This is a genomic window from Paenibacillus sp. ICGEB2008 (assembly GCF_000307675.1).
GTDB lineage: Bacteria > Bacillota > Bacilli > Paenibacillales > Paenibacillaceae > Paenibacillus > Paenibacillus polymyxa.
In genome coordinates, this window is sequence record NZ_AMQU01000012.1 from 1 (window position 1) to 57,671 (window position 57,671).

Here is a 57,671-nt window from a genome sequence, read left to right on the forward strand (position 1 = left end):
TGGTGATGGGGAGCGAAAATTATATAGTAGCGAAGGTCATGATCTCAGACTGCCAAGAAAAGCCTCTAGCCAGGAGAAGGTGCCCGTACCGCAAACCGACACAGGTAGGCGAGAAGAGAATTCTAAGGCGCGCGGAAGAACTCTCGTTAAGGAACTCGGCAAAATGACCCCGTAACTTCGGGAGAAGGGGTGCCTCGGTAGGGTGAATAGCCCGAGGGGGCCGCAGTGAAAAGGCCCAAGCGACTGTTTAGCAAAAACACAGGTCTGTGCGAAGCCGCAAGGCGAAGTATACGGGCTGACGCCTGCCCGGTGCTGGAAGGTTAAGGGGAGTGGTAAGCCTTCGGGCGAAGCTATGAACCGAAGCCCCAGTAAACGGCGGCCGTAACTATAACGGTCCTAAGGTAGCGAAATTCCTTGTCAGGTAAATTCTGACCCGCACGAATGGCGTAACGACTTGGGCGCTGTCTCAACGAGAGATCCGGTGAAATTTTAATACCTGTGAAGATGCAGGTTACCCGCGACAAGACGGAAAGACCCCATGGAGCTTTACTGCAGCTTGATATTGAATTTGGGTACGATCTGTACAGGATAGGTGGGAGCCGTTGAACCTTGAGCGCCAGCTTGAGGGGAGGCATCCTTGGGATACCACCCTGATCGTATCTAGGTTCTAACTTGGTACCGTAATCCGGTACGAGGACAGTGTCAGGTGGGCAGTTTGACTGGGGCGGTCGCCTCCTAAAGAGTAACGGAGGCGCCCCAAGGTTCCCTCAGAATGGTTGGAAATCATTCGAAGAGTGCAAAGGCAGAAGGGAGCTTGACTGCGAGACCTACAAGTCGAGCAGGGACGAAAGTCGGGCTTAGTGATCCGGTGGTACCGCATGGAAGGGCCATCGCTCAACGGATAAAAGCTACCCTGGGGATAACAGGCTTATCTCCCCCAAGAGTCCACATCGACGGGGAGGTTTGGCACCTCGATGTCGGCTCATCGCATCCTGGGGCTGAAGTAGGTCCCAAGGGTTGGGCTGTTCGCCCATTAAGCGGTACGCGAGCTGGGTTCAGAACGTCGTGAGACAGTTCGGTCCCTATCTGTCGTGGGCGTAGGAAATTTGAGAGGAGCTGTCCTTAGTACGAGAGGACCGGGATGGACGTACCGCTGGTGTACCAGTTGTTCCGCCAGGAGCACCGCTGGGTAGCTATGTACGGAAGGGATAAGCGCTGAAAGCATCTAAGCGTGAAGCCCCCCTCAAGATGAGATTTCCCAATTAGTAAGACCCCTTGAAGACGACGAGGTAGATAGGTTGGGGGTGGAAGTGCAGTAATGCATGGAGCTGACCAATACTAATCGGTCGAGGGCTTATCCTAAAGATAAGACGCAATGAAGTTTCGGATCCAGTTTTCAGGGTGTAACCTTGAAAGTATGTAGGAGTACATACGACAAGCGTATGGCGATTCATTCACACAATCTGTGATGAACCGAATAAGCTTACGGAAGAATTTGCGGAGCAAATTCATGTTTGGTGGCGATAGCGGAGGGGTTCCACACGTACCCATCCCGAACACGACCGTTAAGCCCTCCAGCGCCGATGGTACTTGGACCGCAGGGTCCTGGGAGAGTAGGACGTTGCCAAGCACAGAAAAAAGAGCACAGCCTTAATGGTTGTGCTCTTTTTGTATAACCGATTTATTTATCGTCCACATGAAAGGCTCATGCCATGCCTTTGGTTAAAAGCACTAATATATTCTGGTTGTTCCTTGTATAGGGCTGCTTGACGTGTGTTTCAACTGAGATCCAGCACTGTGCGATGTTAATCTATTTCAACCTCTTCTGTCTGGAGGACACTTAAGGCTTGAAGTTTACGGGTAATTTCCTTTTGCCACTTTGTATCTCCGACTTGTACGGCAAGATTGAGAAGATCCAAATAATCATCGATATGCAGGGAGGTTTTACTAAAAGCTTCTTTCACTGCGGTCCTGCCTCCTTTAAAGTCTATGTGTATTTATCCTTTAATAATGATAATCATTATCAAATAAAGATCTTATTCATATTATGCCTGTCTTCTAGATAAATTGCAAGTTATGATATGAATGAATTTTGAAGCACGCAAATGAGGGCTTAAAAAAACAAACCCTTCTCCTTAAGTTCACGCATTGTTCACGTCTTTTCTATGTAACATAATGAAAAGAACAAGCGGGCATTGAGTGTCCACCGACTAGGAGGATAAATTGCGCAATGCTTCAACCAGAGGAGGAAAAGGAACATGAGCAGAGTAAAAATGAAAGCGTTTGCCGTTGTGGCGGCGGGCGCCTTGGCATTGACGCTGGCAGCTTGTAATAACGGACAGAGCGCAAGTCCGGGAAATTCAGGGGAAAAGGGTGGAGGCAATGTAACGAAGGATGTGACGATTACCTTTCAAAACATCAATCCTGATCCGAGCACCCCTTCATACAAAATGATAAAGCAGATTGTAAGTCAATACGAGCAGAATCATCCTCATGTCAAAATTGAGTTGGATTCGCTAAATACAGATCAGCAAAAGCTCAAGCTGAAAACACAAGCAGCAGCGAAGGAAGTACCGGATATTACGATTGTAAATCCGGCTGCACAGATGAAGCCATTCGTAGATGCCGGGCTACTGGCACCATTAAATGATGTAGCTGATAAAGAGGGGTTAAAAGATACGTTTCAGGATGGCCTTCTTAACTACTATAGCTTCGATGATAAGCTTTACGCTTTTCCGGATGGTAACAATATAGAAGTGGTCTTTTACAATAAAGAACTGTTCGAGCAGGCGGGAATTCAAAAGTTGCCGACCACCTTTGATGAGCTGATAACAACGGTGAAGACACTGAAGGCAAAGGGAATTACTCCAATTGCTATTGGGGAAAAGGATTCATGGACCGGTTCCCTCCTTTTTATGAATATTCTGTTGCGTACAAATGAAGGACCAAACTTCCTCAATGATGTGCTGGATGGCAAAAAGACGTTTAACGACCCGGCTTTTGTGGAAGCTGTGGATGCATTTCAGGAATTAGTGCAGGCCGGGGCTTTCCCGGATGGAGCTACATCTATTGACTATAATGCAGGCGGTAATATTTTTAAAACAGGGAAAGCTGCGATGTATATTATGGGCACCTGGGAAACAGGTTCTATTGATGCCTCCCCAGTAGCGGGTAAGGTCGGAGCGTTTCAATTTCCTACGGTGAATGGCAAAGGGAATGTGAATGAGTATGTCATTGCGCCGGGTAGCGCGTTTGCGGTATCTGCGAATAGTGAACATTTACAGGAGACGAAGGACTTTCTGCACTATTTTATTACAGAGATGCCCAAGATTCAGTTTGATCTGAAGAATGCAATTGGCAGCGGTCAGAAAATGAAAGGCGATCTGAAGGAAGCGGGTTATTCCGAGTTAGCCATTAGTCTCAATGAGCTGTTCAAAAATGTAAAAGGAGGGGACCTTGCTTTTGATAATACGATGAATCCGGCTATTGCACAGGCGCATCTAAGTAGCATTCAAAACCTGTTTGTACAACAAGAAGACTCTGCGCAAGTTGCGAAGGAACATCAGAACACTTTTGAAGCGAATAAATAATTGAGAATTTTGCAAACATCCAATAGGTGACTTCCAATGAAGAATGTATAGATCGAAATGGCCTAGTTCGTCTAGATATTGCACTTTGGAGCGACTGGAATCGAATTTTGCGAAATCCTGGAGTAGCAGACTTGAGGGGAGGGAGCGAAAGTTCCCTTCCCTGATTCGGAATCACATATGGCTAAGCATTTCCCAGAAAGATGCTTCGAATCAACACAAAGGAGATTAGAGCATGAATGTACTGAAGGTGCCGGCACGCACGATTGCCGTTTTCGTGCTGCCCTGCCTGTTGCTGTATACCTGTATGGTATTTGTTCCGATTTTGGTATCTGTGTATTGCGGGTTGCTGGATTGGAACGGGATTGCAGAGGCGAAGTTTGTGGGGCTGACTAATTTTAAGCGTATTTTCACAGCCGATCCAGTGTTCTGGCCGTCCGTGAAGCGAACGATGATGTTCGCTGTATTTTCTATGCTGGAAATCCCGCTTTGTCTACTGCTGGCCATTTTACTCAATCGCTATGTGCGTAGGGCAAATACATTGGTAACGATGTATTTTTTGCCGGTCATTCTATCGGTGGTTATTATTGGCCAGTTGTGGAAAACGATCTATAATCCGGCCTCGATGGGTGGGATGCTGAACGGTATATTGATGGCGGTCGGACTGGAAAGCTGGACACGCTCTTGGCTGACAGAACCGCAGATAGCAATGTATGCTCTATATTTTGTATCGTTGTGGCAATATTTTGGCTACCATTTGCTTATCCAGTTTACTGGGGTACAAAACATACCCAATGAGCTGTATGAAGCAGCTAAAATTGATGGGGCAGAAGGATTCAAAGCAGACCGTTACATTACGTTGCCACTCATTGTGCCTATTTTCAAAATATCTATTGTATTAGCCTTTATCGGGTCCTTGCAATCGTTTGATTTGATCTGGGTGATGACGGGTGGAGGACCAGCCCATGCGACGGATACAGTATCCACGTATATGTACAATATGTCCTTTTTATCTATGAAATACGGGTATGGCAGTGCATTGGCTTCGTTTCTCGTAGTAATATGCTTGTCATTTACAGTTGTGATAAATTTTGTTTTCAAACGAATCGAAAATAAGGTAAGCTAAAGGGGATGGGACTGTTGAACGCCTTGAAAAAAATGGGGGTTTTCTCCCTGTTGGCCGTCTTAGTGGTCACCCAGCTGTATCCACTCTTTTGGCTGCTGACCTATTCGTTGAAGACGAATGAAGAGATATTAAGTTCAAGCTTCTTTGCACTCCCTCAAGTGCCCCAGTGGCACAACTACCAGGAAGCCTATGAATCAGGGAGCTACTTGCGTTATTTAGGAAACAGTGTGCTGGTGACCGGGGTTACAATGATTTTTGTCATTGTATTAAGCTCGATGACTGCTTATGCAATTACACGTTTTCGCTGGCGTTTCGGGGCTGTTATGCTGACATTGTTTTTGGTCGGGATGATGATCCCCATGCAAGCTACACTGCTACCGCTGATGGTGATGTTTAAAAACGTCCATATTCTGAATACGTATTTCTCGCTGATTTTACCCTACATTGCTTTTCAGACACCGATTGCGGTCTTCATCCTATCCGGCTTTATGCGGTCCATTCCCCACGAAATTGAAGAATCCGCCTACATTGACGGAGCGAGCATCTATCGTATCTTCCGCAGTGTAATCTTACCCATCTCGATTCCGCCTATCATGACAGTGTGTATTTTAACCTTCATTAATATTTGGAATGAATACATTATGGCTGCCACCTTTATCTCGTCCGAAAAGCTAAAAACGCTCCCTTTCGGCGTATATACGTTCGTCAGCCAGTATTCTGTGAATTATGGCAACATTGGTGCTTTTTTAGTCATGGGGGCCTTACCAGTCATTATTATTTATTTTGTCCTGTCCGAAAAAATCACCAAGGGCATGGTTGCAGGAGCGGTTAAAGGATAGGCGGCCGATGCGAAAGGAGCGCACAGAGGTATGATGCGCCGTTTTCAATCCATTCAATACCGCTTGTTTGTTCTGTTCCTATTGAGCATGTCCAGCATTGTGCTGGCGGTGAGTCTATTATTTTACAACCGTACTACGGTGCAGTTCCATGATAAGATCAGTGAGCTTGCGCGTAAAAATGTATCTCAGACGGCAGGTCTGTTCGAATTGCTGCTCGACAGCTATAACAGTCTCTCCAAGTCGATCAGCAACAATATGGATTTGGTTCGTCTGCTGACGACAGATCATAGTGATTTACCTGCTGTCAATTACATCAACGAACGTACGATTACGAATATCCTTGGAGCCATCTACTATTCGCGCGAGGATCTAATCGGCATTCATGTCATCACAGACACAGGTAAGGTATACAATTATGGGAATTATATGAATGTCATTGATACTCATTACGAGCATACGGAATGGTACAGGGAAATTCGAAGGTCGGCAGGCAAAATTGCATGGCTGGGTGTTTATCCTCACTCTGTCATCGACCAAGTGGAAACTAGGCCTGTGTTTGCATTTGGACGGCAGCTCTATGATCTGGATGAACACAAGCCGATTGGTATTGTTCTATTTGAGGCTGAACCGCGTTCAATATTGTCCGCTCTCCACAATTTACGGCTGAGCACTAATAGTCAGGTCTATCTGTTGGGCCATGAAAATCGAATTGTATCGGCTACTTCTTCTGATCCACCACCAGATTTGCGAAATCTAGAGCCACAGGTCCCGGAGGAGGATGTAATTGTAGATCGGAATAATGAGAAAGTTGTAATCGCTTCCAAACTTCCGTTTGCCGATTGGTCGGTGATTAGTGTGACACCCAGCGAGGATCTGAATGTGGAACTGGCTCAAACTCAAAGGTACTTATTTATCGTGGCACCTATACTCATTATGGTATCGGCGCTAATTGCGTCTATCGTCTCCAGGGGCATCTCCCTTCCGCTCAAACGAGTTATTCGGGAAATGAAACGGGTAGAGACAGGCAATTTCCGCCACACGGTAAACATCGAATCCTATGAAGAAATCAACCAGTTGGCTACCTCTTTCAACCATATGGTAAGGCAGATTGCAGAACTGATTGAGTTGGTGCGTATATCATCGGTCAGCGAGAAAAATGCGGAGCTACACGCTCTGCAGACGCAGGTTAATCCACATTTTCTGTACAATACGCTGGATATGATCTATTGGATGCTGGATGAAAAGGGGCAGGATCAGCTCGGTGAGGTGGTTCTCTCCTTATCCCATATGTTCCGTTACAGCAGTCACTGGGAAGAGGGAGCCGATGTGAGCCTTCGGGAAGAAGTAGAGCAGGTCGGTCACTACCTCACCATTATCCAGGCTCGGCTGGAGGGCAGGGTATCTGTTGACGTCCACATTGAAGAACGATGGCTGGATATCCGTTTACCTAAAATGACCTTACAGCCGTTAATTGAAAATGCGGTGAAACATGGGCTGGAGCCTCTTCATGCAGATACAGGTGGCACACTGCTCGTCAGAGCGGAGGAGTATGGCGGTGTATTGAGCCTGCACATCATCGACAACGGTGTAGGGATGGAATATGAACGATGGGGGGTGGTCCAGATCGCTTTGGCAGAACCCGGCAAACAGGCGGGCAGCGGGCAGGCGGGAGGCATCGGCCTGCAAAACCTAAATTTACGGCTACGGCACATGTTCGGAGAAGAGTACGGCCTACGGATCTCCAGCGCACCAGGGGCCGGAACGACAGTCACTGTAAGTGTGCCTCTGCCACAGAAGGAGGAGAAACATGAATATTCTGATAGCTGACGATGAGAATATGATTCGACAGGGGATTCGGCGTACTATTGGCCAAGCACTACCAACCTGCGGCATTCATCTCGCTGCTTCCACCGAGGAAGCAGCAGGCATTCTGGCGGAGCATCCTGTAGATATTGTATTGACCGATATCCTGATGCCCGGTATGGATGGTCTGGAATTCATGCGCATTTCCAAGCGAAAGCATCCTCATCTGCAGTGGGTTGTCATTTCGGCCCATTCCGACTTCCAATATGCGCAAAGAGCAGTAAAGCTGGGTGCCAAAGACTACCTGTTAAAGCCGATCGGTAAAAAGAAGCTACTGGAATGCATTGAAGTGTTAGCAGCCGAAGCCCTTGTGGCCTCGCAACAGGCAAACGAGGGCAGACTTCTTAAATCCAATATGGTCTATTTGCGTGAAGCTGTTTTCCAGCGTTATGCACTCGGATTGGATACAGGTAAGCTGGATATACAGCCCTTCGTCGAAAATTATCCAGAATTCCATCTTTTTATGGTTCGCATGGAACCTGATCACAAGCAGACGCATTTGGAGCATTTTATGATTGAAAATGTACTGTCCGAGCTCATTGAGGCTGGAGGCAGTGGCTTTGTCGTTAGTCTAGACCGCCATAGTCTGCTGGGGATTGCAAGGTTAAGGGATGAAGCAGAGGCTGCACGGCTAGAGACGTTGCTTGAATCCCATTTGAAGCGTTATGTGAAAGTACCTCTGCAAATTACACGTTCGGGTGTTCACCACAATTTTGCATCCATACCTGAAGAGGTAGCGCGACTAAGACGAACACCAGAGGAGATTGCAGCCGCAGCAGCGGATACAGGAGAATGCCTCCGCAAGGGCATGCATACGGTTGATGTAGCATTGCAATATATCCGGGCTCATTTTACAGAGGAGCTGTCACTGGAAAAAGTGGCCTCAATCGTATTTTTAAATCCGGTGTATTTCAGCCAGTTATTCAAGCAAAAGACGGGACAAGGCTATAAGGATTACGTTATTTCATTGCGTATGGAAGAGGCAAAGCGGCTGCTAAATGATCCTCATCTGCGGCTGGCTGATATTTCCGAGCGGATTGGATATCAAGATATGAGGCATTTTACACAGGTATTTCGGCGCAAATGTGGAATGACTCCGACCGAGTATCGGCATCAAGGAGTTAAATAAGTTGGTATCAACGACCGAATGAAGGAAGTTCATACAGCATCAGACTGTTTCAGGAGTAGAGCGGTAGAGCATCTACTCGGGAACAGTCTTTTTCGTGTCTCCAGCTTGTAGAAGTTCAACAAATTTGCGAGCTGCATTGGATAAATAACGATCCTTGCGCCATACGACGGCAGGCTGTGTGAAAGGGAATGGCTCCTTAATGGAGAGTGTGCGAAATCTGTCCCCGTATTCTTGTCCCAAGCCAGCGTCTGGAATAATGGTAATTCCCATGCCTGTGGAAACGAGCGAGAGAATGGTCGATATTTCTGGACAGTCCAATACGACGCGCGGAATAAGATGGTGTTCCTGAAATTTGCGGATGACGGTTTCGTATAGTCCGTGTCCTTCTGTTCGGCGTCCCAACAAGAGGTCATAGCTGGCAGCTTCCTGTAATGTAATTTCCCCACTGGGATGGCGATCTGCCCATTCACACGGAAGAACCGCAACAAAAGAAACGCCCTCCAGTTCAATCGTATGGTACGATTTGTCGTCTACCGGAAGCAGCAGCAGGGCCAGATCGACTTTATTTTGATGCAGCAGCTCTTCCAGATGATGTGTGTCTCCGTGTCCTATTTTAACGTATACCTCTGGATAAACTTGATGAAAGTGACTGAGTTGTTCAGTAATCAGAGACATACAGGCGGATGACGTGCCTATGGCAAGTGTGCCGGTTACTCTGTTTTCAAACTCCCCAATTTCTCTACAGGTGTCCTCCATTTCAGCCAATAATCGTTTGGCGCGTGTATACAGTGTATATCCGGCCTCGGTAACTTCCCACTTCTTTCCTTCACGGTAAATCAGCTTTACACCAAGCTCGTCCTCCATATTTTTGAGTTGTTGACTCAGTGGAGGTTGGGCCATGTTGAGCGTTCTGGCGGCCTTGGTGATTTGCCCTTCCTCCACGATGACGCAAAAGTAATGCAGATGCTTCAAGTCCATTGGGGATTCCTCCTCATTTCTAAACAACGCTTCGATTTGAATACTTTTAAAGTATGCATTACATATATTATATATATTTTTCGTGTGCAGGGAACGGGCGTATAATTTTTGACAGTAATGCATGGGTGAACATAAAACGATGGGATGGAAGGAGGAGACATATGAAGAAAATCATTGTAGGAATATCGGGAGCGACAGGGTCAATCTTTGGTATCCGTATATTGCAAAAATTACGGGAGGCTGGAGTCCAAAGCCATCTGGTGCTATCCCCGTGGGCTATTGCCAACATTCCCTATGAGACAGGCTACACGGTGAAGGATGTGGAGGCAATGGCGGATGCAGTCTACTCGTATAAGGATCAGGCCGCACGTATTTCTAGCGGCTCCTTCCGGGTAGATGGTATGGTCGTCGCTCCTTGCAGTATGAAGACTCTTGCCTCTATTCGTATCGGTATGGCGGACAACCTGCTTACCCGATCAGCGGATGTGATACTGAAGGAGCGAAAGAAGCTGCTGCTCATGACCAGAGAAACACCATTAAGCAGTATCCATCTGGAAAATATGCTGGAGCTGTCACGTATGGGCGTGATGATCCTGCCGCCGATGCCTGCCTTTTATAATCATCCTGCAAGTATCGAGGAATTAGTGGATCATATTGTTTTTCGCGCATTGGATCAGTTCGGTATTGTCACAACCGCAGCCAAACGCTGGGATGGGATGAAGCAGAATGACTCCAGGCTGCACCAGAATTGAGAAATCGAAAGACGAAGGAGAATGAATGATGGCTTATAAAGACTTTCGCGATTTTCTACACACCTTGGAAAAGGAGGGACAATTACTCACGATCAGCGATGAGGTAAAGCCGGAGCCGGACCTCGCAGCAGCTAACAGAGCATTAAACAATCTTGGAGATAAGACGCCTGCTCTCTTTTTCAACAACATCTATGGATATACGGATGCTCGTATTGCAATGAATGTGATGGGCTCCTGGCCCAATCATGCCCTCATGATGGGAATGCCCAAAAATACGCCGCTCAAGGAGCAGTTTTTTGAATTTGCCAGACGCTATGAACAATTTCCGGTGCCCGTGAAGCGGGAAGAAGCCGCTCCTTTTCATGAAGTCGAAATTACGGAGAATATTAATTTGTTTGATATTTTGCCGTTGTTTCGTTTGAATCAGGGGGACGGAGGGTTTTATTTGGATAAAGCAATTCTAGTTTCACGCGATCTGGATGACCCGGACACCTACGGTAAGCAAAATGTCGGCTTATACCGGATGCAGGTGAAAGGCAAGAACCGTTTGGGCATCCAGCCTGTACCACAGCATGATATTGCGATCCATATCCGTCAGGCTGAGGAGCGTGGCGAAAATCTGAAGGTGGCTATTGCCCTCGGATGTGAGCCTGTGATTACAACGGCTGCTTCTACGCCGCTGCTGTACGATCAATCCGAATATGAGATGGCGGGCGCCATTCAGGGCGAGCCTTATCGTGTGGTCAAAGCGAAGGATGCAGATCTGGATCTGCCTTGGGGAGCCGAGGTCATTTTGGAAGGCGAAGTGTTAGCAGGTGAACGTGAGTATGAAGGTCCATTCGGTGAATTCACAGGTCACTATTCCGGCGGTCGCGCGATGCCAGTCATTCAGATTAATCGTGTATATCACCGCAAACAGCCTATCTTTGAGCATCTGTACATCGGGATGCCTTGGACGGAAACGGATTATATGATCGGTGTGAATACAAGTGTACCGTTGTTTCAGCAGCTTAAGGATGCTTTTCCTAATGAAATCGTAGCTGTTAATGCCATGTATACGCATGGGCTGGTCGCTATTATTTCCACGAAAACCCGGTATGGCGGCTTCGCGAAGGCTGTGGGAATGCGTGCGTTAACGACTCCGCATGGATTGGGGTATTGCAAGCTGGTGATTGTGGTGGACGAGGAGGTCGATCCGTTCAATCTGCCGCAAGTCATGTGGGCTTTATCCACCAAGCTTCATCCAAAGCATGATGCTGTCATTGTTCCTGGCTTGTCTATTTTACCGCTTGACCCCGGCTCTGATCCGGCAGGTATGACGCACAAAATGATACTGGATGCGACGACACCTGTAGCACCGGATATTAGAGGCCATTACTCGCAGCCGCTCGATTCCCCGCTGGGTGTAGCGGAATGGGAGAAAAAGTTGAGCCAAATGCTTCGCTAAATATTTTTAAAAACAAAGAAAAATTAAAGGAGTGCTGACAGATGCATATTTGTCCCCGTTGTGAGTCCAATCGTTCAGAAGTCGTTTCCCATTCGCCGGTTAAAGGTGCCTGGGAGGTTTTGTTATGCCCTGTATGCCTGTTCACATGGCGAACCTCAGAACCGGATAGCATTACTGATCCAGCAAAGTATAAATCGGCATTCAAGGTAAACCCCCAAGATATTCCGGATGCTGCTCATGTTCCTCCTATTCCAGAGCGGATATAGGGTCGTTCGTAAGTAGCCGTAATTTATGGTATTTTGAAGTTATAGGCCAAATGTAAAGGGGATTATACTTCATGCAGACGCCAAGGATCGGTAAGGAACTGTTCACGCTGCTGAACGGCAAGGAGTTGGAGCACAAGCAACAGGAAGCAATGATGCTGTTGACGGTTACGGAAGATCAGTGGCCGCACATAGCAATGATTAGCGTGGGTGAGATTGTAGCGCTGGACGAGGAAAATTTACGTCTGGCACTGTGGCCCGGTACGACCACGACTGGCAACATAATCCGTACGGGGAAGGCGACGCTTGCGATCTTCACCGGCGGGCAGGCGCATTATGTGCGGTTGTCGCTGGAACATCTGTCCGCTTTGCGTGAAGCCAAGCATGTGCGTGAGCGATTTGCGGCACGGGTTTTCGCAGCTAGAGAAGATTCGGCTCAATATGCGGATATCTTGACAGGTGTCACAATTCGCCTCAAGGAGCCGGAATCGGTGATCAATCGCTGGAAAGAGACGGTGGCAGAGTTGTTGGTATAAAGCTATCTGATTATGACAAATCATCTTTGTAATTACCAAGTTTACCGTTAAAATAGATGCAAGGGAATAAGCGCTTACAAGGAGTCAGGTTGAGCTTGTTGGAACAGGAATTAGAGCGTGAGGGGAAGCTTGTTTCTTTTGAAGGAAAATAGGAGGGATGAAAATGTCTCGTTTTGACAAGGTAGATCAGCTATTGCAACAATTCTTAGCGAATGGACCGGCAGGGTGTGGTTGTGCCATTGCACAAAATGGCCAAGTGTTGTATGAAGGATATCATGGATATGCTGATGTGGAAACTCGGAAACCGATTACTGAAGATACCGTGTATCGCTTGTTTTCCATGACAAAGGTTGTTGTATGTGCGGCTGCCCTTATGCTGTACGAACGCGGACAATTTTTATTGAATGAGCCTTTGTGTGAATATTTACCTGAGTATCGCGATTCGTATGTATTCAAAACTGCTCCTAACGGATACACCTACGTTGACAAGGCGGATAACCCTATTTTAATTAAGCATATATTCAATATGAGTGCGGGGCTTCCTTATGCTTCCGAGTTTTCAGAAACAGGAAAAGCTATGCACAAGGTCATTACAGCTTTAAAGGAAAAGCAAGGAAAATATGACCTGCGTACAGAAATTAAAGCGCTTTCTAAAGTTCCGCTTGCATTTGAACCGGGAACACGATGGTTATACGGATATGGACATGATCTTGTTGCAGGTCTAATTGAAGTCATTTCAGGTAAATCATTAGGACAATTTTTGAAGGATGAAATCTTTGATCCACTTGGAATGAACAATACAGGTTACCGTTATCGTGGAGATATTGAATCGCGGATGGCCTCCATGTATCAACGGACAGACGCCGGAAAACTTGAAAAAATTGAAGGTTTCTTGGATGAACATCATCAGCCAGATGCTATATATGAAGGTGGAGGCGCAGGCTTATATTCGACGGTCAAAGAATACCTGACATTTTCACAAATGTTGTCAAATGGCGGCATGGTAGACGGTGTGAGGCTATTGGGGAGAAAAACCATTGATTTAATGCGCACAAATCATCTGAGTACAGCCCAACTATCGGATTTCACCAATTCATACCATACAGGTTATGGCTATGGACTGGGCGTGCGTACGTTAATGGATAAAGCGGCTGGTCATGCAAACAGCTCGATAGGGGAATTTGGCTGGACGGGAATGGCAGGCACATGGGTTTCTATAGATCCGAGCGAACAGTTCTCCGTCGTTTATATGCATCAGCTTGATCCCAATATGGAAGAGTATCACCATTTGAGAATACGTGCAGCAGCTTATAGCTGTTTGTAAAAGTAAGGGTATATTTAACGATTTGATCTTCGGTAATACCGATTCTAGTTAATAAGGACCAAATTTTCTTTAAAGTCTAAACTATTCTTTTCCATATGACGACATAAAACGTAGGTGTAGGGATTTTGCGAAATCCTTAATTTTTAGCATTGAAATGGGAGGGAATTAGATTTTGAAGAATAGATGGTCCGGATTTCTGGCGTTGGTCATCCTGATTTCAAGTTTTACATCATATGCAGGGTTTGCATTTGCAGCAGATGCAGTGCTTTCCAAGATTGTCCTTTCCTCTAACGAGGTAACTTTGCAGCAGGGAGATACGGCTGCGCTGACGGCTACGGCTGTTTTTAGCGATGGGACGACCTCGAATGTAACCGTAAGCACGGATTGGAAAAGTGATAATACAGCTATCGCTACAGTGTATAACGGTACGGTTTCAGCCAAAGCTGAAGGGGAAGCGACCGTGGTAGCGACCTATAAAGAGAAGGTACAATCGGTTCAGGTACATGTTACGAAAAAGGTTAAGGCGCTGACATCCAATGTACAAAGCCTGAACTTACGTTCGAGCGGCACAGGACAGATTGATTTGACAGCGACTTATAGTGATAATACGACAGCTCAGGTTTCAGGTGATGCGACCTGGACCTCGGATAACCAAAAGGTAGCGACTGTAGTCAACGGATTGGTTACTGCTCAGGGAGCAGGTACAGCTAATATTAAGGCTGTTTATGGTCAACAGACTGTAACGATTGCTGTACAGGTAGAGCAGGTTAAACGTCTCGATGTCAGTTCATCAGAGGTTTCTCTTTTGTTGAAGGATACAGAGAAGGTTAAATTGACAGCAACGTTCCCGGATGGATCGGTACAGGACGTGACAGAGTCTGCTGAGTGGAGCTCCAGCAATGCAGCTGTGGCAGATGTACTGAAAGGCACTATTACCGGCTATAGCGCGGGTAAGGCGACGATCACAGGTAAATATGGCACGATGTCCGCTACGATTGCGGTGGATGTAGATCAGACGAATAAGCTGAAAGCCAGCGAAACCAATATTTTTCTCCGTTTGGATGAATCTAAAAAAATTCAGGTATCTGCTGTCTACCCGGATGGAACAGTAACGGATATCACAGATAAAGCTACTTGGGCATCAAGCGATGAAAAAGTTGCAACGGTGAATAAAGGAACGATTATGGCCATTGGAGCGGGTTCAGCTACAGTGACTGCTAAGTATGGAGATAAGACAGTTTCGATCAAGACAGATGTCGAAACCTCTAGATTTCTGGATTTGAGCGAGGACAAGCTGAGCTTGAACGCCAAGGAATCCAAAAAGCTCAAGCTGACTGCAACGTACGTAACAGGTACGGAAGAAGATATCACAAGTAAGGCAGAGTGGAAATCCAGCAATGAAGATATCGCTTTTGTCAGCGCGGGGGAAGTCACAGGTTATAAAACAGGTGAGGCTACGATCACAGCTTCTTATGGCGGCAAAACAGCTACAGCTACAGTATCCGTAAATGTGCCTGGTGATCTGTCTTTGTCTTCCAAAACGGCAACGATTGATATTAATGAGGACTATACTGCAACTCTGACGGCTACTTATGCGGATGGACGCAAGGAAGACGTGACACAGGATGCGGAGTGGGCTTCAAGCGCGGAAGATATTGCTTCTGTGTCCAAAGGAACGATTACGGGTAAAGCAGCCGGTAAAGCGGTTATTACAGCGACCTATAACGGCAAAAAACTGACAATAAACGTACAAGTGGGCCTTGTGGACCGTCTGGAAACAGACTCGCGCGTGATTGCGCTTGGTGCTCAGGAAACAAAGCAGCTGAAAGTAACAGGCGTTAAGAGTGGTGGCACAAAAACAGACGTAACCAAGGACGCCACTTGGACTACTAGTAATGTAAAAGTAGTTGAAGTTAGCGAAGGTTTGATTAAAGCGAATGCAAGCGGTAAGGCAACGGTCACTGCTTCATATGGCAAGCAAACCATTACGTTTACGGTAGAAGTGGACGTAGCGCAAAAGATTGAAGCGGATGCCATTGCGTTATCACTAAAATCCGGGGATCAAAAAACGATTGCGATTGTAGTTAAATCCAGTGATGGCAAAGAAAAGGATGTTACAACCCAAGCTGAATGGAAAACGTCCAACTATAAGGTAGCCACCGTCAAAAAGGGTCAGGTTACCGCGGTCAGCTACGGTAAGGCTAACATTCAGGCGAAGTTTGGCGGTAAGGTGATCAGCGTACCTGTTGATGTTGATACGCTTAAATACCTGCAAACGGACGAAGTCGCCTTGACTTTGAAGGCAGGGCAGCTGGCCAAGGTTACGGCTACAGCCACGTATAAGGATGAGTCGGAGAAGGATGTTTCCAAACCTGCTGTCTGGTCCTCGTCCAGAATTATTGTTGCGACCGTCAAAGACGGCAACATTAAGGCACAGGGCAAGGGCAAAGCTGTAATTACAGTGAAATATGCAGGTAAAATGACGAAGGTACAGGTAACCGTTCAGTAATCTGTTAAAATGAAAAGAAAAAGAGCAAGCATACGTCTAGAGACGATATGCTTGCTCTTTTCTTTTTTGAAGCTTAGAAGCTACGATTTATTCTTCTTGGTTGATGTGTTGCGTGTCAGTGATTCGGTCAAACGCTTGCCAGTGGGTGTCTGGGCCAAGCCGCCTTTGGCGGTCTCGCGGTGCTTCGACGGCATCGCGCTGCCGACTTCAAGCATCACGTCGATGACTTCGTCAGACGGAATGGCGCTGCGCACACCCGCCAAAGCCATATCCGCCGCGGCAAGCGCAGTCACGGCTCCCAGTCCGTTGCGCACGATGCAAGGAATCTCCACGAGTCCAGCGACGGGGTCGCAAATCAGGCCGAGCGTGTTCTTAAGAGCGAGCCTACGGCGTGAACGGCCTGCTCAGGTGTGCCACCGCGTAGCTCCACCATCGCGCCAGCGGCCATCCCGATGGCTGAGCCAATCTCAGCCTGACAGCCTCCCTCCGCGCCGGAAATGAAGGAATTGTTGGCGATGACGTAGCCAATGGCTCCGGCTGCGAACAAGCCGTGCACCATATGCTCATCATCCCAGCCGAATCGCTCCTGCGCACTAATGAACACACCGGGGATGACTCCACAAGAGCCAGCAGTGGGCGTAGCCACAATACGCCCCATGGATGCATTAACCTCCGACACGGATAGCGCATAAGCCATGGCGAGTGCAGAGGCGTCGCCGGAGCAGGTTTCCCCTGCCCGCAGATACTCGGCCAGACGCTTGCCATCACCGCCCGTTAATCCACTGCGGGATACGGTGTCTTGTGTCTGACCACGATGAACGGCCTCCTTCATGACTTCATAATAATCAGACATTTGGCGGAAGATTTCTTCTTCCGTTGTATTCGTCTCTTGTACCTGCTCTTGAATCATCAGGCGGCCAATCGTGGTGGATTCCTCCGCGCATATGGCGCTGATTTCATGCAGATGGCTAAATCGCATCAGATTCAGCTCCTTTTTTCAAATTAATCATTTTAATTTCGTACATATGTGGTAAGGATCGTAGTTTTGCGATCAGTTCAGCCGTAGGAGGACTGTCCGTTTCGATGGCGGTAAGTGCTTCTCCATCTCGGCCTTTGCGATCCACATGCATATAGGCAATGTTAATGTCGGCAGCGCCGAGTGCTGAAGTCACCGCACCTAATGTGCCGGGCTTATCCGAGTGAAGAAGCACCAACGTAGCCAGCTCCCCGGTCAGGTTGACTCGGAATTCGTTGAGCTGCTGGACATGGATGCTGCCGCCGCCGATGGAGGAGCCCAGCAGTGTGCGCTGATCCTCACCCTTCCACAGTTCAAAACGGACGGTATTTGGATGGGGCGCGGGTAGTCCGCTGACGGCAAACTCCACGGCCATTCCAGCCTGCTCCGCCCATTGCTCGGCATCTGGAATTCGGTGGTCGTCTGTATCGTAATTGAGCAGGCCTGCGATGAGTGCTAGGTCTGTACCGTGTCCTTTGTAGGTGTCGGCGAAGGAGCCGTACAGTGTCATGCGGGCACGGTCCGGCTGCATCCCGAGCCAGTGACGGGCAACGCGTGCAAGCCGCACCGCGCCTGCAGTGTGTGAACTGGAAGGTCCGGTCATGGCCGGACCGATAATGGAAAATACATCTTTGAAACGCATGGTGTGGCCCCCTGTATGTTCTAGTACCATAGTATATGGTATTTCCGCGTTTGTGCGCAGCTATGACGGTTCCTAATGCTGACGTACAATGTGAGCGCAAAAAAGGACAGGATAAGGAAGTTTCCCTTATCTCTGTCCTCGTTACCTGAGAGTTTCGTGCGGTGTACTTACCGCCTTACCCCTTGGGTGGCTTGCGCTCTCTCCAGAGTTGCGTCAGATGACGATACATGGACCTGAGAGATTATCCGCCAGCCGGGTGCTGACGTCTTGCTCCTTCGGTGCCGCCAGCGTGTAAGCCCCTGGACAGACTCTCCCGTCATCTTCATTCGCGTATACCGTTCTACATATCTTTCTTAGCGTAATGTATGCCGTGCTCGGTGTCAATCGCAGGTTTCAATTTTTACATAAACAGGCGAGTTTCCGATAAAAAAGATTAAAATTTACATAATTATGGATGAAATCAGGAAGGAATTAGAAGATTGACAGCTAATCTGATAGAGGACAAGTACATTTATGGAATTATAGGAGGGATATTGACGTATGGTAAAAGGCTTGCGGTTCACAGGTTCACGCTTGAAAGGGGTGCTGCATCTAGCAGCGATCGTATCGCTGTTGATTGGGATCCTCGTTCCATTCGGTCAGGTCAAGGCAGAGGGAGCATTGACAGTAGACGAAGCACTTCAGCGCCAAGGCAGTGGAGGTACAGTGACGGTGGAAGGCTACATCGTCGGACATGCTACCGGATCGAAAACAGCTAATTTTTCTGCTCCGTTTGCGAATGATTTTAACGTACTGATTGCCGACCAGGCCAATGAACGTAGCACGTCTAATCTATTGGATGTGCAGCTGACATCTGCGTACAGAGGGCAATTTGGGTTAATAGGTCATCCTGAACTGGTCGGCAGCAAAATTCGCGTGACAGGTACGCTTGGTGCCTACAATAATTTTGGTGGAGTAAAAAGTCCAAGCGCTGTGGAACTGGTGAGTGGAAGCGAGCCGGGGGAACCAGGTGAACCTGGCGAACCTGAACCTGGCAACCCGGGTCAACCCGGTACTACACTGCCGGATGGAAAAGGCAAAAAGGTGCTGTTCGATAATACGCACGCACAGACGGCTGGTGCAGCAGATTGGGTCATTGAAGGCGCCTTCTCCGACTTTGCCAATGGATTACGTAATGTAGGCTTTACTGTGGATCAATTGAACCGCCCTATTCCTTTTACTTATGGAGAACAGGCCATAACCTATGATAAGCTGCGCCAATATGATGTGTTCATCATCGGTGAAGCGAATGTGGCCTTTAAGGCATCCGAGCAGGCTGCCCTGCTGCAATATGTGAATAACGGGGGAAGTGTGTTCTTCATCTCCGACCATTATAATGCCGACCGTAACAAAAACCGTTGGGATTCCTCCGAGGTTATGAATGGCTACCGTCGTGGAGCCTATACTAATCCGGCCAAAGGCATGACTGCAGAAGAAGCTGCATCGCCGGCGATGCAAGGATTAACAAGCTCCGATTGGCTGGCGACCAACTTTGGTGTTCGTTTCCGTTATAATGCGCTTGGCGATGTAAATGCTACGGACATCGTAGCCGCAGATCAATCCTTCGGCATTACCAAGGGTGTACGCTCGATTGCCATGCATGCGGGATCTACGCTGGCTATTATTGATCCTACCAAAGCCAAAGGAATTGCCTATATCCCGACAGGTACAAAAAAATGGGGCAATGCAGTAGACCAAGGAGTCTATAATGGCGGAGGCCGTGCGGAAGGTCCTTATGCTGCGATCTCCAAGGTGGGTCAAGGCAAGGCAGCATTTATCGGTGATTCTTCCCCTGTAGAAGATGCTACTCCGAAATATGCGCGTGAGGAAAACGGACAGTCGAAAAAGACATATGATGGTTTTAAGGAAGTAGACGATGCCACCTTCCTGGTGCAAACGGTCCAATGGCTTGCGTGGAAGCAGGACTATACGAAATTATCCGATGTGGCAGGTTTAACGCTGGATCAACCGACGAAGCTGCTGCCGTTTGAAGAGCCTGCGGCTTCCACAGAACCGCAACCGGAGCCTTGGTCTGCTCCAGCAGCAGGCTACAAATGGTACGATCCAAGAACGTTCAAGCCGGGCTCCTATGGAGCGGCTTCGTAATAAACGCAAAAAATAATTCAGTGTGAGTGGTTGGTGCTAGTTAGCCGTTTGGTCCTCTGTAGGGGATCAAACGGCTTTTTTGTGATGAAAATTAACCTGTGGTTGGTTATTTTATTACATTTTGTGCCAGGAAGGTCGCGCTACGGCTGGATCATTGATTTTTTAAATGATGTTGATAGCATAATCTTAATTGATATATCCATATACTGGTGATAGGATGTATTCAAATTATTCCGACAAAAACGGTATGTAATGTTTGTGGAAGGTTTTAACATCAAACATGGTGAGAATAAGCAGGACAAGACCATGGAGAATGGAGGAAGCGCGCGCATTGAATATCGAACCTGTGTTGGAGATTAAAGGATTATCCGTATCTTTTCGTATCAACGATCAATACCACCCGGCAGTCGATCATCTGGATCTGACGGTCAACCCCAATGAAGTGCTGGCTGTAGTCGGAGAATCCGGTTGTGGCAAAAGCGCGCTGGCGCTTTCCATCCCACAATTGCATGACATGGAGCGGACACGTGTCGAAGGAAAGGTTCTTTTTAAAGGCACGGATCTGATCCGTCTCTCCTCAGGGCAAATGAATAAAATCCGCGGAGCGGGCATTGGCATGATCTTTCAGGACCCGCTGACAGCACTGAACCCGTTAATGAGCATTGGCAAGCAGATCGAGGAAAATCTCGATTATCATACGTCCCTATCTACGAAGCAAAAAAGGGAACGTGTACTGGAGCTACTGGAAAGCGTGGATATACCCAACCCCGTACGTGTGTATGAACAGTATCCACATGAACTTTCAGGAGGGATGCGCCAGCGTGTGATGATCGCGATTGCCATAGCTTGCCGACCCTCACTTATTATTGCAGATGAGCCGACGACTGCGCTCGATGTAACCATTCAATCGCAAATTCTTGACTTGCTCAAACAGCTTCAACAGGAGACTGGAAGCGGAATTATTCTGATTACGCACGATCTTGGCGTTGTGGCCGAAGTAGCTGACCGTGTGGTGGTCATGTATGCCGGAGAAATCGTGGAAAGCGCTGATGTTTTTGAATTATTCCGGCATCCACAGCATCCGTATACGCGTTCCTTGCTAGCCTCCATGCCGGGATCGCATACCAAGGGAGAATCGCTGCATGTCATTGGTGGCATTGTTCCCTCATTGCAAGATATTCCTCGCAATAGCTGTCGCTTTGCTTCGCGTATTCCCTGGATTCAGCAGAGAATGCATGAAGACCATCCCCGATTAAAAGAAATTTCCCCCGGCCATTGGGTCCGCTGTACATGTTACCAGCATTTTCATTTTGAAGACGAAACAAAGGGAGAGGCTGCTCATGGCACTACTGAAGCTAAATGATTTGAAGGTTCATTATCCGGTGCGCGGTGGTTTTTTCCAGCGTGTTGTTGATCAGGTAAAAGCAGTGGATGGCGTGTCGATCAGCATAGAGGCAGGCCAAACATATGGGCTAGTGGGAGAATCCGGCTGCGGAAAAACGACGACAGGCAGGACGATTATCGGCCTGAATAAGCTGACGAGCGGACAGATTATTTTTAATGGAAAGGACCTTGCGGCTTTGAGTCGGAATAACCGCCATCCGCTGCGTAGAGACATTCAGATGATTTTTCAGGACCCCTATTCTTCGCTTAACCCGCGCAAGCGCGTATTGGATGTCATTGCTGAACCGCTGCGGAACTTTGAAAGGCTGAGTAATGAGGAAGAGCGGCGAAAAGTGCAGATGCTGCTGGAAAAGGTCGGCTTGAACGCTGATGCGGCCTACAAATATCCGCATGAATTTTCCGGAGGCCAGCGGCAACGGATCGGGATTGCGCGTGCGCTGACATTAAATCCAAAACTGATTATTGCTGATGAACCGGTATCGGCGCTAGATGTTTCTGTGCAGGCACAGGTGCTTAATTTTATGAAGGATGTGCAGCGAGAGTTCAAATTGACGTATTTGTTCATTAGTCATGACCTGGGTATTATCCGCCATATGTGTGACCAAATCGGCATCATGTACCGAGGTCGCTTAGTGGAACAGGGAAGCGAGCAGGACATTTATGAGCGTCCACAGCATTTGTATACCCAGCGGCTTATTGCCACCATTCCCAGTATTGATCCTGCGAAGCGGCTAGAAAATGCTCGAAAAAGGCAGAAGCTTTTATCCTCTTACAAGTCAGAGCTGCCCAAACATTTAGATACGAGTGGAAAGCCGTTCGCACTAAAATCAGTAAGTCCATCCCATCAAGTCGCGCTACCTTAAGGGAGGTACAGAATATGTGGAAATTTACAATGCGTCGACTGCTGGTTATGATCCCTCAACTTTTTGCACTGAGTGTGCTTATATTTTTCCTAGCTAAGGCTATGCCAGGGGATGCCCTGACAGGGCTCATCACTTCAACACCCAATCTGAATCCGGCTGCACTGGAAGAACAGCGGCAAAAACTGGGACTCAATGACCCGGTGTGGGTGCAATATGGGAACTGGCTCGTCCAGCTTGCTCATGGGGATCTGGGCAAATCTTATGTACATAAAATTAGCGTTACCGACTTGATTGGCAGTCGTTTGGGGAACACGTTCTTTCTGGGTGTAGTGATTCTGGTTCTGACGTATCTGATCGCCATTCCGCTGGGAGTACTCAGTGGTCGGTATCAGCATAGTCTGCTGGATAAAACCGTGGTGGGGTATACCTATCTCAGCTTTGCAACACCTCTGTTTATACTCGCGTTGCTGCTGCTGTACGTGTTTGGATTCAGACTTGGCTGGTTTCCAACCAGCGGCAGTGTGGATGTAGGTGTTGAACCGGGGACATGGTCATATTACGTGAATAAATCGTATCATCTCATACTACCGGCGGTTACAGGCGCATTGCTCAGTACGACGGCTACAATTCAGTATTTGCGCAATGAGGTCATTGACACACGCCTAAAGGATTTTGTGAAAACAGCACGTTCCAAGGGGGTACCCGAAGGAAAGATCTATTCCCGTCATATTTTCAAGAACTCTTTATTACCCATTGCTGCTTTTTTGGGCTACGACCTGACGGGTGTGATTGCCGGCAACATTTTCCTGGAATCTATTTTTGGTTATCCGGGATTGGGCCAGTTGTTTCTTCAGTCTATCACCCAACGGGACTTTTCAGTCGTGAACGCGCTGGTCATGATCTCCGGCTTCTTGGCACTATTAGGAACCCTTTTATCTGATGTCATCCTGAGCAAGGTCGATCCACGCATTCGAATTGAATAGCGAACAAGTCTAGAGAAAAGGAGGGGTTATGGTGTCTATGCAGGTGGAGGAGGTCTTCTCGCCGGAAATCATTCGTAAATCACCATCCAGTTGGTCTGTACTGCGTCGTGAGCTGGTACGTGACAAAATGGCCTTGATTTCCATTGGGTTTGTGGCTCTGTTCTTGATTTTTATTTATGCCTCTGTCCTGTTTGTCAATCAGGATGTAGTCACGACGGTCGATTTGGGCGCGATCCGCGAAGCTCCCGGCTCAGTGCACTGGCTGGGTACGGACCGAGCGGGCAGGGATATATTCGGCCAGTTGGTCATTGGGGCCCGCAATTCCTTTACCATTGGCTTTACGATTACTTTGTTATCCGCCGCCATTGGCTTGACGCTGGGCTTACTGGCTGGGTTTTATGGAGGAATGGTCGATAACATCATCATGCGAATCATTGATTTTATCCTAGTGCTTCCATTCTTGATGCTGGTTATCGTATTTGTCAGCATTGTGCCCAAAAGTGGCATAGGGTCCTTTATTTTCATTATGACTGCCTTTTTGTGGATTGGAAAAGCGCGCCTGATCCGGGCCAAGGTACTGTCGGAGCGGGAGCTGGACTACGTGCAGGCTTCCAAAACCCTTGGCACACCCAATTGGAAGATCATCTGGTTGGGTGTGCTGCCCAATCTCAGCTCTGTTGTGATTGTTAATCTAACGCTCAGTCTTGCAGGAAATATCGGGATTGAGACCGGGCTGTCCTATCTCGGCTTTGGCTTGCCAGAATCAACTCCAAGCTTGGGTACACTAGTGAGTTATGCCAATGACCCGGATGTATTGCAGAACAGCTGGTGGATGTGGTTGCCTGCCTCACTGCTTATATTAGTGCTGATGCTGGCGATTAATTTTATCGGTCAGGCGCTCAAACGTGCCACGGATGCCAGACAACGATTGGGTTAAACCGAAGTTCAAGGATAAGGACAACGACAAGGAGGGGTTTACAATGATTAAAAGCTGGAAAAAAGGAATTTTGCCTGTTCTATCTGCCATTTTGGTGCTTTCTTTGGCCGCATGCAGCGGCTCGCCTTCCACTTCGAGTGGAGCAAAATCGTCTAACGGTACAGGTGGGTCAGGGTCCGACAACAAGCAGGTGAATACGACTGCGCTGGCAAAGGGGGTCAAGAACGATAAACCCCCGATTAAGGGCGGCATCATCAATTATGCACTCGTGTCCGACACCCCTTTTGAAGGTATTCTGAATCCTGTATTTTATGATGGAAATCCGGATTTTGAAGTCTTCCAGTTTTTCTACCCTTCCATGTTTTCGATTGATTCCAATCTGAATATTGACGATAAAGGAGCGGCGACGATTTCCTTTTCCGCAGATAATAAGGCGGTGACTGTCAAAATTGATCCCAAACTGAACTGGACAGATGGTAATCCCGTAACGGCAGAGGACTATGCCTTTTCCTATGAAGTGATCGGTAACAAAGACTACGAAGGTCCGCGTTATGATAGTTTTATGACCAACATTGTAGGGATGGAAGATTATCACGCCGGCAAGACCAAAACCATTTCTGGCATCAAGGTGCTGAATGAGAAAGAGGTTACCATTCATTTTAAGGAACCTAATCCTTCGGTAAAGTCAGGACTCTGGTCCACACCACTGGAGAAGAAGGTGTTCCAGAACATTCCTGTGAAGGACATGGCCGGATCTGATCCTGTCCGTAAACATCCGATTGGCTATGGGCCATTCAAAATTAAATCTATGGTCACAGGTGAATCTGTAGAATTCGTCAAAAATGAAGATTATTTCCGCGGTGCGCCCAAGTTGGATGGCCTTCATCTGAAGGTGGTGAATCCGAATGTCATTACCGAGGCGTTGAAAAGCGGAGAAATCGACTGGGCCAGCTATCCGACCACCCGTTACAATGAGGCCAGTAATCCGAAAAATGTACAGTTTCTCGGTCAGGAGGAATTGTCTTATAGCTATGTAGGCTTTAAGCTGGGCAAATTCGATCAGGCCAAGAGTCTGAATATCATGGACCCGAACGCCAAGTTGGCGAACAAGTCATTACGTCAGGCCCTTGGCTACGCGCTGAATAATGAGCAGGTTGGCAAGCAGCTCTATCATGGGCTTCGGACTCCTGCGACATCCCTGATCCCGCCCGCCTTCAAGGGATACCATGATGTGAATGCGAAGGGCATTGCGTATGATCCAGACAAGGCGAAAAAGCTGCTGGACGAGGCAGGATATGTGGACACCAATGGAGATGGATACCGTGAGGACCCTAAAGGTAAGGAACTGGTGCTCCATTATGCAGCAATGAGCGGGGATGCGACAGCTGAATCGCTGGCGAAGTTTTATTTGCAAAATTGGAAGGATGTCGGGCTTCATGTCGAACTGGTGGACGGTCGTCTGCTTGAGTTCAATTCTTTCTATGACCGTGTGCAGAAGGATGACCCTGGCATTGATATTTTTGGCGGCGCATGGAGTACGGGTACAGATGTAGACCCTAGTGGGCTGTATGGACGCGGAGCCAGCTTTAACTACTCGCGCTTTACCAGTGAAGAGAATGATAAGCTGTTGCAGGAAGGGGTGTCTGTGAAAGCCTTTGACGACAATTATCGTAAAGATATATACAACCAGTGGCAGGCGTATATGAGCGAGGAGGCGCCCATTGTACCGACGTTATTCCGTTATTCGCTGGAGGCAGTGAATAATCGGGTAGCCAATTACGATATTACCCGTGGTAAGGAGTACGATGCAGACGCGTTTGCGAATATTACGTTGACTTCGGAAAAAGCAGAAGTAGGTCAATAATCTAAAAAAAGCGCAATAACCTGCGAAGAAGCGCGAACCGGAATGATCCGATCTCGCGCTTCTTTTGACCTGTTCATGCAAACATTCTTGGACTTTCGAAGGGAGAGAAGGAAGACGGAAATACGTCAGCTTCAATACTTCATAGCCGTATGCGAGGAACTGCATTTTACGAAGGCTTCGGAAAAGATCGGTATCTCTCAACCCACACTTAGCTTGCAAATTAAGGCGCTGGAGGAGGAACTGGGCATGACGCTCTTTGACCGCGCAGGCAAGAAAATTAAAATGACAGATGCCGGTAAACTGCTGCTACAACACAGTGCCCATGCGCTCAAGGGATTACAGCAAGCAAAGGCATCCATTGAGGAGCTGCGTACCGAGCAACGCGGAAGTTTACGGATTGGTATCGCATTACCTGAGCTGGAGGAACCTTTGCAAAAGATGCTTGCCCATTTTCATCGGTCATTTCCTAAAATCAGCTTGCACATCTGCCCATCCTTTGATGTAACAGAACAGCTGCTGGATAACCGTGTGGACGTTGGCATCACCCTACACTCGGGTACAGATGAAAGGCTTGTCCAGCTTCCGCTCCGCACAGAGAACTACTGTCTTATTGTCCCGGTAAACCATGCATTTTCCAACCGTTCTTCCATTATGCTGGACGAATTGAGGCATGTACCCTGGGCGATGCAGCCAGAATGCCATCCCGGCAGGAAGCTGATTGAGAAATGCTTTCGTGATCGCGGGTATCCCTTTGCAACCGTCTTGGAAACCAATTCTATAGCTTCAATCCTGCGCTGGGTGCAGGAGGAACTTGCCGTAACCTTACAGACGAAGTCTCTTGCGGCCGAACTGGATCGTTCGCATTTTTGCACGGTGCCTATTTTGCGTGGTGCGCCTCAAGGACAGCTAGAGTTGATTTATCGAGCTGACCGTTACCAGGGAGAAGCAGTGAAACGATTGATAGATAAGATACAAGCTGTGCTGACAGAGCGCTCCAACTAATGACAACCGTGATGAGTATCACAAGCCTTAATGTGTACGAACCTCCAACCTGCGTGCAATCAGTGACATACTGTAATTAACGGCAAAGTACAGGAAAGCAGCGAACAGCAGAGCTGGAATGACAAAGGATTGATTTTGCCCACCGACGATCTGAATGTTATGCGTCAGCTCCGGCAAACTGATAATGACAGCCAGTGACGTATCCTTAAATAGGGAAATGAACTGGCTGACAATCGGGGGCACCATGCGACGAAGCGCTTGGGGCAGAATGATATGCCATAAGGTTTGAGAATAGCTTAGACCGGAGGAACGTGCGGCTTCCACCTGTCCTTTATGGACCGAATTCAGACCACTGCGCACAATCTCGGCGATCATGGCTCCCTCGAAGATTGACAGTCCTGTAATGGCTGCCCACTTGAGGGAAATTGAAAATCCGATGGATGGCAAAACCATGCCGATGAAGAAAATAATGAGCAATAAGGGCAGATTGCGAATCAGATCAATGATAAAGGCTGCAACCTGTGAGAGCACAGGTAAGCGGGTATAGCGCAGAATGCCGAATACGATACCAAGAGCGAAGCTGAATATGATAGAGTAAATGGCGACTTCCAGCGTGAGCAGGAAGCCCTCCAGTATAAAACGCACATTAGGCCATGCAAACAATCCACCGAAATCCATACGGGCTTCCCTCCTTAGGATGTTTTGGACAAGCGTCGCTCCATAAATAACACGAGAAAGCTGAGCGGAACCGTCAATACAAGATACAGCAGCGCCGTGATCGCATAGACTGTGATGGGCAGGAAGGTATCCGAGTTAATGAGATCCGAGTAATACATGAGATCCAGTCCGGCCACAATGGCCAGCACGGAAGAGTTTTTGACCAGATTGATGAATTGGTTGCCGATTGCAGGCAGTACAATTTTGATGGCTTGCGGTAAAATAATGCTGATCATCGTCTGGTTGTAATTCAACCCGGAGGATATTGCCGCTTCAAATTGTCCTTTGGGTACAGATTGAATGCCGGCACGTATAGCTTCTGCAATGAAAGAGGCTGTGTACACAGTCAATCCAAGCGTTCCAGATACAAAGCCATCCAAGGGGATGCCCAAAGTGGGAAGACCGAGATAAAAAAACAGTACGACAATCAGCAATGGAATATTGCGGATGACCTCTACATAGACAGTACCGATCCAGTTTAGCCATTTAAAAGGTGCAATTCGGAAGATGGCAATGATAGCGCCCAGAATAAAGCTTCCGATCAAGGCAATAACACTAGCTTGAACGGTATGAAGCAAGCCCTCTCTAAAACGGTCGCCATGATCGAGAAGTACGTTGATATCAAAAGTAAGCATCTACGGGTATACCTCCTTATCCAGAGCTAAGAAAGGAAGGAGCACGCAATCGCGGCTCCTTCACAAGATCATTATTCGGGTTTAACCCCAAGCCATTGCTCATGCAGCTTATCGTATTCACCATTGCTTTTCAGTTCCTTGATCGTATCATTAATGGCTTGCAGCAGTTCGGTTTGTCCCTTCTTCACTGCGATACCGTAAGGTTCCTCTGTGAAGTTCCCGCCTACTAGGGTATAATTCGGATCTTGCTGCTGCATGCCAAGCAGAATAGAGTTATCGGTCGTCAGCGCTTGCCCTTTACCTGCCTTGAGGGCGTTGAAGGCATCCTGATAGTTTTCAAACTCTAAAATCGTTGCTTTAGGCGCTTTTTCGCGGATATTTTTTGCGGAGGTAGAGCCTTTAACAGCGAGCACCTTGGTATCGGGAGTCAGGGACTCCAGACCTGTGATCGGGCTTCCCTTTTTCACAAGCAGGGATTGCCCTGCATTAAAGTAGACATCGCTGAAATCGACCTGTTTTTTGCGTTCATCCGAAATGGTCATCGTGGCGATAATAGCGTCGATGTCCCCATTTTGCAGTAAGGTGATTCGTGTTTTGGACGTGACTTCCTTGAGCTCAAGCTTGGTTTCATCACCAAAAATATGCTTGGCTACAGCCTTGGCGATGTCGATATCAAAGCCCTCGACCTTCCCGCTAGCCGGGTCTTTTAGTCCGAACAACTTGGTATCGTACTTCACCCCAATGACCAGCTTGCCACGCTGTTTGATGGCTTCCAGCCCGTTGGAAGCTGCTGCCTCATTTCCTGACGTTGTTGCTTCTTGCTTGCCTCCACAGCCTGCCAAGACGAGCAGACAGGATAATGCAACCAGCACCAAAGTACTCCACTGAAATCTTTTTCTCATCAAGATGATCCCCTTTCGATTTTTATTCCATTAATAGTCTGTTTAATGATGAATCAGACGGCTCAGGAACAGGCGAGCCCGTTCTTCACCCGGATTCTGAAAAAACTCAGCAGGTTGGCTATCTTCCAGGATCTGTCCTTTGTCCATAAAAATCACGCGGTCTGCCACTTCACGGGCAAAGCCCATTTCATGAGTGACGATGACCATCGTGATGCCCTGATGGGCAAGCGAGCGCATGACATCCAGCACCTCTCCGATGGTTTCGGGGTCCAGGGCTGAAGTAGGCTCGTCAAACAGCATAATTTTCGGATTCATCGCGAGTCCACGGGCGATCGCCACCCGCTGCTGCTGTCCACCGGACAATTGGGCGGGGTAGCTCTGTGCCTTTTCCTCGATTCCGACACGCTTCAGATAGGTGAGGGCTGTTTGAATAGCTTCTTCTTTCGGGATGCCCAGTACCTTCATCGGTGCCAGTACAATGTTCTCAATCACCTTTTTGTGGGGATACAGATTGAAATGTTGGAATACCATCCCGATATTGCGACGGAAGGCATTAATATCAATCTTTTTGTCATGCACAGGGACATCGTTAACGATTAGCTCCCCATCGGATATCGTTTCCAGACGATTGATGCAGCGAAGCAGGGTGCTTTTACCTGAGCCGGAGGGACCGATGATGACAACGACCTCGCCCTCCTTAATCTGAAGATTGATGTCTTTAAGTACATGAAAGTGACCATAATGCTTGTTGACATTGCGAAAATGGATCAGAGAGCTCACCCCTTTTTTGACTTGAATACATCGCTTAGTAGACGACTGACATGATTAAGCTCTATTAGAATTTCAAAATTTCTCTCATGATACTATAAGCTTACAATAAAAAAACAAGATTTTATGTCAATAAACTTTACGTAAAATATGTTTTTGAATGTATTTTTACTAGTTTTCTGTTATTTTTATGATGAAAACGAGTATGGATCCACAATTTAATGTTATTAAATCTTACATAGTTTGTTGACCTTCGACATGCAGAGGGAGAAACGTGACAAAAGCAGCGCTATGTTTTACAGTAGGGGAGAAGGAATTTAGGGTAAAGGAAGGATAGACAATGACGAAAGCTATTTCACCGCTAGTCACGGCATTGGGCATGGAGCCCCATCCAGAAGGCGGCTGGTACAAAGAGATGTGGAAGGCCAATTTTCAAATTCCGAAGCCTGTACTGCCGGATGTGTACTCCGGTCCGCGCTTTGCAGCTTCGTCTACGTATTTCTTGCTGCATCCGGGTGAGTTCTCCGAGTGGCATGTGGTCCATTCTGATGAGCTGTGGCTATACCATAGCGGAAGTCCTATAGAGCTAAAATTGGGTGGAAGTGGAGAAGAACCTGGCGAAGAAACGGTCATTATCGTTGGTGCAGATGTGGAGGCAGGACAACATCCACAAGCACTCGTACCAGGAACAGTATGGCAAACGGCACGTCCGCTGGGGGATGAGCCTGTGCTGGTAACCTGTGTTGTTGCACCAGGATTCCACTTTGATGATTTCAAGCTGATTGCCAAGAATTCAACTGAAGCATGATGTGAACTATGGCGGGTGTATTTCTGTAAACGAGCAGGAATAGCCCGCCTGATTTATTTTATCCATAGGAATGGGCGATTTAGCTAGGTTTAGGTGCTTAACTTGGCTTGAACAATGAGATGATGGGTGGGATTCACGAGAGGGTCGCATGTAATTAGCGTGAGCAGCTTATGGTTTTTGAAGCTTTTCAGAACAGACACGTCCATTGGATCGACTACCTTTATGCTGTAAACTTTATACATATACTGGCTACCTTGAGCGTTAACAACAATTTTATCTCCAATCTTCAGTTCATGAAGACGATTAAATAAACGTCCGGGAGTACGGGCTCGATGAGCAGCAATAGCAGCATTCCCCACTTGTCCCAGCTTTCCCGTTTCCGGCATATGTACTGCCGCATATTTCATGTTTTTCCTCGTTGCGCCTTCCAACACAGGGAGCTTTAAAGCAATACGACTTATGCTAATAGTGGCTATAGGAGTTTGTTCATTAACGCTGGCATTGGGAGCGGGGGATGGAAAGGCATGTTGCCGTGCCTCACTAACCGGAGCTTCCGCTACCCGAGTGGACAAGCGAGCATAGCTGTCTGCAAGACTAGAAGGCAATACCGAATTGCTTTTTTCTAGTGATAACTCCGCTGCTTGTAACAGCTTGTGTTGTTCTCGATCCTCATTCCATTCGGTCGCTTTAGGAAACAAAATAAAGAGTAAGCCCAACCCAATAAACAGATATGAAAGTTTACGCAGATTCAGCAATCTCATCTCCCCTAAGCAATGTACGGATGATACATACTTTGAAAAAAAAAAGCCCCATTTCCGTCTCATTCCACTCGGGAATGAGACGGAAGATCAGGCAGGTAGATTGCATTTATTTTTTGTTTGTCCGTCTAAATTTCAAAAATACGCCGCTTATAATCATGGCGATGCCTGCCAAATAAAACGGAACGGGGCTACTTTCTCCTGTTTGGGGCAACTGATGCACCGCAGGTGGCTCCTCTGGCACTTTCTCTGGATCATGGAGACGGATTTTAGGTTTGGGCTCGTCGTTCGGCTCCACTGGAGGAGACGGATCTTGATGAGGCATGACGGCTGGTGGTTCAGGCAGTGCTTTGGGTTCCTCCCGGGCTGCTGGCGGCGGTGTGGGTGCGGGTTCCTCCCGTGGAGGGACAATGTCCTCCGAAGGCCTTGGCAGTGACGGAGGAACGGTTATAGATGGTGTCACGGGCACCTCGGGATCTTTATCATGTTTTTTCCCGGAGCCTCCTGCTGGGGGAGACGGCTCTGGGTGGGTAGGTGTGCCTGGGTCTACAGGTGTTTCGGGTTCGTTTTTCTTTTCTTTACGATTGGTGATCACAACCTTCTTTATGCCAGAGCTTTGTTGGAGTGCTGCGTCTATTCTGATCTCAAGTTTACCCTCTGTTATTTCATACCCCTCCGGTGCTGCCAATTCTTCCAAAATGTAATCGTCATGAAGCAAGGAGGAAAAGATGATTTTGCCTTCCGCATTGGTCGTTTGTATAAGCGGTACTCTTTTTTGTCCCTTATCATAGAGCGCAAACCGGGCGCCAGGCAGTACTCTGTCGGGAGCATCCTGATCCACCTTGGTCAGTTCAAGAGTTTCGGTTACGCCCCCACCAGAACCGGAGCCAGAAGACGTCCGTACGATGATTTCCTGACTGGTTTCCCGCAGTTCTGTCGTCAAACGATCTCCTGCAAAAGCAACCTTGTTGCTCACCTTAGCTTTATCCTCAGCATGAATGAACGATTGATATTCAAGAATAAAAGCAGTGGAAATATCCTTGGCAAAAGTAAGCTCAAAAGTTTGCTGGCCCTGAGTGTCTGTCTTGATGTGAAGCCAGTAATCTCGGTTTTTGATTAATTCGGTGCCCTTGGTGGTATTTCCATTGGCAGCCATGATTGTAGAGTATAAATGGAAGGAATCTTCAATTAAGATTTGGTTGCTGCTAGGCTGATCGACTATTTTAGCGTTGGACACATGTGATTGTCCTTCATTGATACGAATGCTCCAGTCGATCTTATTTCCATTTTGTGCGCCGGCCTTAGACACATATTCCCCGCCATGAGGTACCGTAACTTGGGCTGCCCAATCGGAGACGGTTTTTTGTCCATCCAGTAGAAGAGCGCGATTATGAATTTCCTTTTCAATCAATTCTCCTTCCAATGAAGCTTGAAAGGTAATCCAGTACGGAGTCTGTATCGGCTTCTTGAACTGGATACGCAATTCATTACCATTTTGCTCAGTGGGGAGGATCGTCGTATATTGATCTGCCGGGATTTCAGCCCCTTTTTGTACGCCATCCCACCATCCCAGCAAGGTCATATCGTATACTTTTACGGAGCCAGGCAGTAACCTCTGACCTTGCAATAAGACATCTCTCACTTCCGCATGATTCAGGATCTTGCGATTATAGTTGGCTTTAATATCCCAGGTAATGAGTTTGGAGCTCGCATCATAGCTTCCTTGCTTGGCCCCGTTCCGTTGTGTCATAAAGTCCGGCCAGATCGGGCATTCCACCTCATGCGACGATGTTTCACCATTTTCATACTGATAATCTATAAAGGATTTGTTGCGAAATTCGGGCTTCGTCGTATCTGTTTTCCAATCATTGTTGTAGAGAGTTGAATATTTGATCGTATAAGCTTTCTGAATCGTTTTATGAAAAATAAGTGTAAACCCTTGTTTATAGTCTGCTGATCGTGGAACTAGCTCATAATCCATGGGCGCGAGTAGTTCCGTTGTACCGTCAACACTTTGAATTTTCAGGGTGTCGGGCAACAAGGCGAGGCCCCCATTAGGGAACACATCCTTAATGACAATATTTTTCATGGTGTATGAGTCTGTATTAATGGTGATCACCCAAGGTATGACTTTCGTGTTGTAATTGGGCGTGTCATACATTTTAGTCATAACTCCGCTTGTGATTTCCGTCGATATGATCTTCTGGGTTCCATCTGTGGCGATGATGTTTGTAACTTTTTCATCTTCATAGACGCGGCCTCTAGCCTGGGTCTGATATCGGATGGTATAGGCTGAATCTACGTCGAAGTTGAATTGAAGTTTGAAGCCGTTACGGTCGGGATAGTCAACCGGGATGACGGTGTACGCCCACGATGGAAGCTCCTCCAGTGTATTTCCCTTAAATACTTTCAAAGAACCGGGCAGCAATTTTTGAGTTTTGTTGAAATGATCAATTAAAAGGGCTTTGGCTTCGGGGATTTTTGTCTCGCCAAAGTTATATCTTATGGCCCACGAGAGTGTTTGTGTGGCATGATCATACTTTTCAACTTTTTTGGACAAAAATTCACCACGCTCCACCTGAACCGTAGCGGTGGCAGCAACGTTATCTATCGCATCTCCTGAAAGCGTCGCTGTGTTGGAAAAGCGAGTTTCGTTGCCAGTAATGCGGGTGGAGTATTGGATCTGATAGGCAGTGCTAATGCTAGCATCTTGAAAATGAATTGCAAATCCGGTCCCGGCTTGATCCGATTCAATGGCGTATTTACTCGCATTCACTAGGTCTTTGACAACGGTCGTGCCATCGATATTGACTTGCAGATGATAGAGTCGGATAGAGCCTCTCACGAGTTCCAGTCCTGAAGGAGTTGGATCAGTAATGAGGGCGTGTTTAACGGTGTTTAGCTGTTTGTTCACATCAATGGCCCAGTCGATCTGGTGGGTGCCATTTATTTTTCCTTGCTTGCTTAAAGTTGGCCCTGACTGGGGTTTCACATTTACGATGACCGTTTGAACCCCGCCCTTAATTGGAATCGCAATGATGACTTCTGTGCTGCCTTTCACCGTTTCTTTTGTGAATTCGGTTTTAATTTGCAGTTTGCCGCTGACATGGGAATGGTTCTCTACATATTGGTTAAAGGTCATGATGACCTTACCCTGACGATCTACTGTAAAGAACCCCACGGTCCCGTCTGTAGTCACTAGCGGAGATGAGATATCAGTGTAGATGACAAACTGTTCTGGTAAGTGAAAGGTGAAGGTATCCCCTGCTTTATAAGCATCGTCAGGAAGCTCCCATTCATAGCCAAGTTGGATGGCTGATCCAATGTCGAACGTACTACCTGGATTATATACCGCATCAATGACACGTCCGGCTTCGTCCGTTAGAATCAACTTCGTTAGTATACTCTGGGGAGCTGCTTCCTTTTGAGACTTTGAATGAGCTGCTCCTTGCACGGAAGGGACAGTGTTTGGCGGAACCTCCTTAGGGGGTTCAGGGTTTGGGACCGCATATACAGCATCCGTAACGGTTGTAGGATCGGATACAGCACTGTGCGGCAGTTCAGGGGCAGGAGGATCTGCGTAAGCCAGTGTGGTGCTGAAAAAGCTTTGGACAATGAGCAATAAGGCAATAATCATGACATTTATTTTGGTTCCCATGCTCCAAGTGATTCTCCTATTCATCGTAATATGGCAAGCTTCGGCGGTTATGTTGTGTTATATTGTTTTCCTTCCCTCCTCCTAGTTCGAAATTAGTATATTCAGCATGCTAGGTTGACATGACTACCCCAACAGAAAAAAACCTTGATCATAGTGATCAAGGTTTTTTCTTCGAGAGAGGTATAGCAATTTTGTGATGGAGCTATGTAAAAAGGCATAATAAAAAGCTCGTTCACCTGGTAACTGGCTGCCATCCGAGTAGGAAGGCCCTATAGTTTTGCGTCACTGTCTTTCGACAGCTTTGCCATTAGCTTGAATAGCTTGTGCGTCTATCGTCTATCAAACGGAGTACAGGAGACCTCCTATTTACAATTTGGAGCGGTTTCCCCATTTTTTACGGAAGGAATGAGGTGTTTCCCCTACATGTTCCTTGAATAGGTTGATAAAATGGCTCGTATTGGGAATCCCAACGTACCTTGCGATATCCACAATGGATATGTCACTGGTTTTAAGCCATCCCTGAGCGGCTGTGATCCGGACATTAATGAGATAATCAATTGGAGAAAATCCAATCTGTTTTTTGAAATTTTTAGCAAGATTAAATTTGTTTAGGTTGAACATGTCTGCCAGCGAGTCCAGCGTAATTCGCTCACAGTAGGACTGGTCCAAATACTGCTGCACCTGACGTACTTCGCTGAGCGTTCCAGCATTTACATACCGATGATCATAAGGATGCTGCAAAATATACGTCAGTATTTCACCAATGAGTCTGGACGTCAGCAGCTCGCCGGAAAGGCTTCGATCAGACTGCCCGCAGATTAGAGCATGCAGCTTGTCCAATATAACATATGGATTGTGCAGGGATATTACCGGTTTATTATGCTTGGCAAATTGTTCGTAAAAATGTTCGATCAGGTTGCCGTACAGGTATAAGCTGATAAACTCCCAGGCTTCATCACCGGAGGTGCTATATTGTAAATATTCATCGCAATTAATAAAAAACAAATCATGAGGCTTTAAAATATATTTCTTGTCCCGGTACAGTAATTCTCCCTTACCAGACAGCGTAAAAACAAGCAAAAAGGAGGTGAGTTCTTTCCTTTCTATTGTAAAATCAGAGGTTTTTTGGAAATAGCCTAATTCCTGAATATATAAAAGGGATTGCTTGGCAAAAGCGGAGGGAGTGCGCACAATTACGACAGGTTCGCCGTTCCAGAGGCCCTCGATGTTTTTTTTGGTCTGTTGTCATATTCAATTCCTTTACAAAAAAGCAATTTTATCTAGCTTATCTTGGTTTGATGTACCAATATATAATGGCTGATTAAACATGATTTACTATTTAATAAAAGTTTATTTTATCACATTAAATATGTCTATATATCAAAATTTGTGTGTGAGCTTTATAGAAGCCTCGCTTCTTATGGATATTCAACCTGGTTATCCGTATAAAAGGTCGAATATTGTTGAAAGAATTCTGAGGTCATCATGGATTCAAATCCTTTCCGGGGTCAAATATAGGATAGTGTTGAAAAAAATATCTTACATGCCCATTCAACTTTTCCATTCACTTCTCCTTTCGGTTTACGAAATTTAGGACTTGGTTCTGATAAAATGGTTCGTAAGGCTTATTATTGAAAATGAGATTTTGGACCCAGTGTTGTGATTTGGTTCACGAACATGAATGTAAAAAAGAGAGATATATGCATAAAAAATTACGCAAAAAATGTCCTTATGTGTTGAATTATAAGTGCTCTCAACTTTGGAAATTACACAGGCAATGATATGATGGGTAATATATGTATAGTTGCTTAACTTATCGATAGTCAGTTTGGAGGATTACAGGATGGAAAAACCCAAAAATACGAAAACCGCAGCGGCTTGGTCGCTCGTTATTCTAGGGGCAGGCTTTGCAGCCACCGTGCCCTTCCAGCAATATGGCTGGGCTCGATTGTTAGCCGGAGCCTTTGAGGCAGGACTTGTAGGGGGACTGGCAGACTGGTTCGCTGTCACAGCATTGTTCCGTCATCCGCTAGGCATCCCGATACCACATACGGCGCTTCTCCCTAAAAATAGGGACAAGCTCACGAATGCATTGGTGAATACGGTGGAAAATAACTTGCTGAACAAAGACAGCATTGCTTCTAAAATCGCGGACATTCGTTTGGCGGAGCTGATGCTGGGCGGTGTGGAAAAAGGATTGCGTACACCAGAAGCAGCAGCATCGATAGATGTGCTCGCCAAGCGGCTCGTCCAGTCGCTCCCGCTCGCGGAATTGGCTCCGATTATCGTGGCTGAGATCAAGCGACAGGTGACGGACATCGATGCCGGACCACTACTGGAGGCGCTTGCCCGCCAATCCAGTGAGAAGGGCTATGATATTCGTGCACTGGATTACACGCTGGAGCAGGCGGAATCCTGGCTTTTGCGACCGGAAACAGGCTATACACTTGGCACCTTAGGGATGCAGGCTGTCAGTGGTTTGCAGGTGAGCGGGCTGATGCAATTTGCCTTGAACGCCTTCCTCGGCTATCTGAACGAAGAGCGCATGGGTGAAATGATTCGTCATTTCCTGCTGGATCAGGTAGCAGAGCTGCAAAGGGAAGAGCATCCGCGCCGTCTGGCAGTGATCGACGGTCTAAGAACACAGGTGACCCGATTGGCAACGAAGGATACGGTTCAGGAAGGGCTGAACGGCTGGAAGGATAGCCTTATTGAAGCTTGGGAAGGCGAAGCGTCCGTGCTCGGTAAAATGGAAGAGCTTCGTACCCGCTTATTGAACTATATGGAAGACGAAGACTATGTGCCGACCTACATTTTACCGTTACTGGATCGGATGCTGGCTGATTTAAGAGGGAATACCGAATTGCTGGACAAAATTAATGCACGAATCGTGGAAGGAATTACTAGTCTCGTGGAAGCCAATCATAGCCGGATTGGTAACCTGGTGCGCGAAAATGTAGACAAAATGGATAACAAATCCCTGATTGCACTGATGGAGGACAAACTGGGACAGGATTTGCAGTGGATACGTATTAACGGCGCAGTAACAGGCTTCCTGATCGGTATTGTACTGACAGGTATCCGTATGCTAATCCAATAATACAGAAAAAGCTACAGATAAGGTTGTGGAAGCATGAGGCTTTGGCATGAACAATTGATTGGCAAGCTGCCCCGTCCCCAACTGTTGGGACAACATCGTGAGTGTTGTGCCCTGCGGGGGAACGGGTGGGGAAAGCCACACGCCACAGTGAATTATGTGTTCGACTATCACCCCATGCTGCTGGTACGCTATCATAAGCTCATTATGGACGAAATGAAAAGCAGAGGATACAATGTTGATCCACTATGGGAACAGCCATTGTATCGTGGTAAGCAGTGTGAACCTTGGGAAGCGGAGCTAGGCGAGGAACTGGCAGGCGCGGACGCATATGTGGAGCATGATGACGAATATATGAAGGAGTGCCTGGATAACCTGGCTTCCAAAGGAATTTTAATAGAGATTGAAGTGATCTAAAAAAGCGGGCTGCGGTGTGTTCATCATTCAGATGAAGCGCCGTAAGCCCGCTTTTTAGATGCTTTAATGTCCAAGGTTTGGAAGGGTATGAGTCGCAGGTTACAGGACCCAACGTGTAACTTTCTCCAGTGGTTGTCTGGATTTTTCCCGCTTGGGTTCATGAGCACGATAACCGAAGGCAGCGATGACTGAAATATCCAGCAGCCCGTCCTCCAGCAGGCCTTCTTCCTCCAAAATGGCATGCACCTGATCATAGTTAAAGCCTTCAATCGGGCAGGAATCAATGCCGATCTGAGCTGCCGCTGTCATCATATTACCTAAGGCAATATAAGTTTGCTTGGAGGCCCAGTCGAATAACGTGCGTTCGTTTTCCAGCAGGCGTTGGTTTTCACCTTGGAAAATCTTATAGCGGCCTGGTAGGGAGGCAAAGTCTTCGTCAGACATACCCTTCACCTCTTTATACATGTACTCCACGTAAGGTGAATCATAACGGACATCCTTACGTGCCAAAATCAAAACGACATGGCTGGCCGCTGGGATCTGCTTTTGACCACCACTGGAAACCGCAGCCAGTTTTTCTCTCAATGCCTGATTTTGTACGACTACAAACTGCCAAGGTTCAAATCCTACGGAGCTTGGGGAAAGTCGTCCAGTTTCGAGAATGAATTGAAAATCCTCCTCCGGTATGATGCGATTAGGGTCGAATTCTTTCGTGGCATGTCTGAATAGAAAGGCATCCAGAATTTCCTGTTTTTTATCTGATGTATTGGACATGAAATGTACTCCTTTAGATTTGGGTTTAGTTGGTGCTCCATTGGTTTTCTGCTACTATAATGAGAGTTGATATCGAATATATAGTCATCATATAGAAAGTTTTTTGCGGGAACAAGTACGCACATATTTGTACCTTGTAGGTCTGGGGCTATTAGTCTACAACCTGTAGAAAGAAGGGGAATACATGGCACAGGAGATGGAACATACAGTTAGCGTTAATTTTGGGTGTCCTGTCGCGACAACTGTTGGGATTATAGGCGGCAAATGGAAGGGGGGCATCTTGTATCATTTGACCACAGGACCACGGCGCTATAATGAAATTCGACGGACCCTCCCTAATATTACACAGCGGATGCTAACCTTGCAGTTGCGCGAATTGGAGCGTGATGGCATTGTGCACCGTGAAATTTATAACGAGAACCCACCGCGTGTGGAGTACTCGCTTACCCCGTTGGGAGATACGCTAAGACCGTTGCTGGATTTTATGAGAGACTGGGGTGTCTTCTACGGAGAACAGGGTTGCGAGCCTGTGGCGACAACTTCCAAGTCAGGCAAGCATTTTGCTAAAATAGACATGAAAAAAGCCCACCGATGATTTCATAGCAGACGCATGAGAATCATTAGCGGGCGGAATAAGAACGGGATATCTTTATAAAATATAATCTTATTTAAACTCGATGGCTTCGTTCATCTGTGCCCAGGCTGTTTCTCCGATGATGCCCAGACGCCAGATCGCGATTCCTTTGAGGTCATAACGTTTGGCTAAACCGATCTTGGCGTTAACGGTGCTGCCTTTTTCGCTACCCATTGAAATTCCCAAAATGAGCTTATCCCGCGAGGTTTCCTTCAATGCCAGTTTTATGGCTTCGTCCACTTTATCTAGTGGCTCAGGCGTAGATTTTTGTCCGTAATCATAGGCCATGATGATCAGATCGTCCGCCAGATTACCCAGCGTCTTGTAATCATAACCAGTGTAAGAGCTATTCAGCGGATGCAGAACGACGGTGAGCTTGAGTCCCGCTTGATGCGCTTTGGCCGATAACTTTTTAATAAAAGCGTTGTAATCAGAACGAGCTTTGGCCTTATCGCCGCTCCAGCCTAATCCTTCAAGATCTAACGTAATGCCCTTGAACTGCTTATCGGTGGCAGTGCTGACGATTTGGGAAATGGTTTGTTCTTGAAGCTGCGTATTTTCCAAAACCTTGGTTAGCTCATGATTACCGTCTACAGAATAAACCATCAGGTAAGGGGAAGTCCCCTGGCTATCTGCTTCTTGTAGAATAGACTCAGGCGTTACAGCTCCAGCGGCTTGAGGCCATTTATATTCTTTGCCGGTCGTCGTGAACTGTCCGTTTGTATCAATTCGGCTCCAGCCGAAGGCAACGGCATTAAAATTCGGTATTTTGGATTTTTGGTCAAAGGAAGACAGCGCATAGAAGCCTACAGTATACATAGCTTCACGTGGCGATGTAATAGAGACTGTCCGTGTTCCCTGATTCCAGTTGACTGTGGCTCCAAACTGTTGCCCGAAAAAGCCCAGCGGAATCATCGTGCTGCCGCGCACGGTTTGCGGTGCGGCTGTTAGTTGAACGGTTTGTCCGTCTACTGTGGCATTGCGGCTCCCCATTTTGAGAACCACCTGCTTGGTTGCATTGCCTTGTGCTTTGGTAGCGGTGATGCTTTGGCTGGCTTGATCCCATTTCACTGTAATGCCCAGAGCCTCAGAAATTGCGCGAAAGGGAACCATCGTCGTGCCGTTCATCATGGCAGGCTGTACAGGGAACGGCAATGGATATCCGTCCAGCATGATGCTGATCTTACCCGCATCCGCTTGTGCCATAGGGCTATAGATTCCCGCTGCGGTACTCAGAAGGATAACGCTAGATAACAAAGCCTTATTTACGATTTTCATCCTATGATCTCCTATGCTCAATAGATTGCAATGCTATCATGTTAGAATCGTGAGGTTTCTACCATTTTACCAAAAAAATGATAGATAGGTGAATGTGAAATGATAGGATGAGATAAATCTGAGTATTTGTTTAAGCTGAATAGTATAAGAAAAACATCGTTATTTTTCATATAAAAAAAAGCTGACACCTTTTAAAACGGTGTCAGCCTTTTCTTTTTAAAACAGTTTTATATTTTATTGTAACCCAGATTATTTGCGGCGTTTGAGTGCAATGCCGACAGCTACGGCACCAAGAACGACTGCAATGATCGAGAGGACAAGTGCTGTGGTTTGTGTAGCAGAGCTGGCTGGAGCAGAAGCAGCAGGGGCAGCCTCAGCAGCATTGTCCGAGGTAGGTGCGGTGCTGCTGCTATCTTTAGCCGTATCTGTGTTTGCATGACCCTCTGCGGTGCCTGCCGAATCATGTCCGCTGTCTGCGGCAGGAGCAGGAGTTTCCGGTGTGGCATCCGCCGTGATTGTAGTAATGGAATGAGGATTGTTACTTCCTTCATCGCCTGTCCATTCCACAATACTTCCGTCACTGTAATATTGGAAGGCGTCCCAGGCTGCTGCAGTATTCTGATCTGCATTTTGTGCTACAAAGCTGAACCGTTGGTACTGACCCGCTTGGATTCCGTCTTTTTCGGACGTCCAGGTGACGGTAGTTATTTTGCCAGAGCTGTCTTTTTCGGTGGCTACCTTCCATTCCGGTACTGGCTCGTATTGTTTGAAAACGACCTCTTTGGGAATTTTCAAGGCCACTTTAGTGGTTGGAATGTTTTTTTCCACAGGCACTTTCAACGTGTACGTTTCCCACGCATTAGGTTGTGAAACGGAAGGCTTGACCGTCACATGCGCACTGGCCATACCTGCAAAAAGCAAGGCACCAGCCGCAATTAAACCCATGGAAGTTGCTAACCTGGAAAACCTGGATTTTGCTGTTTGAATCGTTGTATTCATATTTATTTCGCTCCTTTTAAGAATAAGATAATTATTTTTTACCGTCTACTTGCAGAGTGAATTCAACATCAACCGCATCGAGTGATGCTGTCAGAGCATGTACTTTTACCGCCCATGTTCCTTCGGAGGTTATCAATTCCTGACTGCGGAAAGGCTGTTGCTGCTTCACGGGCAGAACAAATTCCTGTTGATCTTGGTCAGGATTAGCTGGCATAAGCGTTAATGTGACCTGCTGGATTCCTGAAACGGCAGCCCCCTTGCTATCCTGAACGGATACCTTAAATTCATTGCTGCCCACAGCATTAGGGCTGACTGCCAGTGTAACGCTGTATTCGCCAGTAGTGCGAGTCTCCTCAAACGGTACAGCAGGTGCCTGGCCAGGTGACAGGTGAGTGAGCACCGCTGCCAGTAGCATCACGAGCAGACCGACGGACAGCTCGGTACGCAATCCTCCGACGGCTCGCTTGCTCGCCGCCGCTTGCCGAGCGCTGCGAAACTGGCTGGCTGCGAAGACCAGCATCACTAGCAGTAGCGCTGCTTTACCAAGCAGAACGAGTCCATAGGATGTGTTCAGCAGCATGGAGGGAGCCGGAATGTACAGCACCGCTCCATAGATACCAGTGGCGAGTAGCGCCGCCACCATAGCCATGCCCCAGCCAGCGAAGCGGCGCAGGGCCGTTTGTCGCAGAGTTGCCTGCACGGATACAGGGAGCTCCAATCCGGCAACAGGCAGGCACACCACCATGACGGCAAGTGATCCGATCCAAAAAGCTGACGCTGCAAGATGGACGAAATCTGCCACAATGGCTGGAGCCGGATGGGTGGCTGCTGCCGGATGCCCGACAAAGGCCTTGGACAGCATGAGGCTCAGCGTGAGTAAAACGGAGCTGTAGCCCCAAACACGGCGCTGGCGATCAGAAATGCTGGGATCGATCGCATAAATTAGCGTTACGCTTAGAAGCAGCACGAGAATCATCTGGATAAACCAGATTTTCCCTGCTCCCGTAAATTGAAGAGCTTCTCCCAGAATAGGGAGTGAGAAGCCCTCCCCGATGGAAACTCCGGCATCCCAAGACGCCTGAAGCGGTAGGCTAATTAAAATGACAGCAGACGTTATGCCGTAGCCGCTCCAGAGCAGCTTAGTCCAACGGGGTAATGTGTCAGAGGGTCGCTGACTAAGCATCTGCTGTTCACTGCGATTCTTGGCTCGGTTTATGCTCGGTAAGAGGAACAGTCGGAAACAAATCGCTCCAAACAGCAGCGATAACCCTATGTAAAGGAGCCAACGGACAGCAATTAAGTCGATTCGTGATGTCCCAGAGCTTTCAGAAGGGGTAGCTTGATCGGTATACGCATTGGAACCGCTACCTACTTGAAATGGAATCACTCCATTGACTGGGTGTCCATCTGCGGACAAAGCTCTCCAAGTGATGGTGTAAATTCCATTCTTCACCCCTGGAATCAATTGGATCTCCATGGTGGATGGGTGCTCTGGATTGAGCTGTGCTTTTCCTGTGTCGACCCGCTTGCCTGTTTCATCAGTCACTTTGATGGACATGAAGGCAGACTGCAAATCTTCATTGAAAGTGATAGTCACCTGAGAAGGGGACTTGTCCAAAACCTGATTTTCGGTCGGGCTGGATTCAACGACAAATGCATGAGCCCACGATGAGTGAGGAAACAGGAACAGAAGAGGGAGACACAGCAATAAAAGACAAGCCACACGGGCTGGTCTGGACAGGTACAACATGCCTGTGAAGTCACCTTCTCTCGATTACTTGAAGCGAGGATATCCTCATTTGTAGCATTTTATACGGACAAACCAATTCCTATCTTAATCATAGTGCATATAGCGTGAATAGATGGAGCGAATTATGACATTTATATGAAATTTGAAATAATAAGCATGATGCAAAATGGCAATCTTATAAAAAGTCCCTACTGTGAAAGAAATCGCCTGGATTTCATTCGCGGTAAGGATAAAGTGGAATAGTGTATGAGACATTAGATGCCTGCTTCTATAGACTGCGTGAAAGCAGGTTGCTTATGTTGAATATATTGGATAAAAATAGCCGTTAGATCGGGATCGAATTGGCTCCCCGAACAAGTACGCAATTCTTCGATGGCCTCCTCGAATGTTTTGGTCGGTTGATAGGGACGTTCTGTTGTCATCGCGTCAAAAGAGTCGATGATCGTCAGCATCCGACACAGCCTTGGGATTTGCTCGCCCTTAAAGCCAAACGGATAGCCTCCCCCGTCATAACGTTCATGATGCAGCTCCACAAAAGGAACTAAATCTATGAATCGTTCATTGGCTTCGACAATACGTTTGCCCCACATGACATGAGCTTGTACCATCCGCCATTCCTCGCTAGACAGCTTCTCTTTTTTATTAAGAATATTCCAGGGTATTTCCAGTTTGCCAATGTCGTGAATGAGGGCTCCCAGTAAAAAACGTCGCTTATCCTTCGGACCGAGCTGAAGCACATCGCTCATGTCCGCTGCATATCTGAATACCCGTTTGGAATGCTTGAAGGTGTTAATATCCTTGTACAAGAATAGATTAAGCTGCTGCTCCAGATCACGAATATCCTGTCCGAGATCGACCTCACGTTCCACTTCATTTAGACTGCCGTGTGTATGAACGATATTTTTGCCCTGTTTCTTGGCATAGTACAGTGCTTTATCCGCTAGATCGACCAGCTGTGATTTGTCGTAGATGTCAATGCGGCTTTGTGCAATGCCTGCGGAGAAGGACAGACACCCGTGTGGGAAAATTTCAACTCCCTCGTAACGGGAATCATTCAGTTTTTTTCGGATAGCATTGACCTTTTCATAAGCTTGTTCAGCAGTATGATCGGGCATAAGCAAAGTGAATTCTTCTCCACCATAGCGGGATACGGTAATATGAGTACCGAACGTTTCCTTTTTGAGAAACTCACCGAGAAACCCCAGTAGCTGATCGCCCTTGAGATGACCGAAGTGATCATTGTATTTTTTGAAATCATCAATATCAATCAGCGCCAAACTTAGGGGAGTATTCTGCGATCTGGATGTATTTAGTTCAGCTTCAAGTGTATTTTCAAAGTAGCTGTGATTGTACAGCCCTGTTCTGCGATCCGTGTTGGCTTTTTCTTCAATCTCACGATACATCGTGAACATTTGCTTGAACGCGTGGGATAAGAGCATGCTTAGCCCCAAGAACAGCAAAAGTCCTAAAATGCCGTTGTAATAAATCAGCGTGGTTAAGACCAAAGACAGGATGAGTGTACATAAGTATACAAGCAGGGATTCTGCCAAAAAAGCCTGTTTGAGCTCATTGAACGACCCTTTATATGCGATATAGAAGTAGATGCCCAAGGTGATTGTGTTTACCGTAAAGTAGCAGATCAATGCGAGCAGGTAGGAAGCAAAATGGTCCTCGTTCAAGGCTCCCTGCGTTCCGCCGCTTAGTTCGAACACGGTTGACGACAGGAAAATGGAAAGTGCGTAAATGGAAAAATTGACGGCATGTTTCCACCAGGACAGTTCTGTATGCCGAAACGCAGCAATGATCACATTGAACAGCAAAATCAAAATGGCAATTTCAGTGCCATGCACAAAAATACAAGCGAGGTACACGGAGGAATCCATGGACTGCTTGTTACTGGCTGGTGGCAACTGGAATGTAAAATGCTCCAGAATCAGAACTGCTCCCAACAGGGAATAGATCGTGACCCACTCTGTCGTCGAATAGTGCAAAAAGGACCAACGGTTCGTATACAAGAGAACGATCAGGCCTACCATACACATGAAAAATACGTATATTCCCGTCGTGGTAACCCGTTCTTGCAGCTTTTTTAATATACTCATCATTTTTTCTCCTGCCTTGTCGTATCTTGATGTCAAAGCTACCAGGGGTGAATGGGATAATTTACAATTTTGTAATCGAAAATTTCACATGAAAAAACAGGCCGGAATCCAGCCTGTTTTGTTGAGCCTGTGCTTCCTTTTTTTCTTTATCGGTGACTAGCCTCCAATTTTGTAACCGGAAGTCAAAGCGATTACGACAGAAGCAACGATAATAGCATTGATAATCACACGGGAGTATTTCAAGTTTTTCATACGGTTCCCTCCCTTCCTTGGAATAAGCTCTGAACTAGGCATGGTGGGGGTTGGTTTCTTGTTGATTATCCTTATTTCTTTTTACGACCATCACATTTTGGATAAACAGGAACATCCCGAAGTTCATGACGACATCTCCAATACTAATCACCTGCGTGCGGGGATAGGGCTTGGAAAGGGGAATGATGTCACCAAGCAATGATAAACGTGTGCTCGCATCCATCATGTAATGTTTCGAGATGACACTGCCGGATTTAAGCATATCTGTATAATAAGGACCCAGTACTTCAGAAGCGCTTAGCGAGACCGGCATCCTGCCGCCATTCACTGCCATAACGATAAAATTCATCAACACGCCGATTAAAATAAGCTTGAATCCCTTATGATGTCTGTTCAACCAGAGAAATATCAATCCGACCACGTAGACTCCCATAAATAGATACCCATTAATGGCTGCCAGCCAAGCCCACTTTTCCTGAGCATAAAAAATAATGAATTGAACCACCAGCAGCAGGGGGAACATCCAACCGGCTATAAGGCGAATATGACTGAAACGGATCAGACCTTGCCGCCAGCCTCCTCTAAACAAGCCTACAATGAGACCCAGCAGCACTCCATCATAGACCATTATCATTCTCCAGATTCTACAATTTTTTTTGTTTTGGTTACCGTGTAATTCGACCTGAAATTGGTAAATTCCTGCCTGATTTATAGCAATTTTGAAAAAAAAATCGCGGATTAGCGTGTAATTATTCGAAGCCAGATGAAATGAATGATATCATAATATATTGAAGTCATTATTTATATTTTAGTGAAAAGGATGATTATTATCATGAATCGGTTATCCAATACGGTAATGGTTGCCGCAGATATGACCAAATCACGAATATTATGGATTGCCTTTGTTCTGGGTGCATTAAGTGCCTTCGGACCATTGTCCATAGATATGTATTTGCCGTCACTGCCTACATTAGCCGACAATTTGCATACGACTACTTCGCTGGCACAGCTTAGTTTGACAGCCTGTCTGTTGGGACTGGCCGTTGGTCAGATCGTTGCTGGTCCGCTTAGCGATGTGAGGGGTCGCAGAGGACCGCTGGTGATTTCGCTTATTCTGTACGCCGCGGCATCGCTGTTATGTGTGTTTGCTCCAAATATCGCTGTGCTTATTGCGCTTCGCTTTATTCAAGGGCTTACAGGATCGGCGGGGATCGTGATTTCCAGAGCAGTGGCCCGTGATTTGTACTCGGGCAAAGAATTGACACGCTTTTTCTCACTGCTCATGCTGGTGAATGGTGTGGCTCCCATTGCTGCACCTGTGCTGGGCGGTGTCATTTTGAATTTTGTTTCCTGGCGCGGTGTTTTCATGGTGCTGTGTGTAGTTGGTGTGGCCATGCTAATTGCCGTTGTATTGGGCCTTCCAGAAACGTTGCCAACGAACCGTCGTTCATCCGGTGGCTTGAAGCAGACGCTGGGAACACTCGGTCATCTATTTGCAGATCGGCGCTTTATGGGTTATGCCCTCTCGCAGGCACTGATTACAGGGGCTATGTTCGCGTACATCGCTGGCTCGCCTTTCGTGCTTCAGGATATTTTCGGGGTTTCTCCTCAGACGTATAGCATCATTTTTGCGGTGAATGGTTTGGGTATTGTACTGTTTTCCCAGTTGACGGGTAGACTCGTGGGTCGATTTAGCGAACGACAGTTGCTCTTGTCAGGTCTGGTGATTGCGGCTGTAGCCGGGATCAGCTTGCTTACCGTAGCTTTTACCGGAGGCCAATTGTTAGCTGTATTAATTCCGATGTTTTTTGTCGTATCCTGCGTAGGTATTGTGAGTACAACGACGACTTCACTGGCCATGCAGAGTCAGCAGCGTTCCGCAGGCAGTGCGTCCGCCATGCTTGGCTTGCTGCCTCTATTGCTGGGCTCCATCGCTTCACCGTTGGTAGGCTTGGGTAGTGGAACAACCCCCGTACCGATGGCGGTTGTTATTGCTATAGCTGAGCTTGGTGCGCTGTTAAGCTTTGTTGTACTTGCCAAGGAAGCACGCTCAAAAGTGTGAAACAAGGCAAAATGGTGACATTTTTCAGGAATGTTGACATACCCCATGGGGGTATATTATGATGGGGATATATTAAATGCATGAGTGCATTACACCACACAGGAGGCTGATGTATGGCTGAGGAGCAACCTGTTTCCCACACTGAAGTCCACGGGACTCATTGTGGAACAGATGGGGAGAAGACAGTTAGAAAAAGTCATCATTCGGCGGAATTCAAGAACAGCCTTGTATCCCGGTTAAACCGTATTGAAGGGCAGGTACGCGGGATTAAGGGCTTGATTGAGAAGGACACTTACTGTGACGATGTGTTGAACCAGATTGCGGCTGTTCAGTCGGCCCTGAATGGTGTCGGCAAGCTACTGCTGGAAGGGCATATGAAAAGCTGTGTCATTGAGCGCATGCAGGCAGGAGAGCAAGAAGTGATTGATGAGCTATTAATTACGGTTAAGAAGCTAATCCGTTAAAAGTAGCAGATATACACATTATGGGTATGGACGTACCTTGAGGAGGAAACGAAAATGGCACAAGTTACATTGAACGTAGAAGGCATGAGCTGCAATCATTGCGTGAAAGCCGTAGAAGGAGCTTTGGAAAAAGTAGGCGCTACCGGCAAGGTCAGCCTCGAAACGAAACAAGTAAGTGTAGAATATGACGAATCCAAGCTGAGTGTTGAAGCGCTGAAAACAGCCATTGAAGACCAAGGCTATGATGTTGTTTAAGATTAAGATGCTGTATGATGCGTGAACAGGTTTGTTCGAAGAAGAAGCTTCCTTGTAAGGAGCTTTTTCTTTTTGAACACAATATACCCCACTGGGGTATGTAGAAGGAGGACTACCATGGAAAACCGTGCGACCGACGGTGATAAGCATACAACGCTTCATATTACGGGGATGTCCTGCGCAGCCTGCGCAAGCCGTATTGAAAAAGGTTTAAACCGAATAGACGGAGTGGCGCAGGCTAATGTGAATTTGGCATTGGAGCAGGCGTCTATATCCTATGACCCCAAGCAGGTGGAAATCCCTGAATTCCGCGATAAAATTGCTTCTCTTGGTTTTGGAACTGTGAGTGAAGAAGCCAATTTGAATGTGACGGGCATGACTTGCGCAGCCTGTGCAGCTCGAATTGAAAAAGGATTAAACCGAATACCAGGCGTAACAGGTGCTACGGTTAATTTGGCGATGGAAACAGCTCATGTGGAATATTCTGCTGGGAGTACTACGGTTAGTGATCTGGTAAGCAAGATTGAACAGCTGGGCTACGGAGCGATCCCACAGAGTGCTGAGGACAATATTGCGGATGTTCGCAGTAAGGATATCCAACGTAAAAAATGGAAGTGGATAATATCGGCAGTGCTGTCGCTTCCGTTATTGTGGGCGATGGTGGCTCATTTTTCCTTTACCTCATGGATTTATGTACCAGAACTGTTCTTGAATCCATGGTTTCAACTTGTACTGACAACACCCATTCAGTTCATCATTGGATGGCAGTTTTATGTGGGTGCGTATAAAGCGCTTCGCAACGGCAGTTCAAATATGGATGTGTTAGTTGCACTGGGTACGTCTGCGGCTTATTTTTACAGCTTGTACCTTACCCTGCGTCCGTCTGATGTCATGGAGGGAATGGCGGGAATGCCTGTCATGACCATGCCAGAGCTGTATTACGAGACAAGCGCGGTACTCATTACGCTTATTCTGGTCGGTAAATGGTTCGAAGCGGTAGCCAAAGGACGTTCGTCTGAGGCGATCAAGAGCTTGATGAACCTACAGGCGACAACGGCACGTGTGGTACGTGATGGACAAGAGCTAGATATACCGATTGAACAAGTGCGTGTGAAGGATATCTTTATTGTGCGTCCAGGGGAGAAAATTCCCGTCGATGGTGTAGTCGTGGATGGGCGTTCGGCAGTGGATGAATCCATGTTAAGTGGCGAGAGTCTTCCGGTTGAAAAAGGAGAGGGTTCCCCAGTCACAGGAGCCACGCTCAATAAAAACGGAGTACTTCGTATCCAGGCTGAGCGTGTGGGTGGTGATACGGCGTTGGCCCGTATTATTAAGGTCGTGGAAGATGCGCAAAACTCCAAGGCCCCGATTCAGCGGATTGCGGATCAAATCTCGGGTATCTTTGTTCCCATCGTAGTTGCTATTGCCGTGATGACGTTTCTCGTCTGGTTTTTCCTTGTGACACCGTCTGATTTTGCAGGATCATTGGAGAAAATGATTGCAGTTCTCGTCATTGCTTGTCCTTGTGCGCTCGGATTGGCTACCCCAACGTCCATTATGGCAGGATCGGGACGTGCCGCTGAGTACGGTATTTTGTTCAAGGGCGGCGAGCATTTGGAAATGACCCGTTCCGTCAACGCAGTGATTTTGGATAAGACAGGTACGGTTACGAACGGCAAGCCAGAGCTAACGGATGTTATGGTTGGCGCAAGCAGCCTGGCTGAAACGGATTTGCTGCGATTGCTCGGTGCGGCAGAAAAAAGCTCGGAGCATCCGCTGGCAGAAGCTATTGTAAAAGGGATTGCTGATCGAGGTATTGAGCTAGTGAGCCCGACGGATTTTGAAAATATTCCGGGTTATGGTGTGAAGGCCTCTGTGGAAGGCAAGCAGGTATTGGTGGGCACACGCCGGTTAATGAGCAGGGAAGGCATCGCGATTGATGACTCAACCGAGCAGCAAATGAATGAACTGGAAGGCGCAGGGAAAACGGCGATGCTTGTCGCTGTGGACGGTTCCTATGCCGGATTAGTGGCCGTCGCGGATACAATTAAAGAAACGTCACGAGAAGCTGTTGTCCGTCTGCGGGCGATGAACATTGAAGTCATCATGATTACGGGTGACAATGAAAGGACGGCGCGGGCCGTTGCCACCCAGGCGGGAATTGAACGGGTGCTGGCGGAAGTGTTGCCTGAAGGAAAGGCCGAAGAGGTAAAACGACTTCAGGAACAGGGCAAGATCGTAGCCATGGTCGGAGACGGTATTAACGATGCGCCGGCGCTGGCTACAGCTCATATAGGGATGGCAATGGGCACGGGTACAGATGTGGCCATGGAGGCTGCCGATATTACGCTCATGCGTGGTAACCTAAATAGCATTCCGGACGCGATCGAAATGAGCCGGCGGACCATGACAAACATACGGCAAAATCTGTTCTGGGCGCTCGGTTATAACGTGATCGGCATTCCGATTGCTGCTTTAGGCTTTCTTGCTCCATGGTTGGCGGGAGCGGCCATGGCATTCAGCTCTGTTTCGGTCGTGCTGAATGCGCTGCGTCTCCAGCGCGTGAAGCTGTAAATGTTTTGATGTATTAGGCAGACGCATACTGCTGGATATTTGCAGCAAGATCGATTTGTAATTTGGAGCAAGTACGCACAATTTTAGCTTTGTGCATACTTGCTTTTTTGCTAAGTTTTTCATTTGTGTAATCCATGGTGCCATCTTTCATCGCGTCAGGTTGCTTATCATTGGCGAAAGTTTCATAATATTTGTAGGAGTGCCATGCAAGTATGCAAGAACCTTTTCGTGTACTCACAGCTTGAAGCAGATAAAGAGCTTATATTATGGATTAGGAGTGAAGCCGTCATGAATGATACGATTTCCTTGTTGATGAACCATCGGTCTGTTCGAAAATTCAAGTCAGACCCCATTGCCGACGAGCAGCTCGCAGCTATTGTGGCAGCTGGCCAAATGGCATCCTCGTCCAGCAATGTGCAGGCATATACCGTTATTGCCGTTACCGAGCCTTCCTTAAAAACAAAACTGGCCGAGTTGGCAGGAGGGCAGGCTTATGTTGAGCAATGCCCTACATTTCTGGTGTGGTGCGCAGACCTGTATCGTTTGAAGCAGGTGACGATTCATCATCAGCCAGGCCAGCCTTCCTACGAAGGGTCCGTCGAAAATTATACAGTTGCAACCATTGATGCCGCGTTAGCTGCACAAAATGCAGCGGTGGCCGCTGAATCACTCGGCTTGGGCATCGTTTACATCGGGGGCATTCGTACTAAAATAGCAGAGGTATCCGAGTTGTTAGGGTTACCAGAGCTGGTATATCCAGTGTTCGGTATGTGCATTGGTGTACCGGATCAGGAAACGGGCTTGCGTCCACGTCTTCCACTGTCCGGTGTTTTGCATATGAATGGTTACGATAAAAATCAGACGATGAAAGCTGTAGAGGTATACGACCATACATCAGCTGAATATCTGAAGGAACGTACGGGCGGTCAACGCTCTACACCTTGGTCTGAGCAAATGGCGACGAGATTGACCGAGCCAGCGCGTTTGCAGTTGAAGCCATTTTTGGAACAGAAGGGTTTCTTGAAGCAATAAAGTGGAGCAACGTCAAAAAACGTTGCAATGGATGAGCTGCATTTGAGCAACACGTGTATGTAAAATTACAAGAACCTCCTTAATTACGCATGATAAAGTTTCGCGTATATAAGGAGGTTCTTTGCTTTGACTACAAGTTATGGTTGTGAGCCTTTTAGTAAATAGCTGATATGCCTTTATGAATTGGACAGGGAGTAGAAGCGGCTCGTATTATCATAAAACAATTGACGGACAGTAGCTTCATCTTGACCGGTCAGCTTGCTATACTCGCGAATGACCTCGGCAGTCATCCGTGGATGTGTCTGCTGTCCGGTAAAAGGGCCCTCGAATGGCCATGGGCCGTCTGTCTCTGCCATGACCTGATTAGACGGATACTGTCTTGCCAAACTGCGGATTTCTTCTTCGTACAGGAGATCCGGTGTGAAGGACACATAATAGCCATTACGGGCCATACGTTTGGTCGTGGCGGCAGAGCCCTTGAACCAGTGAAAATGCGCTTGCGTAACGCCGTGACGTTCCAATAGGTCGCAGGCCATGTCTGCATCTTCATAAACGGCGTGCAGCACGATGGGCTTGCTATGCTTGCTTGCAAACTGGATAAAACGCTCCAGTAGCACTATGTAGGGAGCGAGGTAAAAAGCATCTCCGCTGCGTGAGGCTTCCAGCCGATTGTAATAGGGCAAGCCGACTTCACCCACCGCGACCATCTGCTGTACATGTTCGTCCATCCAGTGGAACAACAGGTCAAGCTCGGCTTGTGATGGCAGAGCCTGTTCTGGATGAAAGCCGAAGGCTGGACGTACTAGCCTGGGCCAACGCTCAGCCAGGCGCAAGTTGGCTTGACTGGAGGCTAGATGCATGGACACAGCTACGATGGCTTCTACATGGTTGTCGACAAGCGAAGCGAGCAATAGCTCCTGTTGTTCAGGTGGGTAACTGTCTACATGAATGTGTGCGTCGATTAAGGGAACAGTTGCTGCGACGTTCAATCTCAATGCAGAGTGCACATTCCAATCATTCATAATGGTTTACCCCGCCGTCAGAGGTGTTTTTACGGACACTTTCAGCGGTGTCCATATCGCCGTCCAGTTTGTGCTTTTCCTCACGCATCCAGCCAGTCATTGTCCGCTTCCATTCCATAAAGCGTGGATCGAGGGTGATTTCTTCCCTACGCGGGCGAGGAAAAGGAACGTCTACGACATGCATCACTGAAGCAGGTCGCGCCGACAGCACATAAATGCGGTCGGAGAGCAACAGCGCTTCTTCAATGCTGTGGGTAATGAACAGCACAGAGCGGCGGTTCTTCTCCCACATCCGCAATAACCATTGCTGCATATCTGCGCGTGTCAACGCATCGAGTGCGCTGAACGGCTCATCCAGCAGCATTAGCTCCTGCGGGCTAAGCAGGGCGCGAAGAAAGGCCGCCCGTTGCTGCATGCCACCAGACAGCGTATGCGGATACGCCTTCGCGAACTTGCCCAGCCCAACCTGCTCAAGCCATTGCAAGGCTTCTTTGCGCCGTTCACGTTCGCTGACGTATCGGGACTCTGCTACTGCATCCTTTCGCGGTGCATTTTCCTGCCCGAGTAGTATGTTATCCAGCGTCGTGCGCCACGGGAAAAGGGCGGGCTGCTGTGGCATATAGCTAATATGACCGCGTTCACCAGTCACGTCCTGTCCATGCATACGAATACGTCCCTGCTGCGGCTTGAGCAGCCCGCCGATGATGTGAAACAGCGTACTTTTGCCACTGCCTGACGGACCAATGAGGGAGACAAATTCGCCCGGCTTAACGGTAAGGGATACATCCTGTAGTACAGGCAGTGAGCTTCGCTTTTCCCGGAAGGCGAGGCTGATCCCGTCCAATTCCAAAGCAGGAGGAGCAGGTGTCATTACCTGCGGTTCTCCGGCTTGTTGCTGTTCATCAGCCACAGGTGGTGATGTCAAGTCCGTCGGATGCAGACTCATATGTGCCACGTCCTTTCATTAATGCTTTAATGCAATATGTGGAGGCTATTCTTGATCAGGCTTCCAGCGCACCAACCATTTCTCCAGTAGTAGAATAACGACAAACATCAGTAAGCTGAGTGTAACAATAATCCCGATAGCGGCAAAAATGAGATCCGTACGATAGGCAGATTTTTGCAGCAACATATAATATCCAATTCCTTCACTGGCCCCAATCCATTCGGCAATAATCGCGCCCATCACACTGTAGGTAGCAGCGATTTTAATGCCAGAGAAGACTTGTGGCAGGGAGTGTGGCAGCTCCAGCTTCATAAAAATAGCCCTGCGGCTTGCACCCGACATCCGCATGTAGTTCATCATCATACGATCTGTCCGTGTCAGCCCGTCCATGGCTGCTACAGCCACTGGAAAAAAGCATACTAATGTAATGACCATAAGCTTGGGCAGCACGCCAAAACCGAACCATACCATGAGCAACGGGCCGAGGGCGATAATCGGAATGTTTTGGCTAAGGATCAGGAGCGGGTACAAAGCAGATTTGAGAAAAGGAATCGTATGAAGAACGATGGCGATCAGCAGTCCCATTGCTGTCCCTATAGCAAACCCCGCAAGCGTCAGGCGAATCGTAGCCCATGTATGGGCACCAAGCAACGCCGACTGCGCCATACCCTCTTGTACGATTAGGGATGGAGCTGGCAGCAGCCAGGATTCAATATGTAAATAGGAAACCGCTCCCTGCCAAGCCGCTAAAAAGAAGAGGACCGCCACAAGGGGCGGCCATACGCTTTTCCACCAGGATGCGTTCTTGCCTTTCGGATTCATGGGCGATACTTCTCGGTCAGCTTGTTCATGCTGATACCCTGTGGGTTATGTGCAATTTTGATCTGTGAAATGACGCTGGGACTTCCAGCTTCCGTCAAAGCCTCGTGCATTTCTTTAACCACTTTCAGCAACTCGTCGAGCTCGCCCTCCATGGTCGTATCCAATGGATTCACCTGATGTTTGACACCGGAACGCTGGATGACCTCAATCGCCTTGTCTACATAGGGGTAAGAGTCTTCGTTATTAGGTGTTTTAGGGATTACTTGAATGCTGAGCAGTGTATTAGCCATGTGAATTTCACCTGTCCTTTATTGGAGTGTTAGTAAAAAGATATGGTGGTTTAAGGTGGGGAGACCGCTTCGCGTTTCATTTGATCTTACGACCGCTATTGCCGTGAGATTCTATGGAAAATTTTTTAAAGGTAAGAATTCCCCTGAGCGTATGCTTCCGAAGTCAGCTTTCCTAAAGAAAGCTTTCAGGCGAACGCTTCGCTTCTCCAGATTCAAGTGAACCGCTACGCTACTAATCGCCTTAAAAGCACCTTATTTTTAAAGCTAGGTTGTACAGTATTTTGTACGGTATTTTCTACATAAGCGCACCTGTTTTTGCGCTTAGATACTATGAGACTAGAGAAATAAACCAAGTGGAACGAGAACGAATTGGACGGAATGGTGCTGTACAAGCAAAACGGTCGCTTTTGTCCCCGGATTTCTACCCTGCTGAGGGCTTTATTCGAGAAATCCGGGGGCGGTGGCGATGGGAAGCATCATCCGTCCGCATAGTGGCGCTTCGTTCACTTCTCTAGTCCAGTCTTATTTAGCGTTTTAACAAAATGATCAACGCTTGGGCAAGAAGTCGTTTGTGAAGGCCTTATCGACTTCCAAAGGTTTGCTGAGCAGCTTGCGTTCATACATCCAATCCGAGTAGTTTTGCCATACCTCTGCTTTTTGTAAACCCCATTGCGTGGCATCGTCCTGATAACGCGGGCTTAGCCATTTTTGGCTAGCAAGTACCAGCTTTTTGTCCAGCTCTGGCACAGCTTTAGTTAAGATATTCGCCGCTTCTTCTGGATGGGCGATAGTGTATTCATAGCCTTGTGCAGTAGCGTCCATGAACGCTTTGACTAGGTCAGGATCGTTTTTTATCGTCTGTTCATTGCTCACAATTACAGGTGTATAGTAATCGAGACTTTTGGAATAATCTTTTACATACAGCATATCCAAGGGCTCGCCTCGAAGTTCGGCCTCAATCCCGGTCCATGCGTAGAAAATCCAGGCAAAGTCAATATCCCGCTTCACGGCTGTAAAATAGTCTGCATTGCCCATATTGACGATTTTCACTTTGCTCACATCACCTTGGTCTGAATCCATGATGGATTTCATGACCGCTTCTTCTACAAGAGAACCCCAGCCGCCGTAGCTTTTACCCTCGAAATCTTTCGGGCTTTTAATTCCGCGGTCTACCGGAGCTGCGAAGCCAGAGGTGTTATGCTGAATCACCGCAGCGATGGATACGAGCGGTACGCCTTGGATACGAGCCTGAGTGACGCCTTCTTGATAGCTGATACCAAAAGGTGCAGCATTCGAAGCAACCATTTGGTCGGCTCCCCCTGAACCAGGTTGAACAATTTGGACATTCAAGCCTGCCTTTTCGTAAAATCCTTTGTCCTTGGCGACATAGAGTCCCGTGTGATTCGTATTGGGTGTCCAGTCGAGCACGACTTTAACATCTTTGAG

General features: G+C 47.5%; 50 protein-coding genes, 2 rRNA genes, 1 pseudogene and 2 riboswitches (1 of these 55 running past the window's edge). Of the genes and pseudogenes, 30 read left to right on the forward strand and 23 right to left on the reverse strand.

Translation table 11 applies throughout. The features are described from left to right. Both C400_RS0112390 and rrf read left to right on the forward strand, forming a co-directional pair. Nucleotides 1-1,362: ribosomal RNA gene (locus C400_RS0112390) — 23S ribosomal RNA — on the forward strand; the annotation flags it as partial. Nucleotides 1,363-1,513: 151 nt separating this feature from the next. Beyond that, a 5S ribosomal RNA gene (rrf, locus tag C400_RS0112395) occupies nt 1,514-1,630 on the forward strand. A gap of 175 nt (nt 1,631-1,805) precedes the next feature. On the opposite strand, the gene C400_RS27795 is transcribed toward rrf, so the two are convergent. Continuing rightward, nucleotides 1,806-1,964, reverse strand: coding sequence for a hypothetical protein (locus C400_RS27795; RefSeq protein ID WP_016818883.1), 159 nt, complete (start codon nt 1,962-1,964; stop codon nt 1,806-1,808). Nucleotides 1,965-2,258: 294 nt separating this feature from the next. Between C400_RS27795 and C400_RS0112405 the strand changes: the two genes are divergently transcribed. The 5 genes from C400_RS0112405 (at nt 2,259) to C400_RS0112425 (ending at nt 8,544) form a co-directional block, all read left to right on the forward strand. After that, nucleotides 2,259-3,590, forward strand: coding sequence for an extracellular solute-binding protein (locus tag C400_RS0112405; protein ID WP_016818882.1), 1,332 nt, complete (start codon nt 2,259-2,261; stop codon nt 3,588-3,590). Between the two features lie 232 nt (nt 3,591-3,822). Next, a complete protein-coding gene (locus C400_RS0112410; RefSeq protein ID WP_016818881.1) occupies nt 3,823-4,713 on the forward strand; it encodes a carbohydrate ABC transporter permease in 891 nt (296 codons plus the stop codon). A gap of 5 nt (nt 4,714-4,718) precedes the next feature. Next, nucleotides 4,719-5,552, forward strand: coding sequence for a carbohydrate ABC transporter permease (locus C400_RS0112415; RefSeq protein ID WP_394373515.1), 834 nt, complete (start codon nt 4,719-4,721; stop codon nt 5,550-5,552). A 30-nt stretch (nt 5,553-5,582) separates the two neighbouring features. Further along, nucleotides 5,583-7,379: a sensor histidine kinase gene (locus C400_RS0112420; protein WP_016818879.1), complete on the forward strand. Its 1,797-nt coding sequence runs from the start codon at nt 5,583-5,585 to the stop codon at nt 7,377-7,379. Further along, nucleotides 7,360-8,544, forward strand: a complete 1,185-nt coding sequence (locus tag C400_RS0112425; protein ID WP_016818878.1) for a response regulator — start codon at nt 7,360-7,362, stop codon at nt 8,542-8,544. Before C400_RS0112420 ends, C400_RS0112425 begins: the two co-directional genes overlap by 20 nt. Before the next feature lie 72 nt (nt 8,545-8,616). Here the strand turns inward: C400_RS0112425 and C400_RS0112430 are convergent, their stop codons facing one another. Next, nucleotides 8,617-9,522: a LysR family transcriptional regulator gene (locus C400_RS0112430; protein ID WP_016818877.1), complete on the reverse strand. Its 906-nt coding sequence runs from the start codon at nt 9,520-9,522 to the stop codon at nt 8,617-8,619. Nucleotides 9,523-9,683: 161 nt separating this feature from the next. Between C400_RS0112430 and C400_RS0112435 the strand changes: the two genes are divergently transcribed. The 6 genes from C400_RS0112435 to C400_RS0112460 all read left to right on the forward strand — a co-directional run bounded on the left by C400_RS0112435 (nt 9,684) and on the right by C400_RS0112460 (nt 16,353). Beyond that, a complete protein-coding gene (locus tag C400_RS0112435; RefSeq protein WP_016818876.1) occupies nt 9,684-10,274 on the forward strand; it encodes a UbiX family flavin prenyltransferase in 591 nt (196 codons plus the stop codon). A gap of 28 nt (nt 10,275-10,302) precedes the next feature. Next, nucleotides 10,303-11,721 (forward strand): non-oxidative hydroxyarylic acid decarboxylases subunit C, encoded by a 1,419-nt coding sequence (locus tag C400_RS0112440; RefSeq protein ID WP_017427169.1) that lies wholly within the window; start codon nt 10,303-10,305, stop codon nt 11,719-11,721. A gap of 41 nt (nt 11,722-11,762) precedes the next feature. Beyond that, nucleotides 11,763-11,987, forward strand: coding sequence for a non-oxidative hydroxyarylic acid decarboxylases subunit D (locus C400_RS0112445; protein WP_016818874.1), 225 nt, complete (start codon nt 11,763-11,765; stop codon nt 11,985-11,987). A 71-nt stretch (nt 11,988-12,058) separates the two neighbouring features. After that, nucleotides 12,059-12,520 (forward strand): hypothetical protein, encoded by a 462-nt coding sequence (locus C400_RS0112450; RefSeq protein ID WP_017427170.1) that lies wholly within the window; start codon nt 12,059-12,061, stop codon nt 12,518-12,520. A gap of 163 nt (nt 12,521-12,683) precedes the next feature. Further along, complete coding sequence (locus C400_RS0112455) at nt 12,684-13,844, forward strand: serine hydrolase domain-containing protein (RefSeq protein WP_017427171.1); 1,161 nt, start codon at nt 12,684-12,686, stop codon at nt 13,842-13,844. A 172-nt stretch (nt 13,845-14,016) separates the two neighbouring features. Beyond that, nucleotides 14,017-16,353, forward strand: coding sequence for an Ig-like domain-containing protein (locus C400_RS0112460; RefSeq protein ID WP_026065438.1), 2,337 nt, complete (start codon nt 14,017-14,019; stop codon nt 16,351-16,353). A gap of 80 nt (nt 16,354-16,433) precedes the next feature. Here C400_RS0112460 and sdaAA read toward each other — a convergent pair. Beyond that, nucleotides 16,434-17,332: pseudogene (gene sdaAA, locus C400_RS0112465) on the reverse strand (L-serine ammonia-lyase, iron-sulfur-dependent, subunit alpha). Beyond that, nucleotides 17,322-18,011, reverse strand: a complete 690-nt coding sequence (sdaAB, locus tag C400_RS0112470) for an L-serine ammonia-lyase, iron-sulfur-dependent subunit beta (RefSeq protein ID WP_016818869.1) — start codon at nt 18,009-18,011, stop codon at nt 17,322-17,324. The pseudogene sdaAA and the gene sdaAB overlap by 11 nt, the downstream one beginning before the upstream one ends. 211 nt (nt 18,012-18,222) lie before the next feature. Then, a riboswitch (glycine riboswitch) is annotated at nt 18,223-18,337 on the reverse strand. Nucleotides 18,338-18,551: 214 nt separating this feature from the next. Here sdaAB and C400_RS0112475 point away from each other — a divergent pair. The 7 genes from C400_RS0112475 (at nt 18,552) to C400_RS0112505 (ending at nt 27,209) form a co-directional block, all read left to right on the forward strand. After that, nucleotides 18,552-20,156, forward strand: coding sequence for a DUF6359 domain-containing protein (locus C400_RS0112475; protein ID WP_017427172.1), 1,605 nt, complete (start codon nt 18,552-18,554; stop codon nt 20,154-20,156). 331 nt (nt 20,157-20,487) lie between these two features. Further along, complete coding sequence (locus C400_RS0112480) at nt 20,488-21,519, forward strand: ABC transporter ATP-binding protein (RefSeq protein ID WP_025363811.1); 1,032 nt, start codon at nt 20,488-20,490, stop codon at nt 21,517-21,519. After that, complete coding sequence (locus C400_RS0112485; protein WP_017427174.1) at nt 21,497-22,423, forward strand: ABC transporter ATP-binding protein; 927 nt, start codon at nt 21,497-21,499, stop codon at nt 22,421-22,423. The genes C400_RS0112480 and C400_RS0112485 overlap by 23 nt, the downstream gene beginning before the upstream one ends. Before the next feature lie 14 nt (nt 22,424-22,437). Then, nucleotides 22,438-23,406: an oligopeptide ABC transporter permease gene (gene opp4B, locus C400_RS0112490; RefSeq protein ID WP_017427175.1), complete on the forward strand. Its 969-nt coding sequence runs from the start codon at nt 22,438-22,440 to the stop codon at nt 23,404-23,406. Nucleotides 23,407-23,443: 37 nt separating this feature from the next. Next, complete coding sequence (locus tag C400_RS0112495) at nt 23,444-24,343, forward strand: ABC transporter permease (RefSeq protein ID WP_017427176.1); 900 nt, start codon at nt 23,444-23,446, stop codon at nt 24,341-24,343. Between the two features lie 43 nt (nt 24,344-24,386). Then, nucleotides 24,387-26,207, forward strand: a complete 1,821-nt coding sequence (gene opp4A / locus C400_RS0112500) for an oligopeptide ABC transporter substrate-binding protein (RefSeq protein ID WP_017427177.1) — start codon at nt 24,387-24,389, stop codon at nt 26,205-26,207. 42 nt (nt 26,208-26,249) lie between these two features. Continuing rightward, a complete protein-coding gene (locus tag C400_RS0112505) occupies nt 26,250-27,209 on the forward strand; it encodes a LysR family transcriptional regulator (RefSeq protein ID WP_017427178.1) in 960 nt (319 codons plus the stop codon). A gap of 27 nt (nt 27,210-27,236) precedes the next feature. Here the strand turns inward: C400_RS0112505 and C400_RS0112510 are convergent, their stop codons facing one another. From C400_RS0112510 to C400_RS0112525, 4 genes are all read right to left on the reverse strand, one after another. Next, entirely contained in the window at nt 27,237-27,887 is a 651-nt protein-coding gene (locus C400_RS0112510; RefSeq protein ID WP_017427179.1) for an amino acid ABC transporter permease, read from the reverse strand. A gap of 14 nt (nt 27,888-27,901) precedes the next feature. Beyond that, the gene (locus C400_RS0112515) at nt 27,902-28,561 is read right to left on the reverse strand and encodes an amino acid ABC transporter permease (protein ID WP_017427180.1); all 660 of its coding nucleotides are present in this window, start codon (nt 28,559-28,561) and stop codon (nt 27,902-27,904) included. A gap of 71 nt (nt 28,562-28,632) precedes the next feature. Continuing rightward, nucleotides 28,633-29,463, reverse strand: a complete 831-nt coding sequence (locus C400_RS0112520; RefSeq protein WP_016818859.1) for a transporter substrate-binding domain-containing protein — start codon at nt 29,461-29,463, stop codon at nt 28,633-28,635. Between the two features lie 42 nt (nt 29,464-29,505). Beyond that, entirely contained in the window at nt 29,506-30,243 is a 738-nt protein-coding gene (locus tag C400_RS0112525) for an amino acid ABC transporter ATP-binding protein (protein ID WP_017427181.1), read from the reverse strand. A gap of 328 nt (nt 30,244-30,571) precedes the next feature. Here C400_RS0112525 and C400_RS0112530 point away from each other — a divergent pair, with 328 nt between their 5' ends. Continuing rightward, complete coding sequence (locus tag C400_RS0112530; RefSeq protein ID WP_016818857.1) at nt 30,572-31,039, forward strand: cupin domain-containing protein; 468 nt, start codon at nt 30,572-30,574, stop codon at nt 31,037-31,039. Between the two features lie 89 nt (nt 31,040-31,128). Here the strand turns inward: C400_RS0112530 and C400_RS0112535 are convergent, their stop codons facing one another. The 3 genes from C400_RS0112535 to C400_RS0112545 all read right to left on the reverse strand — a co-directional run bounded on the left by C400_RS0112535 (nt 31,129) and on the right by C400_RS0112545 (nt 36,646). Then, entirely contained in the window at nt 31,129-31,794 is a 666-nt protein-coding gene (locus C400_RS0112535; protein ID WP_017427182.1) for a class D sortase, read from the reverse strand. Between the two features lie 112 nt (nt 31,795-31,906). Next, nucleotides 31,907-35,455 carry an LPXTG cell wall anchor domain-containing protein gene (locus tag C400_RS0112540; RefSeq protein ID WP_017427183.1) on the reverse strand — a complete coding sequence of 1,183 codons (3,549 nt, stop codon included), beginning with the start codon at nt 35,453-35,455 and terminating at the stop codon, nt 31,907-31,909. A 235-nt stretch (nt 35,456-35,690) separates the two neighbouring features. Then, nucleotides 35,691-35,771, reverse strand: a riboswitch (cyclic di-GMP riboswitch). A 50-nt stretch (nt 35,772-35,821) separates the two neighbouring features. Continuing rightward, nucleotides 35,822-36,646: an AraC family transcriptional regulator gene (locus tag C400_RS0112545; protein ID WP_017427184.1), complete on the reverse strand. Its 825-nt coding sequence runs from the start codon at nt 36,644-36,646 to the stop codon at nt 35,822-35,824. Nucleotides 36,647-37,298: 652 nt separating this feature from the next. Here C400_RS0112545 and C400_RS0112550 point away from each other — a divergent pair. Then, complete coding sequence (locus tag C400_RS0112550; protein ID WP_016818853.1) at nt 37,299-38,555, forward strand: DUF445 domain-containing protein; 1,257 nt, start codon at nt 37,299-37,301, stop codon at nt 38,553-38,555. 33 nt (nt 38,556-38,588) lie between these two features. Then, the gene (locus C400_RS0112555) at nt 38,589-38,969 is read left to right on the forward strand and encodes a TIGR02328 family protein (protein WP_016818852.1); all 381 of its coding nucleotides are present in this window, start codon (nt 38,589-38,591) and stop codon (nt 38,967-38,969) included. Between the two features lie 99 nt (nt 38,970-39,068). Here the strand turns inward: C400_RS0112555 and C400_RS0112560 are convergent, their stop codons facing one another. Continuing rightward, entirely contained in the window at nt 39,069-39,743 is a 675-nt protein-coding gene (locus C400_RS0112560) for an NAD(P)H-dependent oxidoreductase (protein WP_017427185.1), read from the reverse strand. Between the two features lie 184 nt (nt 39,744-39,927). Between C400_RS0112560 and C400_RS0112565 the strand changes: the two genes are divergently transcribed. Beyond that, entirely contained in the window at nt 39,928-40,338 is a 411-nt protein-coding gene (locus C400_RS0112565) for a winged helix-turn-helix transcriptional regulator (RefSeq protein ID WP_017427186.1), read from the forward strand. A 69-nt stretch (nt 40,339-40,407) separates the two neighbouring features. On the opposite strand, the gene C400_RS0112570 is transcribed toward C400_RS0112565, so the two are convergent. From C400_RS0112570 to C400_RS0112600, 5 genes are all read right to left on the reverse strand, one after another. Next, nucleotides 40,408-41,655, reverse strand: coding sequence for a stalk domain-containing protein (locus C400_RS0112570; protein WP_017427187.1), 1,248 nt, complete (start codon nt 41,653-41,655; stop codon nt 40,408-40,410). A 249-nt stretch (nt 41,656-41,904) separates the two neighbouring features. Continuing rightward, a complete protein-coding gene (locus C400_RS0112575) occupies nt 41,905-42,654 on the reverse strand; it encodes a YcnI family copper-binding membrane protein (RefSeq protein ID WP_017427188.1) in 750 nt (249 codons plus the stop codon). Nucleotides 42,655-42,685: 31 nt separating this feature from the next. After that, entirely contained in the window at nt 42,686-44,362 is a 1,677-nt protein-coding gene (locus tag C400_RS0112580; RefSeq protein ID WP_232795363.1) for a copper resistance CopC/CopD family protein, read from the reverse strand. A gap of 296 nt (nt 44,363-44,658) precedes the next feature. Next, nucleotides 44,659-46,509 carry a bifunctional diguanylate cyclase/phosphohydrolase gene (locus C400_RS0112590; protein WP_026065439.1) on the reverse strand — a complete coding sequence of 617 codons (1,851 nt, stop codon included), beginning with the start codon at nt 46,507-46,509 and terminating at the stop codon, nt 44,659-44,661. A gap of 283 nt (nt 46,510-46,792) precedes the next feature. Continuing rightward, nucleotides 46,793-47,386 carry a DUF5317 domain-containing protein gene (locus C400_RS0112600; protein ID WP_017427192.1) on the reverse strand — a complete coding sequence of 198 codons (594 nt, stop codon included), beginning with the start codon at nt 47,384-47,386 and terminating at the stop codon, nt 46,793-46,795. 204 nt (nt 47,387-47,590) lie between these two features. On the opposite strand from C400_RS0112600, the gene C400_RS0112605 reads away from it, so the two are divergent. The 4 genes from C400_RS0112605 to C400_RS0112620 all read left to right on the forward strand — a co-directional run bounded on the left by C400_RS0112605 (nt 47,591) and on the right by C400_RS0112620 (nt 52,113). Continuing rightward, entirely contained in the window at nt 47,591-48,820 is a 1,230-nt protein-coding gene (locus tag C400_RS0112605; RefSeq protein ID WP_017427193.1) for a multidrug effflux MFS transporter, read from the forward strand. Nucleotides 48,821-48,933: 113 nt separating this feature from the next. Beyond that, on the forward strand, nt 48,934-49,284 hold the full coding sequence (locus C400_RS0112610) for a metal-sensitive transcriptional regulator (protein WP_017427194.1): 351 nt from the start codon (nt 48,934-48,936) through the stop codon (nt 49,282-49,284). A 54-nt stretch (nt 49,285-49,338) separates the two neighbouring features. Beyond that, nucleotides 49,339-49,539, forward strand: coding sequence for a copper ion binding protein (locus C400_RS0112615; RefSeq protein WP_017427195.1), 201 nt, complete (start codon nt 49,339-49,341; stop codon nt 49,537-49,539). A 117-nt stretch (nt 49,540-49,656) separates the two neighbouring features. Beyond that, nucleotides 49,657-52,113: a heavy metal translocating P-type ATPase gene (locus C400_RS0112620; RefSeq protein ID WP_017427196.1), complete on the forward strand. Its 2,457-nt coding sequence runs from the start codon at nt 49,657-49,659 to the stop codon at nt 52,111-52,113. Nucleotides 52,114-52,126: 13 nt separating this feature from the next. Here the strand turns inward: C400_RS0112620 and C400_RS27800 are convergent, their stop codons facing one another. Continuing rightward, nucleotides 52,127-52,351, reverse strand: a complete 225-nt coding sequence (locus tag C400_RS27800; protein WP_128574137.1) for a hypothetical protein — start codon at nt 52,349-52,351, stop codon at nt 52,127-52,129. Between the two features lie 50 nt (nt 52,352-52,401). Here C400_RS27800 and nfsA point away from each other — a divergent pair, with 50 nt between their 5' ends. Next, the gene (nfsA, locus tag C400_RS0112625; RefSeq protein WP_016818839.1) at nt 52,402-53,145 is read left to right on the forward strand and encodes an oxygen-insensitive NADPH nitroreductase; all 744 of its coding nucleotides are present in this window, start codon (nt 52,402-52,404) and stop codon (nt 53,143-53,145) included. Between the two features lie 176 nt (nt 53,146-53,321). Here the strand turns inward: nfsA and C400_RS0112630 are convergent, their stop codons facing one another. From C400_RS0112630 to C400_RS0112645, 4 genes are read right to left on the reverse strand one after another with little or no spacing between them, the layout of a single operon-like run. Further along, on the reverse strand, nt 53,322-54,167 hold the full coding sequence (locus C400_RS0112630; protein WP_017427197.1) for a TatD family hydrolase: 846 nt from the start codon (nt 54,165-54,167) through the stop codon (nt 53,322-53,324). Further along, a complete protein-coding gene (locus tag C400_RS0112635; RefSeq protein WP_017427198.1) occupies nt 54,160-55,113 on the reverse strand; it encodes an ABC transporter ATP-binding protein in 954 nt (317 codons plus the stop codon). The genes C400_RS0112630 and C400_RS0112635 overlap by 8 nt, the downstream gene beginning before the upstream one ends. Before the next feature lie 45 nt (nt 55,114-55,158). After that, nucleotides 55,159-55,935, reverse strand: coding sequence for an ABC transporter permease (locus C400_RS0112640; RefSeq protein ID WP_017427199.1), 777 nt, complete (start codon nt 55,933-55,935; stop codon nt 55,159-55,161). Further along, nucleotides 55,932-56,225, reverse strand: coding sequence for an MTH1187 family thiamine-binding protein (locus tag C400_RS0112645; protein ID WP_016818835.1), 294 nt, complete (start codon nt 56,223-56,225; stop codon nt 55,932-55,934). Before C400_RS0112645 ends, C400_RS0112640 begins: the two co-directional genes overlap by 4 nt. 369 nt (nt 56,226-56,594) lie before the next feature. Between C400_RS0112645 and C400_RS28435 the strand changes: the two genes are divergently transcribed. After that, nucleotides 56,595-56,717 (forward strand): hypothetical protein, encoded by a 123-nt coding sequence (locus C400_RS28435; RefSeq protein WP_269800343.1) that lies wholly within the window; start codon nt 56,595-56,597, stop codon nt 56,715-56,717. Nucleotides 56,718-56,771: 54 nt separating this feature from the next. On the opposite strand, the gene C400_RS0112650 is transcribed toward C400_RS28435, so the two are convergent. Further along, a protein-coding gene (locus C400_RS0112650; protein ID WP_017427200.1) for an ABC transporter substrate-binding protein crosses the window boundary here: on the reverse strand, nt 56,772-57,671 show its 3' portion. Its footprint extends 144 nt past the window's final position; 900 of the gene's 1,044 nt are visible here — the last part of the coding sequence; the start codon falls outside the window, past its right edge; its stop codon occupies nt 56,772-56,774.

Excerpts from the sequence above, each read along its gene's own strand:
- C400_RS0112405 (WP_016818882.1), top strand. The coding sequence starts at position 2,259 with ATGAGCAGAGTAAAAATGAAAGCGTTTGCCGTTGTGGCGGCGGGCGCC.
- C400_RS0112410 (WP_016818881.1), top strand. The coding sequence starts at position 3,823 with ATGAATGTACTGAAGGTGCCGGCACGCACGATTGCCGTTTTCGTGCTG.
- C400_RS0112415 (WP_394373515.1), top strand. The coding sequence starts at position 4,719 with ATGGGACTGTTGAACGCCTTGAAAAAAATGGGGGTTTTCTCCCTGTTG.
- C400_RS0112420 (WP_016818879.1), top strand. The coding sequence starts at position 5,583 with ATGATGCGCCGTTTTCAATCCATTCAATACCGCTTGTTTGTTCTGTTC.
- C400_RS0112425 (WP_016818878.1), top strand. The coding sequence starts at position 7,360 with ATGAATATTCTGATAGCTGACGATGAGAATATGATTCGACAGGGGATT.
- C400_RS0112430 (WP_016818877.1), bottom strand. The coding sequence starts at position 9,522 with ATGGACTTGAAGCATCTGCATTACTTTTGCGTCATCGTGGAGGAAGGG.
- C400_RS0112435 (WP_016818876.1), top strand. The coding sequence starts at position 9,684 with ATGAAGAAAATCATTGTAGGAATATCGGGAGCGACAGGGTCAATCTTT.
- C400_RS0112440 (WP_017427169.1), top strand. The coding sequence starts at position 10,303 with ATGGCTTATAAAGACTTTCGCGATTTTCTACACACCTTGGAAAAGGAG.
- C400_RS0112445 (WP_016818874.1), top strand. The coding sequence starts at position 11,763 with ATGCATATTTGTCCCCGTTGTGAGTCCAATCGTTCAGAAGTCGTTTCC.
- C400_RS0112450 (WP_017427170.1), top strand. The coding sequence starts at position 12,059 with ATGCAGACGCCAAGGATCGGTAAGGAACTGTTCACGCTGCTGAACGGC.
- C400_RS0112455 (WP_017427171.1), top strand. The coding sequence starts at position 12,684 with ATGTCTCGTTTTGACAAGGTAGATCAGCTATTGCAACAATTCTTAGCG.
- sdaAB (WP_016818869.1), bottom strand. The coding sequence starts at position 18,011 with ATGCGTTTCAAAGATGTATTTTCCATTATCGGTCCGGCCATGACCGGA.
- C400_RS0112475 (WP_017427172.1), top strand. The coding sequence starts at position 18,552 with ATGGTAAAAGGCTTGCGGTTCACAGGTTCACGCTTGAAAGGGGTGCTG.
- C400_RS0112485 (WP_017427174.1), top strand. The coding sequence starts at position 21,497 with ATGGCACTACTGAAGCTAAATGATTTGAAGGTTCATTATCCGGTGCGC.
- opp4B (WP_017427175.1), top strand. The coding sequence starts at position 22,438 with ATGTGGAAATTTACAATGCGTCGACTGCTGGTTATGATCCCTCAACTT.
- C400_RS0112495 (WP_017427176.1), top strand. The coding sequence starts at position 23,444 with ATGCAGGTGGAGGAGGTCTTCTCGCCGGAAATCATTCGTAAATCACCA.
- opp4A (WP_017427177.1), top strand. The coding sequence starts at position 24,387 with ATGATTAAAAGCTGGAAAAAAGGAATTTTGCCTGTTCTATCTGCCATT.
- C400_RS0112505 (WP_017427178.1), top strand. The coding sequence starts at position 26,250 with ATGATCCGATCTCGCGCTTCTTTTGACCTGTTCATGCAAACATTCTTG.
- C400_RS0112510 (WP_017427179.1), bottom strand. The coding sequence starts at position 27,887 with ATGGATTTCGGTGGATTGTTTGCATGGCCTAATGTGCGTTTTATACTG.
- C400_RS0112515 (WP_017427180.1), bottom strand. The coding sequence starts at position 28,561 with ATGCTTACTTTTGATATCAACGTACTTCTCGATCATGGCGACCGTTTT.
- C400_RS0112520 (WP_016818859.1), bottom strand. The coding sequence starts at position 29,463 with ATGAGAAAAAGATTTCAGTGGAGTACTTTGGTGCTGGTTGCATTATCC.
- C400_RS0112530 (WP_016818857.1), top strand. The coding sequence starts at position 30,572 with ATGACGAAAGCTATTTCACCGCTAGTCACGGCATTGGGCATGGAGCCC.
- C400_RS0112540 (WP_017427183.1), bottom strand. The coding sequence starts at position 35,455 with ATGGGAACCAAAATAAATGTCATGATTATTGCCTTATTGCTCATTGTC.
- C400_RS0112550 (WP_016818853.1), top strand. The coding sequence starts at position 37,299 with ATGGAAAAACCCAAAAATACGAAAACCGCAGCGGCTTGGTCGCTCGTT.
- C400_RS0112555 (WP_016818852.1), top strand. The coding sequence starts at position 38,589 with ATGAGGCTTTGGCATGAACAATTGATTGGCAAGCTGCCCCGTCCCCAA.
- C400_RS0112560 (WP_017427185.1), bottom strand. The coding sequence starts at position 39,743 with ATGTCCAATACATCAGATAAAAAACAGGAAATTCTGGATGCCTTTCTA.
- C400_RS0112565 (WP_017427186.1), top strand. The coding sequence starts at position 39,928 with ATGGCACAGGAGATGGAACATACAGTTAGCGTTAATTTTGGGTGTCCT.
- C400_RS0112570 (WP_017427187.1), bottom strand. The coding sequence starts at position 41,655 with ATGAAAATCGTAAATAAGGCTTTGTTATCTAGCGTTATCCTTCTGAGT.
- C400_RS0112575 (WP_017427188.1), bottom strand. The coding sequence starts at position 42,654 with ATGAATACAACGATTCAAACAGCAAAATCCAGGTTTTCCAGGTTAGCA.
- C400_RS0112590 (WP_026065439.1), bottom strand. The coding sequence starts at position 46,509 with ATGATGAGTATATTAAAAAAGCTGCAAGAACGGGTTACCACGACGGGA.
- C400_RS0112600 (WP_017427192.1), bottom strand. The coding sequence starts at position 47,386 with ATGGTCTATGATGGAGTGCTGCTGGGTCTCATTGTAGGCTTGTTTAGA.
- C400_RS0112605 (WP_017427193.1), top strand. The coding sequence starts at position 47,591 with ATGAATCGGTTATCCAATACGGTAATGGTTGCCGCAGATATGACCAAA.
- C400_RS0112610 (WP_017427194.1), top strand. The coding sequence starts at position 48,934 with ATGGCTGAGGAGCAACCTGTTTCCCACACTGAAGTCCACGGGACTCAT.
- C400_RS0112615 (WP_017427195.1), top strand. The coding sequence starts at position 49,339 with ATGGCACAAGTTACATTGAACGTAGAAGGCATGAGCTGCAATCATTGC.
- C400_RS0112620 (WP_017427196.1), top strand. The coding sequence starts at position 49,657 with ATGGAAAACCGTGCGACCGACGGTGATAAGCATACAACGCTTCATATT.
- nfsA (WP_016818839.1), top strand. The coding sequence starts at position 52,402 with ATGAATGATACGATTTCCTTGTTGATGAACCATCGGTCTGTTCGAAAA.
- C400_RS0112630 (WP_017427197.1), bottom strand. The coding sequence starts at position 54,167 with ATGAATGATTGGAATGTGCACTCTGCATTGAGATTGAACGTCGCAGCA.
- C400_RS0112635 (WP_017427198.1), bottom strand. The coding sequence starts at position 55,113 with ATGAGTCTGCATCCGACGGACTTGACATCACCACCTGTGGCTGATGAA.
- C400_RS0112640 (WP_017427199.1), bottom strand. The coding sequence starts at position 55,935 with ATGAATCCGAAAGGCAAGAACGCATCCTGGTGGAAAAGCGTATGGCCG.
- C400_RS0112645 (WP_016818835.1), bottom strand. The coding sequence starts at position 56,225 with ATGGCTAATACACTGCTCAGCATTCAAGTAATCCCTAAAACACCTAAT.